This window comes from Clavibacter sp. CT19, assembly GCF_027858075.1.
In the GTDB taxonomy this organism is placed as follows: domain Bacteria; phylum Actinomycetota; class Actinomycetes; order Actinomycetales; family Microbacteriaceae; genus Clavibacter; species Clavibacter tessellarius_A.
Genome location: NZ_JAQHYR010000005.1, coordinates 52,751 through 108,351 on the forward strand (window position 1 = coordinate 52,751; position 55,601 = coordinate 108,351).

Here is a 55,601-nt window from a genome sequence, read left to right on the forward strand (position 1 = left end):
GGTCTTCCGGCCGCGCTTCTTGTCGACCACGATCCGGATCCGGGCGGCCGATGCCCGTTCTGCGTCGCTGATGGGGTCGGCCTCACCGGCCTGGATGCGCTTCTCGAGTGCGCTCGGGCTCGGATTCCTCTGCTCCATCGTCACGGCGGTACCTCCTTCATCCATTGTCAGCGCGTGTGGGGATGGTGTCCACCTCAGGTGGATGGGCGCCGGACGCAGATACCACGCTGCCCCTCCGCTCCTCGTCCAACCGAGACGACGACGTCACGGCGTCGATCATCTCCGCCTCGGTGGTCGTCGCCTCCGCTACGAGCACCTCGATCGCGGCGAGCCCCACTTCACGATCCGCCTCGTCCGACGACATGACGAGGTCGAGAGCCCACTTCGCGCGATCCCACCACTCCTGGCGCTCCGCCGACCGTCGCGACACCCGCGCCGCCACCGTCGCGGCCCCATAGGCGAAGCCGGCTCCGATCAGGGTGAAGATGCCCGCAGCAGGAGGCCCCGTCCAGAAGTCCCGCACGAACGCCTCGTCTATGATGCGGCGCACGAAGAGCCCCACGATCACAGCCGCCAGTGCTCCGCAGACGACGGCCACAGCCGCGACCGCACCGAGCCGCTTGATCAACAGCACCCCTCCCCACCATGTCCCAGCGGCAGACCATATGCCTGACCACCGTCATCGCCGGATCCAGCTGACTGCTGCCCGACTCGCCGCACACGGCAGCGGAGCAGAACCGGGGACGGGCCCCCTCGCCGGTGGACGCATGGCGAGCGTTCTGCCATCACCCTCGGGGCCGGGATGGCCCCACCTCCGTCAGGCCGCGACGACCTCCGCGTACGCCGCCCCGCCCTCGCGCAGCGCCGGGCAGTGCTCGGGCGTCGGGTGGAGGCAGATGTCGATGACGCGGGTGAGCTCCTCGCGGGCGCGCTCGAGTTCGGCGATGGCCGCGGTGATCCGGTCGCGCTCGGAGCGCAGGAGCGCGAGGGACTCGGGCGCCGCGACGCCGCTGTCGACGCTCGGCAGCAGCTGGCGGATCGTGCGGCTCGGGAGGCCCGCGGCGAACAGCTGCTGGATGAGCTGCACGCGCTCCACCGCCGCCTCGGGGTAGACGCGCTGGCCGCTAGTGGTGCGCTCGGCCGGCAGCAGGCCCTGCTCCTCGTAGTACCGAAGCGCCCGGGTGCTCACGCCCGCTCGTCCCGCCACGTCGCCGATCCGCAGCATGCCGCCCTCTTCCCTCGTGATCCGTCGGAGACGTCGATCTCGCGGGCGGACTTGCCCTTCACGTCGACGTCAACTCCTAGCGTAGGCCGCGCCGCACCTCGCGAACGACGCGGGCGGCAGGAGGAAGAGCACGCATGGACATCCAGGATCAGGTCGCCCTCGTCACCGGCGCCAACCGCGGCATCGGCCGCACGTTCGTCGAGGAGCTCCTCGAGCGCGGCGCCCGCAAGGTCTACGCGACCGCGCGCCGGCCCGAGGCGATCGACATCCCCGGCGTCGAGGTGCTGCGCCTCGACCTCGCCGACCCCGCGTCGGTGACCGCCGCCGCCGAGGCCGCGTCGGACGTGTCGCTCGTGATCAACAACGCGGGCATCTCCACGGGCGCCGCGCTCATCACGGGCGACATGGCGGAGATCCGCCGCGAGATGGACACCCACTTCTACGGGACGCTCGGCGTGATCCGCGCCTTCGCACCCGTGCTCGCCGCGAACGGCGGGGGCGGGATCGTCAACATCCTGTCGGCGCTCTCGTGGTTCTCGACCTCCGCCAACGGCGGCTACGCGGCGGCGAAGGCAGCCGAGTGGAACATGACCAACGCGGTGCGGCTGGAGCTCGCCGGGCAGGGCACCCTCGTGCAGGGCGTGCACCTCGGCGCGGCGGACACCGACATCATGGCCGGCTACGACGGCCCGATGATCGCCCCGCGGGACGTGGCCCGGGCCGCACTCGACGGCGTGGCCGCGGGATCCGTCGAGGTGGTCGTCGACGACTGGAGCCGCATGGTGAAGGACTCGCTGGCCGCCGACCCCGCCCCGTTCTACGAGCGGATGCGCGCGATCCTCGGCTGACCGCCCGCCTCAGAGGGACTCGAGCACCTCGACCGCCTGATGCACCCCGCGGTCCTGCCGCATGAGCGCGCCCACCTCGGAAGCCCGCTCCCGCCGGCTGAGGGCCTCGCCCATCGCGGGCACGAGCGCGTCGACCGACAGGCGGCGCAGCGGGATCGGGGCGGCCGCCACCCCCCGACGGTGCAGCAGGGCGCCCCAGAACGGCTGGTCGGCCATGAAGGGGACGACGACGGCGGGCACCCCGGCCCGGGCGACGGCGTGCGAGGTCCCGGCCCCGCCGTGGTGCACGGCGAGCGCCGCGCCCGGCAGCACCCGGTCGAACGGCGCCGACCGCGTCACCAGCACGTCGGGGCCGCGGCACTCCGTCGGCAGCGCGAGCCCGCCCCACCCGGTGAGGACCAGCACGCGCAGGCCGTGGGAGCGGGCGGCCGTGACGATCGCGCGCCCGCGGGCCTCCGCGTGCCCCTTCGCCATGGAGCCGAACGACGCGACGACGACGGGTCCGGCGGCCAGGAACTCCTCGACGGCCGGGTCGAGCGACGCCGTCGGCGCCTCCGCGTACCAGGCCCCCGTCTGATGCACGCGCTCCGGCCAGTCGTCGGGCCGGGGCAGCAGCGCGGGGCTCGCGGCCATGAGCGTGGCGCGCGACGGCGAGCGCCGGGCAGGGCGGCGACCGCCCGGCAGCTCGGCCGCGGCGCGCGCCACGTCGCCGTCGAAGAAGCGGGCGATGGCGCGCGGCACGGCGTACGTGGACCGGTTGTGCGCGCCGAGATCGCGGGTGGCCGTGGGACCGCCGGCCGCGGGGAAGCGGTCGCTGGCGGTGGCGACCGGCGCGAACTCCACGACCACGCGGGGGACGCCGAGCGCATCCGCCACCATCGGCGCGCTGAGGATCAGGGGGTGGTGGACCACCACATCGGGCTCGAAGGCGACCGTCTCACGGACCGCGGCGACGATCGTCCGCTGCATCGCGGGCCGCACCTCCGTGCGCAGGTGGTGCGCGATGGCCCAGGGGGTGCGGCTCGCCGGGGTCAGCACGCGCTGCACGTCCAGGTCGAGGCGCACGCAGTCGACGCCCTCGGGCGCGACCCCGTCGTCGGGCAGGGCCAGCCGCACGTCGTGACCGCGGGATGCGGCGTGTCGGGCGAGGGCCGCGAAGGGCTCCACGTCTCCTCGGGTGCCGGCGGTGAGCAGCATCAGGCGCATCCGCCCAGTCTGGGCCCGGAAGCCGTAAGGCCGTCGCCCACGTCCACGGCGTACGGTCGATGTCGTGACCGATGGCAGTGAGCGCATGCCGCGCACCGCGCCCGCCGAGATCGCCGTGGCCGTGCGCCGCCTCGTGCTCATCTCGCGGCCGGTGCTCTGGATCAACACCATCGGGTCGGGTCTCGTGGCCGTCTGGCTCACGGGCGCGCTCTTCGACCTGCGGGCCCTGCCGCTCATCCTGTGGCTCACGCTCCCGTTCAACCTGCTCATCTACGGCGTCAACGACGTCTACGACCAGGACACGGATGCGGCCAACCCCCGCAAGGGCTCCCTCGAGGGCGCCCGGATCCGGCCGTCCGAGGTGCGGCTCATCGCCGGGGGCGTCGCCGTCCTCAACATCCCGTTCCTCGTCTACTTCCTCCTGGTGCTGCCGCCGCTCGCGAACGCGGCGATCCTGCTCTACGCGGGCGTATTCGTCTTCTACTCGGCGCCGCCGCTGCGCTTCAAGGCCCGGCCCTTCCTCGACTCGCTGAGCAACGCCGCCTACGCGCTGCCGCTGGTGATCGTGCCGGCCGCCCTCGGGGTGGCGCCGGTCTGGCCCGCCGCCCTCGGCCTCATGGCGTGGAGCGTGGCCAAGCACGCGTTCGACGCGGTGCAGGACATCGTGGAGGACCGCGACGCGGGCATCACCACCACCGCGGTGCGGCTCGGCCCGCGCGGGACGGCCCTGTGGAGCGGGGCCTGGTGGATCGCCTCGACGGCGCTGTTCGCCGTGGTGAGCGTGCCCGTGGCGGCGCTCGACCTGCTGATCGCCGGCATCCTCGTGGTGTCCCTGCTGCGCGACCCGACGCCGCAGACCGGCCACCGCCTCTACCGCCTGTCGGTCGCCTTCCCGTACATCGCGGGGACGCTGGCCGGGGTGCTGCTCATGGTCGCGATCGTGTTCGGAGGCTACCCGTGAGCCGCATCGTCGTGGTCGGCGGCGGGATGGGCGGGCTCACCGCCTCCGCGCTGCTCGCGCGCGCGGGCCACCGCGTGACCCTGCTCGAGGCCTCCGCCGAGCTCGGCGGCAAGAGCCGTCGCATCCAGCTGGGCGAGGACCGCGTCGACACGGGACCGTCGCTGGTGACGTTCCCGGCGGTGTGGGATGAGCTGCTGCGACGCCTCGGCGACGACGGGCACGCGTCCGATCGGATCCGCGGCGACGGGACGCTCGACCTGGTGCGGATGCCCGAGGTGGGCCGCTACTACTTCGACGGCGACGAGACCTCGCTGCCGGTGGCGCCCGATCACCCCTGGTACCCCGCCTGGCGACGGTTCTCCGAGATCCACGCGCCCCTCGCCGACGACGTGACCGCCTTGCTGCTCGCCGACCCCACGGACCGGGCAGCCCTCCCGGCCGTGCGTCGGCTGCTGGGCGTCTACGGCTCGCGCCTCACCACGCGGGCGTACCTCGACAGCCTGACCTGGCTGCCCGACGGGCTGCGCGAGATCATCGCGATCCACACCCTCAACGCGGGCGTCTCGCCCTCGCGCACGCCGGCGCTCTACGCGAGCATGCCGGCGATCATGGCGGAGACCGGCGCGTGGGTGCCCCGCGGCGGGGTCTTCGAGATCGTGCTCGCGCTGGGCCGGCTGGCCGAGGCGGCCGGGGTCGAGGTCCGCGTCGGCGAGGCCGTGACCCGCATCGAGCCCGGGTGGGTCACCACCGCGGCCGGGCGCCACCCCGCCGACCTCGTCGTCAGCGCCCTGGACGCCGACCGGCTCGCCGCGCTGATGGGCCCGTCGCGGATCCCCGCCCTCCCCCGCCGGCGTCCGCGCATCCTCTCCTGCTCGGCCGTCGCCGTGTACGGCGTGCTGCGCGAGGAGCTGCCGGCGCGCATCGCGACGCACAGCGTGGTGCTGCCGACGAAGCCGGCCGCGCTGCACCGCAGCCTGGAGGCGGGCGACGAGCCGGCGGACACCATGGTGTTCGTCAACCAGTACCGCGCCGGGGAGGTGTACCCGAACCCGCGCAGCACCGTCGGGATCCTGCTCACCGCGCCCGCCGACGGCGGTCGCTACACGGCCGAGCACCCCTTCGTGCGGCGCGAGGTCGACCGCGTCTCGGCGGCGATGGGGCTCGACGGGCCGCTCACCGACCTGCTCGACGAGACCACGATCCTCGATCCGCGCTACTACGGCGTCGGCGGCGAGCCGCACGGCGCCCTCTACGGAGCGGCGCGCCCGCCGTGGCTGAGCGGTCCGTTCCACCGCCCCTCCTACAACGACCCCTGGAAGCCCTGGCTGTGGCGCGTCGGCGCATCGGTGCACCCCGGCGGCGGCATCCCGGCGGTGGTGGGCGGCGCGATGATCGCGGTGAGCCGGCTGCTGAAGTCGAGCCCGGCCTGACGCTACCTCGGCGTGCGGGTCGGCGACGGCACGCGCCCCGAGCCGTCGACCCGCACGTGGACGGCGTCGCCGCGCAGGTCGAAGAGGAGGGCCGTGCCCACCGGGTACTCGTCGCGCAGCTCCTCGGGCGCGCCGATGCCGACGACGAACTGCGCGGACGCGCCGAACGCGCCCGCCGCGCATCCGCCGCCCTCGGTCGAGCCGAGCGCGGCGCGCGACGGCTGCACCGAGAGGCACTCCGCGCGGACCTGCGGGTACGCCGACCGGTCGTTCTCGAGCCGCACGAGCGTGAGGCCGTGGAAGCGGGCGGATCCCGTCTCCGCGCCGCCGAAGTAGTCGCGCATGTAGACGGGCAGCTCCTGGTCCGGGTCGAAGCGCACCACCGCGACCTCGCGCCCGACGGGAGCGGTGACCGTCGCGACGATCACCGCGGTGACGGCGACGGCCGCGGCGACGGAGGCGGCCCAGAGGATCGCGAGGCGGAGGGCGGCGCGCGGGCGGGATCGGGCGGAGGGCGCGTCGTCGTCGGCTGAGCCGCCCGCGGTGTTGGTGTCGGCGGGGGCATCGTGGGCGGCGTGGGCGGCAGCTCGTCGCGCATCGGCATCCGCGACGCCCGCGCCGACGCCGCGTCCGGGTGCGGATGCCGCCGCGTCCGTCCGTGTCACGACCGGGGCATCCGCCGTGCGCGCCTCGAGCACGCGCAGCCGCGCGAGGTCCGCCGGATCTGCGTCGCTCCCCGGCCCGTACGCCCGGCGTCGCAGCTCGGCCAGCTCCGCGCGCTCGGCCCGCTGGGTCCGGGCATCCGGGTCCGCGCGCTCGTGGGGCTCCATCTCCCGATCCTGTCACCGCGAGCGGCCGGCGTCCGGGCTGTCGACCCCGCTGGCTCGCCGACCGCGTGCCGGGCGCCGAGCTCGTGATCCGCCCGGACGACGGCCACATCCCCGTGCTGCGCGGCGCCGAGGACGCGCTCGGGCGGCTCCGGGAGCGGCTCCGCAGCGCCGCATGGAAAGAGGTACGCACCCGCGGAGACGGCTCTCGCCGACCCGGACGGATCCGGATCGGCGAGAGGGTCGAGCGACGCGGGGTCAGTGCCCGCGCGACACCCGCCGCGGCAGGGCGAACACGAGCGCGAACGCGACGACCGCGAAGATCGCGCTGACGCCCATGGCGGACGCCGACGCGTCGGTGAACGCCTGCGGCACCATCTGCGGGCCGCGGATCCCGGCGCCGGCCACACCCGCGAAGAGCACGCTGCCGATCACCGCGATGCCCACGGCCGAGCCCACGCGCTGCACGGTCCCGATCACGCCGGAGGCCGCGCCCGCCTCCGCGGGGTCGACCGTGGCGACGATGAACTGCGCGTTCGGCGCGATGAAGAGGCCGTTGCCGATGCCCGCGAGCAGCAGCGGGACGAGCAGCATCCAGCTGTTGAGATCGGCCGCGGCCGTGTTGAGCAGCACGAGCCAGAGCCAGATGAGGCCGACGCTGACGAGCGCGGTGCCGATCACGAGCACGGTGCGACCGAGGCGGTTCGTGAGCCGGTTGCTCTGCGAGGAGCCGACGATGCTGCCGATGGCGAACGGGATGGAGACGAGGCCGGACTCGAGCGCGGAGTTGCCGAGGCCGGACTGCCACAGGATCGAGATGGTGAAGAAGATGCTCGTGAACGCCGCGAAGTAGACCATCGCGAGGATCACGCCGCCCGTGAACGCCGCGTGCGAGAACAGGTGCGGCGGCACGAGGACACCCTTCGAGCGCTTCGTCTGCAGGACCTCCCACGCGCCGAACAGCGCGAGGAGCACGACGCCGCCCGCGAGGGAGAGGTAGGTCCAGAGCGGCCAGCCCTGATCCTGGCCGTCGATGAGCGGCACGAGCAGGGCCACGAGGCCGGCGCTCACGAGCAGGATGCCGACGAGGTCGACGCCCGAGCCGGCGGGCTTCGCGGCGGCCGTCCCGCCCTGCTGCGCACCCGCGCGCTGGCCGGACTGCGCGCGCACGTCGCCCGCGACCTCCTCGGCCACGCGGCGGCTCGGGAGCAGGAAGATCGCGGCGATCACGGTGGCGATGCCGACGGGCAGGTTCACGAAGAAGACCAGGCGCCAGCCCGACTCCTCCCCCGCGGCCTGGATGATCAGGCCTCCCACGATCGGGCCGAGCGCGGACGAGACGCCGATGACGGCGCCCATGATGGCGAACGCCTTGCCGCGCGCCTGCGGCGGGAACAGCAGCTGGATGAAGGCGGTCACCGCGGGCACGAACAGTCCGCCGGCGAGCCCCTGCACCACGCGCGCGATCACGAGCTGGAGGTCGTCCTGAGCCACACCGCACGCGAGGCTGGCGAGCGTGAAGAGCGCGATGCCGGTCACGAACACCCACTTGTGCCCGTAGCGGTCGCCGAGGCGGCCCGCGGGGATCAGCGCGAGGCCGAACGCGAGCGCGTAGCCGGAGATGATCCAGCTCAGCGTCGACTCGGAGGCGTCGAGGCTCGTGCGGATGGTCGGCAGCGCCACGTTCACGATGGTCGTGTCGAGCAGCGCGATGAACATGCCCGCGAGCAGCACGATGAGCGCCTGCCAGGCACGGCGGGAGACCACGGGGGCGGACGGGCGACCGGCGTCGGGCGCGCCGGTGCCGCGCGCCGCGGGGCGAGCGGATGCGGTGGTGTCGGACATGGGGTCCTTTCGTTCCGACGCGGGCGTCGGCGGTGGTGCGGGCGGGATCCGGCTCGGCGGACGCAGAAGACGGGGGGCCGCAGGACCGGGCGGTCACGCGGCTCGACGCGGGGCGGGCGCTCGAGGACGGATCCGCGTCGGTGCGGGAGGACGGCCGGGCGATTGGACCCGTCCCTCCAGTGTGTCACTGGTTGACGGATGCGGCCCATCCGGATGCCGCGGGAGCACGGTCCGAGCGGCCGTCCGCGCGACGTGCCCGGCTTGGGGACGGCCTTCCCGACCGGCACGCGCGCGGCCGTACCCTGACGACCTCGACCGGATCCTGGATCCGTCGACCTCCCGCGCGACGCGCGCGACCCGCCCCGCTGCACGACGCCCGTCCGTCCCCACCTGCCCGGAGGCACCATGTCCCGCCCCCGCACCGCCCTCCGCTCAGCCCTGCTCGCCGCGCTCGTCGCCGGTGCCGTCGGGATCGCCCAGCTGCCCGCCGCCGCGCCCGCGAGCGCCGCGGCCTCGGGAACCGACGCCGTCGCCGCGTACCACGGCCCGCGCCAGATGGAGCGCCTCGACCGCGCTCCCGAGGCCGCCGCGGTGCCCGGTGGCGTCCACCTGTCGTGGCGGATGCTCGGCACCGACCCCGACGCCATCGCGTTCGTCGTCGATCGCGACGGCACGCGGATCACGCCGTCGCCCCTCACGCACGCGACCGACATGACCGACCCGGGCGGCGGCGCCGGCTCGCACTACGTCGTCTCGAGCGTGCTCCACGGGGTCGAGACGCCGGTCACCGCATCGTTCGGCGTGCGCACGAGCCCCTACACGTCGGTGCCGCTCGACCGGCCTGCCGACGGCGTCACCCCCGCCGGCGAGACCTACAGCTACAGCGCGAACGACACGAGCGTCGGCGACGCCGACGGCGACGGGCAGTACGAGCTGTTCGTGAAGTGGGATCCGAGTGACTCCAAGGACAACAGCCAGGGCGGCTACACGGGCCCCGTGCTCCTCGACGCCTACCGGCTCGACGGCACGCGGCTGTGGCGCATCGATCTCGGCCCCAACATCCGCGCCGGTGCCCACTACACGCAGTTCCAGGTCTACGACTACGACGGCGACGGCCGGGCCGAGGTCGCCATGAAGACGGCCGACGGCTCGGTCGACGGCCAGGGGACGGTCATCGGCGACGGCCAGGTCGATCACCGCGGTTCCGACGGCCGCGACCTGACCGGCCCCGAGTTCCTCACGGTCTTCGACGGCCTCACCGGTGCCGCCATCGACACCGTCGACTACGACCCGCCGCGCGGCGTCGTCACCTCGTGGGGCGATGCGTACGGCAACCGCTCCGAGCGCTTCCTCGCCGCCACGGCGTACCTCGACGGCCAGCACCCGAGCCTCGTCGTGGGCCGCGGGTACTACGCGCGCACCGCGGTCACGGCGTACGACCTGCGTGCCGGCCATCTCGTCGAGCGCTGGAAGCTGGACAGCAGCGCGCCCGGGAACTCGGCGGCGGCCGGCGAGGGCAACCACAACCTCGCGGTGGCCGACGTCGACGGCGACGGCCGGGACGAGGTCGTCTACGGATCCATGACGGTCGACGACGACGGGACGCTGCTCTACAGCACGGGCCTTGGCCACGGCGACGCGCTCCACGTCGGCGACCTCGTGCCCGGCAACCCGGGCTACGAGGTGTTCGCGGTGCACGAGATCATGTCGCACTCGGGCAACCGGGCCGCCACCATGCGCGATGCCCGCACGGGCCGCATCCTGTGGAGCATCCCGGGCGACCACGACACCGGGCGCGGCTCGGCCGCCGACGTGGATCCGCGTCATGCCGGCGCCGAGGCGTGGGCGTCCGGCGTCGGATCCGACGGCCGCGACCATCCGCAGCTCCGCACGGCCGACGGCCAGCTCATCGCGAACCGCATGCCCGGCACGGACTTCACGGCCTGGTGGGATGGGGATCCGCTCCGCGAGATCGTGGACGACGACTACGACCCCTCCATCGGCGCCGGCACGCCCACCATCTCCAAGTGGGACTGGAAGACGGCCACCGAGAGGCCGCTCCTGCGCGCCGAGGGCGCCCTGTCCGACAACGGCACCAAGGGCAACCCCATGCTCCAGGCCGACCTCATGGGCGACTGGCGCGAGGAGCTCGTGTGGCGGAGCGCCGACTCGAGCGAGCTGCGCATCTACTCCACCACCGACCAGTCGGACATGCGGCTCCGCACGCTGATGCAGGATCCGGTCTACCGGTTGGGCGTCGCGTGGCAGAACACGGGCTACGACCAGCCGCCCGAGGCGAGCTACTTCATCGGCCAGGGCATGGGCACGCCGCCGAAGCCGGACATCTACCTCACCGGATCGTCCGCGGGGCGATAGCGCGGATGCGGACGCGGACGCGCTCCCCGGTCGGTTCCCCCGATCGGCGGACGCGCCCTGCCCCGCCCGCCGATAGCGTGGCCGGATGAGCGCCCCCTCCGCCCGCGCCGGCGTCGCCCCGGACGCCGCCCCCGACCCCGTCGACCGGTTCTGGGTGCGCCCGCGACCCGAGCGGGCGGGGCTGCGGTTCGACCTGATGCTCGCCGCGGTGATGCTCGTGCTCACCACCTTCAGCGTCATGCAGTACTACGCGCTCGGCATGTACCCCTCGCGGCCCGCGATGTGGGTCATCGCCGCCTGGATCGTGCTGATGTGCGTCCCGCTCGCCTTCCGCCGCCTCCAGCCGGAGGCGGTGACGCTGGTGCTCGGCGCGACCTTCGTCATCGGCGCATACCAGTTCGTGCCGGAGGTGCTCTTCTCCAACATCGCCATGTTCATCGCCATGTACTCGCTGGGCGCCTGGGGCAGGAACCGCCTGCGAGCCAACATCGTGCGCGGCGTCATCGTCGTCGCGATGTTCGCGTGGCTGTTCGGCTCGCTGCTGCAGACCTCGGGCTTCTACTCGCTCGCCGGGTCGACGTTCGAGCGCGCGCCCGCCGACGCCTGGATCCCCGCGCCCGTCGCCGCCGGCCTCATCTCCATCATCACGAACCTCCTCTACTTCGGCGGCGCCTGGTACTTCGGCGACCGCGCGTGGGCGTCGGCGCGCGACCGCTGCGCGCTCGAGACGCGCACGGCCGAGCTGGCGACGGAGCGGGAGCGGGTCGCGGAACAGGCGGTCACGCTCGAGCGGGTGCGCATCGCGCGGGAGCTGCACGACGTCGTCGCCCACCACGTCTCGGTGATGGGCGTGCACGCGGGCGCCGCGCGCCGGGTGCTCGCGCGGGACGCCGACAAGGCCGCCGCCTCCCTCGGCATCGTCGAGGACAACGCGCGCAGCGCCATCGAGGAGCTGCACCGCATGCTCGTCGCGCTCCGGCAAGAGGACGACGGCCAGGGATCCGCCGGGCACGACGACGACGCCGCCGACCCGACCCGCACCGCGTCCACCCGCGGCGTCGGCCAACTGCCCGAGCTCGTGGCGGATGCGTCCGGCGCGGGCCTCGAGGTCGCCTTCGACGTCGTCGGCACCCCGCGGCCGCTCACGCCCACGGTCGATCTCATCGTCTACCGGGTCGCGCAGGAGTCGCTCACGAACGTGCGGAAGCACGCGGGCACGGGCGCGCGCGTCGACCTCCGCCTCCGCTACCTCGCCGACCGCGTGGAGGTGGAGGTCAGCGACGCCGGGCCCGCGGGGGCCGCGGCCTCGGCGGCGGCGGGTCCCGTGCGGAACGGGCCCGGCGGGCTCGGTCAGCGCGGCATGCGGGAGCGCGTGGCGGCGGTGGGCGGATCCATCGAGATCGGCCCGAAGGCTCGCGGCGGCTACCTCGTGCGCGCCTCGGTGCCCACGTCGCCAGCCCTGGCCGTGCCGCCCGTGCCGATGCCGGTGCCCATCGACGTGACCGTCCCCGCGCCCGCTTCCGAGCCGGAGGCCGCATCCGCACCCGCGTCCCTCATCGAGCCCGCATCCACACCCGAACCCGCATCCGTCCCCGAGGAGACCCGCGCATGACCGCCGACCCGACCGGCCCCACCACCGCCGTATCCGCCGCCGTCCGTGTCCTGCTCGTCGACGACCAGGCGCTCGTGCGCGCCGGCTTCCGCGTGATCCTCGAGAGCGAGGACGGCATCGAGGTGGTCGGCGAGGCCGCGGACGGCGAGGAGGGCGTGCGCCTGGCCGCCGCGCTCGCGCCCGACGTGATCTGCATGGACGTGCAGATGCCGCGCGTCGACGGCCTCGAGGCCACGCGGCGCATCGTCGCCGACCCGGCGATCCGGGCGGGCGTCCTCATGCTCACCACGTTCGACCGCGAGGACTACCTCTTCACCGCGCTCGACGCGGGCGCGAGCGGGTTCGTGCTGAAGAGCGCGTCTCCCGAGTCGCTCGTGGAGGCCGTGCACGTGATCGCGCGCGGAGACGCGCTGCTCTCGCCCGACGTCACGCGCCGGGTCATCGAGCGCTTCGGCCGCGGACCCGCAGCGCCCGGCGGATCCGGCGCATCGGACGGTCCCGACGCACCCCGCGGATCCGACGAGGGGACCGCCCCCGCCGCGACGCCCGCGATCCCCACCGACCCGCGCGTCCAGACCCTCACCGACCGCGAGCTCGAGGTGCTCCGCCTCCTCGCCGAGGGCCTCGCCAACGCGGAGATCGCCGAGCGTCTCTACCTCGGCGAGGCCACCGTGAAGACCCACGTCTCGCGCCTGCTGCTGAAGCTCGGCGTGCGCGACCGGGTGCAGGCGGTCGTGTTCGCGTACGAGCGCGGGATCGTGGTGCCGGGCGCGAGCTGATCCGCCGAGGACGCCGCCGCAGAACCCGCTACGCGTAGGCGGTGATCGCGGCCGAGTCCACGAAGCCGGCCGGGCGTCCGGGCTGCCGCGCGGCTCCCCCGGCGAGCGCGACCGACGCGAGGGCGACCGCGACGCCCGCGAGCACGGCGGCGGCCACGGGGCCGACCGACGAATGCGCGAGCACCAGGCCCGCGACGAAGGCGACGGCCTGCACGAGCCAGAGCGCGTGGATCCACCAGCGCCACGCCCCGCGACGCGTGGCCACGCGCTCGAGCCCGCGGCGCACCTGGATGAGCGCGGCCACCCGCACGACGAGCGACAGCGTCACCAGCGCGAGCCCGCTCAGGGCCAGCGGCGGGGTGCCGATGTCGGTGGCGATCAGCGCGAAGAGCACGAGGCCGGCCGCGCCGACCCCGTCGGCGACGGCCTGGACGACGGTGGCGATGCGCATGGTCCGACCCTAGGAGCGGCGCCCGCGTCGAGCCAGGCGCGGCGGCGCCCCAGATCGGGGGTCCACGTGCCCCCGTCCCGTCCCCCTCCGGGTTCCCCCTCATGGCGGACTCCCCGGCGCAGCCCCGCACCTAGCGTGAGTAGCACGGATCACCCACGCCCACCGAGGAGGCCCTCCGTGCTCGAAGTCCACAACGTCACGCGATCGTTCGGGGACCGCCGCGTCCTCGACGACGTGTCCTTCGCCGTCAGGCCGGGGAGGCTGACCGGCTTCGTCGGCGGCAACGGCGCCGGCAAGACCACCACCATGCGCATCATGCTCGGCGTGCTCACGCCCGATTCCGGGACGGTGTCGCTCGACGGCACCGACCTCGGCACCTCGAGCCGCCGCACGTTCGGCTACATGCCGGAGGAGCGCGGGCTGTACCCGAAGATGAAGCTGCAGGAGCAGATCGTGTACCTCGGCCGCCTGCACGGCATGTCCGCGTCCGACGCGACCACGAGCACCGAGCGCCTGCTCGAGCGGCTCGGCCTCGGCGAGCGCCGGAACGACGCCATCGAGTCGCTGTCGCTCGGCAACCAGCAGCGCGCGCAGATCGCCGCGAGCCTCGTGCACGACCCCGAGGTGCTCGTGCTCGACGAGCCGTTCTCGGGCCTCGACCCGATCGCGGTCGAGAACGTGCTCGGCGTCCTCACGGAGCGGGCCGCGCAGGGCGTGCCCGTGCTGTTCTCCTCGCACCAGCTCGACATCGTGGAGCGCCTCTGCGACGACGTGGTCGTCATCGCCGAGGGCCGGATCCGCGCATCGGGCGACCGCGAGCAGCTGCGCGACGAGCACAGCCGCCCCCTCACGGAGCTGCAGATCGACGGCGACGGCGGATGGGTGCGCGACGTGCCCGGCGTCGAGGTCGTCGAGTTCGACGGCGGCTACGTGCTCTTCGAGGCCGACGACGCCGCGCGCCAGCGCGTGCTCGCCGAGGCCGTCTCCCGCGGATCCGTCACGAGCTTCACGCGCCGCCGCCCCACCCTCAGCGAGATCTTCCAGGAGGTCGTCCAGTGAGCACCACGTCCACCGCGCCCAGCACGAGCCGCGGCGACGCCCGGGGCCAGGCCCCCACGTTCGGCCAGTCGACGATGCTCGTCACCGGCCGGGAGGTGCGCATGCGCCTGCGCAGCAAGTCGTTCCTCATCAGCACGGCGATCCTCCTGATCGGCGTCCTCGCCTCCATCGTCGTCTCGGGCTTCCTCGCCGGCCGCGAGACCGGGGGCGACACGACGCGCGTGGCCGTGGTCGGCGCGGCGACGCAGGCGGTCGACCGCGCATCCGGCCTCGAGGGCGTGCCCGCCGACAGCGTCGAGGACGCGCGCCAGATGGTGCGCGACGGCGACGTGGACGCGGCCGTCGTGCCCGACGACGCGGCCCCGGCCGACGGCGCCGTGCTCGTGATCGGCGACACCTCCGCCCCCGACGGCGTCGTGCAGGCGCTCACGGAGGCGCCGCGCGTCGAGCTGCTCCAGGAGCCGACGACCAACCCCGCGATCGGCTACCTGATGGCGGTCGTGTTCGGCGTCGTGTTCTTCATCTCGGCGCTCACGTTCGGGCAGATCATCGCCCAGAGCGTCGTGGAGGAGAAGCAGACCCGCGTGGTGGAGCTGCTGATGTCGACGATCCCCGTGCGCGCGCTGCTCGCCGGCAAGGTGCTCGGCAACAGCATCCTGGCGTTCACGCAGATCGCCCTCATCGCGCTGATGTCCGGCGTCGGCCTGCTCGTGACGGACCAGACGGCGCTCCTCGCGGTCGTCGGACCGTCGGTGCTGTGGTTCGTCGTGTTCTTCCTGTTCGGCTTCGTGCTGCTGGCCTCGCTGTTCGCGGCGGCCGCCTCGCTCGTGTCGCGCCAGGAGGACGTGGGCGCGGTGACCATGCCGGTCACCTACCTCGTGATGATCCCGTACTTCGCGGTCATCCTCTTCAACGACAACCCCACGGTGATGACGATCATGTCGTACGTCCCGGTCTCGGCGCCGGTGGGCATGCCGCTGCGCCTGTTCACCGGCACCGCCGAGTGGTGGGAGCCGCTCGTGTCGCTCGTCGTGCTCATCGCGACGACCGCCGTGGTGGTGGCCCTCGGATCCCGCATCTACAGCAACTCGCTGCTCCGCACCGGCAGCCGCGTGAAGCTGAAGGACGCGCTGAAGGGCTGATGCCCGCGCGGCCCGGCCGCATCTCGACGACCGCCCGGTCGCGTCCGCTCCCCCGCGGACGCGGCCGGGCGCGCGTGCGTCCGATCGCGGCCGGCCGGCGCGCGCTTCGGCTGACGACGCGGGCGTGGCGAGCGTGCACGCGGCGACCCCGTCTCCCGCTACGGTGAACCCGATCCGCTCCACCACCCCGAGGACACCATGGCCACCGCTGCCCGCCGCACCACCCTGCCCACCGCGCTCGCGGCCGTCCTCGTCGCCGCCGCGCTCAGCGGATGCTCGCCGCAGCTCGCCGATCTGCTCCCGCACGACGCGCAGCGCGACGAGCAGGGCGCCATCACCGCGAGCGGCTCGACCGACGTGTTCGACCTGCGCCAGGGCGACTGCATCGAGGACCAGTCGCTCGTCGACAGCCTCTCGAGCGAATCCGGGAACGGGGCCTCGCAGGAGGTGCACGACGTGCGCACTGTGCCGTGCTCCGACCCGCACGACTTCGAGGCGTACCGCGACGTGACCCTCACGGGCGGGTCCGACTACCCCGGCGCGGACCCCGTCGACGCGCAGGCCGACGAGGCGTGCGGCAAGGGCTTCGACTCCTTCATCGGCTTCGACTACCAGGACTCGGCCTACGAGTACACGTACTACCAGCCCACCGCCGAGGGCTGGATGACCGGCGACCGCACCGTCACATGCCTCGTCGGCGATCCCGCGGGGAAGACCACCGGCTCGCTGAAGGGCATCGGGCGCTAGCGGGCTTTCCGCGCCTCGCCGAGGCGGCTCGCGCGGGCTGGCTCGCGCGGGCCGGCTCGTGCAGGCCGGCTCCTAGGGCCGCCCGACGGCAGCCGGGCCGTCCACCTCGACGCGGGTAGTGCCGTCGGCGCGCTCGTCGACGACCAAGGGGACCTCGGGGTCGTCCGGGTCATCCGCACCCGCCTCGGCGTAGGTGTCGAAGTCGGCGGCCGTGGAATCGTCCTCGACGGAGCGGTCTCGGGTGGATGCGTCCGCATCGCGCTCCGCGGCCGCCTCGCGAGTGTCCTCGACATCAGCCTTCGCGGAGTCCGCGAGCACCGCGCCGACGGCCCTCGCGCGGCCGGCGAGCTCGGATCCGACCTCCCTCGCCGTGTCGCCCGCGCGGTCCCCGGCGTCCCGGGCGCGATCGGCGGCATCGACCGAGGCCTCGTGCACGCGGTCGGCCGCATCGGACCCGGCCGCCTCCGCCTTCTCGAGCGCGTCGGACCCGGCGTCCTCCGCCCGCTCGAGCGCGGCGCCCGCCGGCGACTGCTCGTCGTCGAACGGGCCGTGCACGTCGGTCACGCGGATGTTCACGCGCACCGGACCGGGTGCGATCTGCCGGGCAGCGTGCGCGACCTGCGCGCGGGTCCGGTCCACCACGTCCTGCACGGGCGCGGGGTACTCGACCACGAGGTCGATGTCGATCACCGTGCCGCCCTGCTCCTCCGACACGGTGACGCCGGGCCCCGTGCTCGTGCCGCGGATCGCCCGCGATGCGGCGTCGAGGGCCCGCGCGGCCGATCCGCCGAGGTGGTGCACGCCGGTGACGCCCGCGGCGGTCTCGTCCGCCGCGACGCCGATGCGCTGCGCGGCGGTCTCCCCCTCGGGGTGCGCGGCCTCGATGCCGGTCAGGTCGACGGGACGGATGGCGGGTGCGGCGTCGTTCACGGCGGTGCTCCTTCGGTGGGTGCGGATGCGGATGCGGGTGCTGCTGGTGCGGGTCAGGCGGCTGGACGTGCGGAGAGGCAGGCGGGCGGGCGGATCAGGCGGGCACGTCGGCCGCGCGGGTCAGCACGCGGTGCGCGAGCCCGGCGATCGCGGCGCCCACGAGCGGCGCGACGATGAACGCCCACACCTCCCCGAGCGCGACCGGCCCGCCGTAGACGGCGGCCGCGATCGAGCGGGCCGGGTTCACGGACGTGTTGCTGACCGGGATGCTGATGAGGTGGATCAGGGTGAGCGTGAGCCCGATGACGATCGGCGCCACGGCCGCGTAGGCCTTCTGGGCGGTGACCGCGAGGATCACGGCGACGAAGACGGCCGTCAGGATCACCTCGATGAGCAGCACCGCGCCGAGGCCGAAGCCGCCGGGCGACGCGTCGCCGAAGCCGTTGGAGGCGAAGCCCGCGTCCTGGGCCGAGGCGAGGTAGCCCGCCGGGCCGTCGGCGGCGATGAGCGCGAGAGCGCTGGAGGCGAGGATCCCGCCGACGAGCTGCGCGACGACGTACCCGGGCACCTCGCGCCAGCCGATGCGGCCGGCGACCGCGAGGCCGACGGTGACGGCCGGGTTGAAGTGCCCGCCGGAGATCCCGCCGACCGCGGCGACGCCCGCCATGACGGTGAGGCCGAACGCGAGCGCGACCCCGAGGAAGCCGACGCCGGTGGCGTTGCCCTCGTCGGGGAAGGCCGACGCGTAGAGCGCCGTGCCGACGCCGCCGAAGACGAGGAGGAAGGTGCCGAACGCCTCGGCGCCCCAGCGGGCGGCGTTGGAGGGGCGGTTCCCGGCGGCGGCCGCCTTCTGGCCGCGGCCCTGGGCGGGCGTGTCGCGGGGGGCCTTCGCCGGGGTGGTGGACGTGCTCATCGGATCTGTCCTCGGTGTCGGAGGGGTGCTGCGGTGGGAGGCGCGGACCGGCTTCGGCCCGCGCGGCGGCGGGGCCGGGTCTCGCCCGGTCCCGCCCGCGGGTGGTGCTACTGGACGCGGCTCTTCGCGGAGTCGTCGTCCTCGTCCGCGTCGTCCGAGGGGATGTGCACGTCGGAGACGGTGACGTTGACCTCGGTCACGTCCATGCCGACGACCTCGGAGATCGCGTCGGTGACGGCCTCGCGGATGCGGTCGGCGAGGTCCTGCAGCGCGACGGGGTACTCGGCGACGACGATGACGTCGGCCGCGACCTGCTTCTCGCCGACCTCGACGGAGATGCCCTGACCGCGGTCCTGCTGGCCGATGACGTTGCGGATCGCGCCGACGGCGCGTGCGGCGCCGTTGCCGAGGTCGTGGACGCCGGGGACCTGGCGGGCCGCGATGCCCGCCACCTTCTCGACGACGCCGTCGGCGATCGTGTTCGTGCCCGAGGTGGAGCCCGCGGGAGTGTGCTTCGCGGCGCTGCGGCTGGTGGTGGCGGGGGTGACGTCGGTCATGGGGTGCTCCTGAGTGATGGGACGGACGCGGTCCCTCGTGGGGATCACGGCGCCGGCTCGGTGACCGGCACGTCAAGGAGACGGCCACGGCTCCCCGCTCGTCTCACACGTCCAGGGATCCTCCAGGCAGGAGCGGCCGCGCTTCGCTGCGCGGCCAGCGGGAGGCGGCGCGCGTGCGCTTTCCGGCCAGGAGCCGGGGCGCGGAGGCACGCGGGGCGGACCCGTCCGCCGACGCCCGCACGGATGTCGCAGGTCGGGCCTAGGTTGAGCCCATGACCGCTGCCCCCGGCACCACCCCGCACCACGACGTCGTCGTCATCGGCGGGGGGAACGCGGGTCTCTCGGTCGCGGGGCGCCTCCGGAGGTACGGCGTCGACGACGTGGCGGTCATCGAGCCGCGCGACACCCACTACTACCAGCCGATGTTCTCGCACGTCGCGGGCGGCACCGCGCGCGCGTCGCAGGCCACGCGGCCGCAGGGGTCCGTCACGCCGAAGGGCGTCACGTGGATCCGGGATCGCGTCGCCGGCATCGACCCGGTCGCGAAGACGGTCGCGCTCGCGTCCGGCACGCGGGTGTCGTACGGGCAGCTCGTCGTCTGCCCCGGCATCCAGAAGGACTGGGATCGCGTGCCCGGCCTCGTCGAGGCGATGGACTCGCCCGTCGGCATCTCCAACTACGAGCACCGCTACGCCGCGAAGGCCTCGAAGGTGCTGCGCGACGTGCGCTCCGGCACGGTGGTCTTCACGCAGCCCGACGGCCCGGGCACCTGCTCGGGCGCGTCGCAGAAGCCCATGTACCTCGCGTGCGACCACTGGCGCGCGCTCGGCGTGCTCGACGACATCCGCGTGGTGCTGGTCGTCCCCACACCCACCATGTTCGGCATGCCGCTCATCGACGCCGAGCTCGAGCGCAAGGTCGCCGAGTACGGCATCGAGGTGCGGTACGGGCGCGAGCTCGTCGCCGTGGATCCGGACGCCCGCACCGTGGAGATCGCCGGCGTCGACCGCGCCCGCGCCCTCCTCGGGCCCGACCACGCCACGCAGCAGGGCCTCGACGGCGCCGAGCGCGAGACGATCGCCTACGACGTGCTGCACGCGGTGCCGCCGCAGTCCGCGCCCGACTGGCTCGCCGGCACCGGCCTCGCGGCGCCCGGCGACGCGGGCGGCTTCGTCGAGGTGGATCCGCTCACCCTCCGCCACCCGCGCTTCCCGGACGTGTGGGCGCTCGGCGACGCGGCGGCCACCACGAACTCGAAGTCCGGCGGCGCGCTCCGCCAGCAGACCACCACGGTCGCGAAGAACCTCGTCGCCGCACTCAAGGGCGAGCCCCTGCCGCAGGTCTACGACGGGTACTCGGTGTGCCCGTTCGTCGTCTCGCGCTCCACGGTGGTCTTCGCGGAGTTCGACGACCGCTACCGCCCGAAGCCCACGATCCCGGGCTGGAAGGGACTCGCGAAGGAGCGCCGCATCACGTTCCTCGCCGACCGGTACGTGCTGCCGTGGGTGTACTGGAACCTGATCCTGCAGGGCCGCGCCTGATCCGCGGGCGCCGGCCCCTCCGCTGGTCGCACCGGGCCTGATCCGGGCCCGGTCCCGCCGCCGACCCGCCGTCGCCGCCCGCGGATCCGCCCTCCGGGGGACGCGCCGCGCGCCCCCGCCCCGGGAGGATCGCCCCATGACGCGCCCCGGTGAGACCGTGCCCGACTCCCGGGGCCGCACCGGCCTCCAGCTCCGCGGGACGGACCTCGACCGGAACCCCGACGTGGTCGTGAAGCGCGTCGAGGTCACCTCCGACGGCTGGCACGTGCTCCGCCGGACCACGCTCGACCTGCGGCTGCGCGACGGATCCTGGCAGGAGCAGCAGCGCGAGACGTACGACCGCGGGGACGGCGCGACCGTGCTGCTCTACGCGGCCGACACGCACCGGATCCTCCTCACCCGCCAGTTCCGCTTCCCCGCCTACGTCAACGGCCACCCCGACGGCATGCTGATCGAGGCGGCGGCCGGCCTCCTCGACGAGGACTCCCCCGAGGACGCGATCCGCCGCGAGGCCCGCGAGGAGCTGGGCGTCGAGGTCGTCGCGCTCACGCACCTGTTCGACCTGTTCATGAGCCCCGGATCCGTCACCGAGCGCGTGCACCACTACCTCGCCGCGTACGCTCCCGCCGACGTCGTGGGCGCGGGCGGCGGCGTGGCCGAGGAGGGCGAGGACATCGAGCGCATCGAGGTGACGCTCGACGAAGCGCTCGCGATGATCGCCGACGGCCGCATCGCCGACGGCAAGACGGTGATCCTCCTCCAGCACGTGGCGCTGCACGGGTTCCCGGGGTAGGTGGACGCGTAGGCGGACGCGCACGGGCGGCACGGCCGGTAGGCGAGGATGGACACCGTGACCGACGCCAGCGCCGCCTCCCCCGCCTCCCCCCTCCGCCTCCACGACACCGCCGCCCGCGGGTTCGCCTCCGACAACTACTCCGGGATCCACCCCGAGGTGCTCGAGGCCATCGCGGCCGCGAACGGCGGGCACCAGGTCGCGTACGGCGGCGACGCCTACACGGCCCGCCTCCAGGAGGTCGTCGGCGAGCACTTCGGCCACGGCGCCGAGGCGTTCCCCGTCTTCAACGGCACGGGCGCGAACGTCACGGGTCTCCTCTCGATGCTGCCCCGCTGGGGTGCGGTCGTCTGCGCGACCACCGCGCACATCAACACCGACGAGGGCGGCGCCCCCGAGCGCGTCGCCGGGATCAAGCTCCTCCAGGTGCCCACCGAGGACGGGAAGCTCACGCCCGAGCTCATCGACCGCGAGGCGTGGGGCTGGGGCGACGAGCACCGCGCGCAGCCGCTCGCCGTGAGCATCACGCAGACCACCGAGCTCGGCACCGTCTACACGCCGGCCGAGGTGCGGGCGATCGCCGACCACGCCCACGAGCGCGGCATGCGCCTGCACATGGACGGCGCCCGCCTCTCCAACGCGGCGGCCACGCTGGACGCGCCGTTCCGGGCCTTCACGTCGGACGCCGGCGTCGACGTCGTCAGCTTCGGCGGCACCAAGAACGGCCTGCTCTACGGCGAGGCGATCGTGGTGCTCGATCCGGAGGCGTCCGAGGGCCTCACCTACCTCCGCAAGCTCAACATGCAGCTCGCCTCGAAGATGCGGTTCGTGAGCGCGCAGCTGCTAGCGCTCCTCGGATCCGAGGTCGACGGCGTGCCGCTCTACCTCCGCTCCGCCCGCCACGCGAACGGCATGGCCGCGCGCCTCCGGTCCGCGCTCGACGGCGTGGACGGCGTCGAGTTCACGCAGGAGACGCAGGCGAACGGCCTCTTCGCGATCCTCCCCGAGGGCGTCGCCGACCGCCTCCGCAGCGAGTTCCGCTTCTACGACTGGGACCCGGCCCGCCGCGAGGTGCGCTGGATGTGCTCCTTCGACACCACCGAGGACGACATCGACCGCTTCGCGGCGGCGATCCGCCGGGAGGTCGGGGCGGGGTAGGCCGCAGCCCCCTGCACGAGCTCGTCAGGGACGAGGCCTCCCGGCCCGGAGGTTCCGCCGTCGGATGATCCGGAACCCGACGAACGTGACGACGAGCACGACGCCCGCTCCGAGAGCCAGACGCGGTAGCAGCTCCAGGCCCGAGAAGGCCTGGACCCCCGCGGCGAGGAACACGGCGATCACCATGAGGGTCATCGACTGCCCGACGGATGCGCGGCCCGATGTCCGCGGTCCTCCTTCGGCTCCCCGGTCGATGTGCACCTCGTCAGCCATGTGTCGACTCTGCCAGAAGAGCATCGAGACTCACCGTCGCGTCTCGATCGATCCCTCAGGGGACGCATCTCCCGGGTCGCCGCGCTTCATCGCGCGGGGCGGGCTCGCCCTGCGCACGCTGTCGGGTGGATGTCGGGCCGTCGTCGGGTCGATGTCGTGGCCGGCGCCGGGGGCCCGTCCCTACTGTGGAGACCATGAACGGGACACGGATCGTCGACCTCCGCACGCAGCGCGGCTGGACCCAGGAACGCCTGGCCGAGGCCAGCGGCATCACCGTCCGCACGGTGCAGCGCCTCGAAGCCGGCAACGACGCCAGCCTCGACACGCTCACGCGTGTCGCGAACGCTCTCGACGTGCCGGTGGGCGACCTGTCCGCCACCCTCGACGAGAGCGACCACGGACGCGCCGTCACCGCCCCCGACACCAGCGCCGCGCGGCAGCAGGAACGCCGCGACACGATCACCGACGGGCTCGAAGCCCTCTACTACGGCGTCGGCGCGCTGCTCACGATCGCCGTGATCGTCGGCATCACGACGGACGCGTTCGCGAACCACGCGATCTACATCATCCCCGCCTACTGGATCGCCGGATGGCTGCTCGCGGTGTTCCTGTTCCTCGTGGTCCTCAGTCCGCGCCTGGATCGCCGATTCCCGCTCTCGCGCGACCGCACGCAGCGGACGCGTGACGGTCGGACCTGATGCTCGCGTGCGCGAGCAGGTCACGCTCCTGATGGAGCCGCGCTGCACGACTCCATGGGCATGGCTTCGTCCGCTCGACGTCGGCCACGGTGGGATGCCGATGTCACCGGCTCGCCCCTCCGGCCTCCGAAGATGCGCCTTGCCGACTGCGGGTCGCAGTACGGGCACGTTCCCGACTGGCAGCACTGGCGCTGCGTCCGCCTACGAGGAAGCCGAGCTTCCCTGCGGCACCAACCCGTGAAGCGAGTCGGCGGGCGCCTCACGGCCCCCGCTGACGTCCGGGCTAGTCTCCGGCCGGCCCGAACTCCACGTGACCCGGCCCGCGGTCATAGCGATAGCCGACTCGGAAGCGCGTGTAGATGACACCCTGCGGGAACCGCGCTTCCACCTCGTCGGCGAACTGCGAAGCCTCGGGCTCGCGTGCGAAGACACCGAGCACCGTGTTGTGGGGCGACTCATCCTGCAAGACGATCCAGACTTCGCCAGGCGCCGGGGGCGTCCCGCTACCGCTGTTCTTCCGCGACCTCCACACCAGGCAAGCATGACCCTCGTTCGGCATCCCCTGCAAGCGGGCGCGCGGCCGCTTGGCGCTGCCGGGTGGGCGCCTACCGCAGGGCAGCGGACGAACGTGCTCGCCATCCCTCCCGGTCCACTGCCAGGTCGGGCAGCGGCCGCGGAATCGCGGGTCTCAGCTCGATGCCGGCAACCGCTCCGACGTGATCGCGCGTCACCCCGTGTTCTGCAGCCCCGCCGCGATGCCGTTGACGGTGAGCAGCAGGAGCCGGTGGTCCGGATCCGTCGGGTCGGCCTGGCCGGGAGCGCCCTGGCCCGCCGCTTCAGAGGCCGACGTGCGCAGCGCGCGCAGGGCCCGCAGCTGCAGCAGCGAGAGCGCGTCGACGTACGGACTCCGGAGGCGCACCGCGCGGCGCAGCACCGGCCGGCCCTCGAGGATCTCGCCGCGGCCGGTCGCCTTCCGCACCCACTCGCGCGTGAGCTCCATCTCCTCGGTGACGAGCGCCGCGAGATCCGGTCGGTCGCCGAGCGCGAGGTAGCGCTCCGCGAGGCGGCCGTCGGTCTTGGCGAGCGACATCTCGACGTTGTCGATCATCGACGTGAACAGCGGCCACTCGTCGTAGGCCCTGCGGAGCACCGCCTCGTCGCCCACGGCGGCGAGCGCGGAGCCGAGCCCGAACCAGCCCGTGAGGTTGATGCGCGCCTGCGTCCACGCGAACACCCACGGGATGGCCCGCAGGTCCTCCAGCGACTCGACCGACAGGCCGCGGCGGGCGGGCCGGGAGCCGAGCGCCAGCAGCCCGATCTCCTCCATGGGCGTGACCTGCGCGAACCACGGCGCGAAGCCGGGCGCCTTCACGAGCTCGAAGAAGCGGGCGCGCGAGGCCTCGTCCATGACGCGGACCATCTCGGCGGATCCCTCGGCGGCGACCGCGTTGCGCTCCTCGTTCGAGGGCGCGGACGCCAGCAGCGTGGCCGCGGCCATCTGCTCGATGTGGCGGGCGGCGATGCGCTTGTCGCCGTAGTGGGCGAAGATCACCTCGCCCTGCTCGGTGAGCTTGAAGCGGCCGTCGACGGATCCCGGCGGCTGGGCCCGCACGGCGCGGTCGGCCGGTCCGCCACCGCGGCCGAGGGCTCCGCCACGGCCGTGGAAGAGCGTGAGCTCGATGTCGTTCTCGCGTGCCCACGCGGCGATGCGCGCCTGCGCGTCGAACAGCGCGAAGGTCGCCGACACCGGGCCGACGTCCTTGGAGGAGTCGGAGTAGCCGAGCATGACCTCGAGCTTCCGGCCCGTCTGCGCGAGGCGGGCCGCGACCTGGGGCAGGCGGATCATGCCGTCGAGGATCTCGGTGCTCGCGTTCAGGTCCGCGAACGTCTCGAACAGCGGGATGACGTCGAGGACGGGCGCCTCCTCCGCGGAGCCGAGGGCGAGCGCGGCCAGCTCGTGCACCGTGCGGATGTCGTCGGCCGACTGCGTGAACGAGACGATGAAGCGGGAGAACGGCGCGACGCCGTGCCGCTCCTGCAGGCGGGCGAGCGTGCGGAAGACGTCGAGCACCTCCACCGTCATGGGCGCGAGCTCGGGCGCCTGGTCGCCGGATGCATCGGCCGAGGCCACGGCGAGCACCTCGCGGAGGGCCTCGCGGTGCACCTGCGAGTGCTGGCGCACCTCCATCTCGGCGAGGTGGAAGCCGAAGGTCTCCGCCTGCCAGACGAGGCCCTGCAGCTCGCCGCCCGCGATGCGGTGCGCGCCGGCGCTGCGGAGCGACGCCTGGAGCACGCGGAGGTCGGCCAGCAGCTCGGCGGCGGACGGGTAGGCGATGGGATCGTCGTGGCGCTCGCGCGTGGCGGCGAGGCGGCCGGCGATGACGAGGAGCACGCGGCGGTGCAGCTCGGCCGGCGCGCGCGTGCCGATGCGGGCGGTGAGGTGCGGCGCGAGCGCGTCCTGCGCGGCGGCCAGCTCGCGGAGCTCGGGGCTCGGCGGGGTGTCGGCGTCGCCGAGCGTGAGGGAGCGGCCGACGCGGAGGGCGACGCGCTCGAGCCCGAGCAGGATGTGCTCGCTGGCGATGCCCGCGGCCTCCTCGGTGACCGCCGCGGTGACGTACGGGTTGCCGTCGCGATCCGCGGCGATCCAGTTGCCGAGCCGGAAGAAGGCGGGCGCCACGGCGTCGCGCACGCCGGCCTCCTCGCCGAGCAGCCAGTCGTCGAGCAGCCGGTAGACGCGCGGCACGACCTCGAACAGCGTCTGGTCGAAGACGCCCATGGCCGTGCGCACCTCGTCGAGCGGGGTGGGCCGGGTGGTGCGCAGCGGCGACGTGCGCCACAGGCCGTCGATCTCCTCGAGCAGCCGCCGGTCGACGTCCTGGCCCGTGAGCGTGCCGGCCATGGCGCCGTCGCGCTCGGTGAGGAGGTCGCCGATGCGGCGGATCCCCGTGGCCACCGCCCGACGCCGGGCCTCGGTGGGGTGCGCCGTGAGCACCGGGTGGAACCGCATCTCGCCGAGGCGGCGCATGGCCTCCTCGCGGCCGAGCTCCGCGGTGAGCTTGCCGACCGCATCCGGGATGGAGTCGGGCACGAAGCCCGACGCCGCCTCGCGCTCGCGGAGGACGCGCACGCGGTGGTGCTCCTCGGCGAGGTTCGCGAGATGGAAGTAGCAGGTGAACGCGCGGGCGACCTGCTCGGCGCGCTCGGGCGTGAAGGTGGCGACGAGCCGCTCGGCGTCGTCGATGGACGCGTCGCGCGCGCTCTCGTACGCGTCGATGACCAGCTCGCGGAGCCGCTCCACGTCGTCCAGCAGATCCTGGCCGCCGGACTCGCGGAGCACCTGGCCGAGGAGGCCGCCGAGGTGGCTGACGTCCGAGCGGAGAGCGGGCTCCACGGCGTCGCGGGTGCCGTCGCGGGTGGAGTCGTGCTCGAGGGGAAGCGGCTTCTTCGGGGGAGTCGTCACGGAGTCGAGGATACGGACAGCGCGCGGCGGATCCTGCGCATGACGTCCGAGGACGGGCGCTCCGACCGCGGATCCGCCTGGGGAGGAGCGGCCGGACGACGGATCGGGCGGCCGCGGATCGAAGGGACTCGGATCGCATGGCGGCGGATCGGGCTGCCGCGGATCAGGCGGCGGCGGGCGCGGCCGTGCGCTCGTCCCGCGGCATGCGCAGCAGCGCGTACGCGGAGGCGGCGAGCAGCAGCACGGCGCCGGTCGCGAAGGCGACGGGGAACGACACGGCGTCGGCGAGGTAGCCCGCGACGAGCGGGCCGACGATGGCACCGAGGTCCGAGACCATCGAGAAGACAGCGACGGGACGGCCGCTGCGGCCGCCCGCGGCGTCGCCCACCGCGGCCCCCGGTGCCGTGCCCATGAACGACGCGGCCGCGCCGAACAGGCAGAGCAGGATCGTGAGCACGATGACGTTCGGCGCGAACGGGATCGCGACCATCAGCACGCCGGCGACGGCGAAGGAGCCGACGATCGCGGGCCGGCGGCCCACCGTGTCGACGAAGCGCGCGGCCGGCGCGAGCGCGAGGGCCTGCACGACGGCGGCGCACGCGAACGCGATGCCGGTGGAGGCGGCGGGCGCGCGGATCACCTCCACGACGAGCAGCGGGATCAGCGAGCTGCGGACGCCCATCGACGCCCACCCGTTGCCGAGGTTGGCGAGCAGCGCGCCGCGGTAGCGGGTGTCGCGGAGCACCTCGGCGAAGGGCCGCGGCGGCTCGGCGGGGCCGGTCGCATCCGCCGGGCCCGTGCGCTTCGACAGCAGCAGGAGGCCGATGACGCTCGCGACCGCGAGGGTCGCCGCGTAGAAGAAGAAGGGAGCGGTGAGCGAGACGGTCGCGAGCACGGCGCCGAGCGCGGGCCCGGCCATGCCGCCGATGAGGAAGCCGCCCTGGTAGAAGCCGATCGCGCGGGCCCGGCGGGTGGGATCCGTCGAGCCGAGCAGCAGCGTCATGGCCGCCACCGAGAACATGGCCGACCCGATGCCGCCCGCGCCGCGGAGGAGCAGGAGCTGGAGGTAGTCCTGCGCGAGGCCCGCGAGGCCGGAGGAGAGGGCGACGATCGCGAGGCCGATGGCGAGCACGGTGCGCTCGCCCGTCCAGTCCATGATCCGCGCCACGAACGGGCTCATCACGAGCCGCATGAGCGCGAACGCGGAGATGACCGCGCCGATCTCGAAGCTGCCGACCCCGAAGCTGCGCGCGTACACGGGCAGCACGGGCACGACCACGCCGAAGCCGACCATCACGAAGAACGCGATGACGCCGAGGACGAGCACGTCGCGCGGCAGCTTCGCGCGGGGAGCGCGGGGAGCGCGGGGAGCGCGGGGAGCGCGCGGGGCGCGGACTGGGCCGCGCGTGTCGGGCATCCCGCCGTCGCCGGGCTCGGGGGTGCTCGCGGATCCGCCACGACGGAATCCGCGCATGCGCTCAGGATACGCGGTGCGCGGCGGCCTCCCCGTCGCCTACGACCGGCCGTGCTCCACGTCGAGCTCGACGCGATCGGCCGCGAACCGCGTCACGTTGAGGAGCAGCGGCGTGCCGTCCGGCAGCGTGTTGAGCGCGCGGACCACGAGCACGACCGCGCCGGACGCGAGCCGCAGCTCCGCGGACTCGGCGGCCGTCGCGAGCCGGCCGGTCACGGTGGTGGTGGCGCGCAGGTAGTCGTCGACGCCGACGGCGCGCAGGGCGTTCGTCATCGACCCGTCGGGCCCGTAGCGGTCGACGATGCCGGGCACGAGCTCGTCCACGAGCCACGAGGTGCCGCGGACGACCGGGCGGCCCTCGACGAGCCGCAGCGTCTCGAGGCGGAGGGCGGGGCGACCGGCGAGGGCGAGGCGCTCGGCGACGTCGGCGGGCGGATCCTCCACGGCCCACTCGAGCAGCTCGCCCGTGGACGCGGAGCCGCGGCCGCCCAGGCTGTCGCTGAGCCGCGTGCGGAGGCCGATGCGGTGGACGATCACGTCGTGCGCGGTCACGAACGTGCCGCTGCCCCGCCGCGAGACGACGAGCCCGTCGGCCGCGAGGGCCGCGACGGCCTGCCGCACGGTGTGGCGGTGCACCTCGAAGCGCTCGGCGAGCTCGCTCTCCGACGCGAGCTTCGCGCCGGCCGGCACCACGCCCTGCATGATCTCGGCGCGCAGCTCCTCCGCGATGAGCCGCCAGGCGGAGTACCCGCTCGTGGATCTGCTCTGGGTGGCCATGTCCTCTCGATGCTAGCGGGGGCGCGTGGCCCCGGATCGGCGCGCCGACGCGGATCCGGACCGCCGGGCTCTCCGCCGCCGCCCGCGTTCCCCACTGTTCACCTGCCCGCGACCGGCTCGTCGCGCGGGCGCGCGCTCCCGCTCCCCCTCCGCCGCTAGGGTCCACTTATCTAGATGAGCAGACAACTTGGAGGGATCGCGGCCATGACGACGACCACGACCAGCACGACCGCACGGGAGGACGCCGCCGCCCGCCAACGCTGGATGCGCGTCCTCTCGGCCGCCGACGTGGGAGCGCTCGACGCCGCGTGGACCGCGTGGGAGCCCAAGCCCGAGGTCCAGCACATCCGCGGCCCGGAGGCCGGGCTCGTCATGGTCCGCGGCCGCGTCGACGCCGGGGGCGCGCGCTTCAACCTCGGCGAGGCCACGGTCACGCGCGCCACCCTGCGGCTGCACGGGCCCGCGATGGCGGCGGATGCCCTCGGCAGCTCCTATGTCCTCGGATCCGACCTCGAGCACGCCCGCCTCGCCGCCCTCTTCGACGGGATGCTCCTCGACGCCGGGCTGCACGACCGCGTGCTCGCGGAGGTCGTCGCGCCGCTCGAGCGCGAGCGGGCGGAGGCGGACGCGAGGCGCGCCGCCGAGGCCCGCAGCACGCTCGTGGACTTCTTCACGGTCGCCCGGGAGCACGCGTGAGCGCCGTGGCGGGCCGCGCACCCGGGACTGCCGCGCCCGGCATCCCGGCGCCCGGCATCCCCGCTCCGGGCTTCGCCGACGCGACCCGCGGCGCGCAGGCCGCCTTCCGCGCGCTCCTCGACGCGCTCGCGCACCCGACCAGGATCCACCCGCTCACCGGACCCGCCGAGGCGCCCGCCGGCCTCGGCCCGGGACTCGGTGCCGTCGCCCTCACCGTGCTCGACGAGGAGTCCGCGCTGTGGCTCGACCCGCGGCGCACGGCCGACGCCGAGGTCACGTCCTGGCTCACGTTCCACACGGGCGTGCGGATCGTCGCCGACCCCGCCGACGCCGCCTTCGTCCTCGCCGACCCGGCGTCGCTGCCCCCGCTCGCGGAGCTGGCCGCCGGCACCGACGAGGAGCCGCACCGCTCCGCGACCGTCCTCCTCGACGTGCGCGGCGCCGCGGGCTCCCTCCGCATCCGCGCCGAGGGCCCCGGGATCGACGGGCACGCCGTCGCCGACGCCCCCTGGGCCGACGACGCGTTCCTCGACGCCTGGCGGGCGAACGGCGCCTGCTTCCCGCGCGGCATCGACCTGCTCCTCGTCGATGCGGGATCCGTCGCCGGGCTCCCCCGCACCACCCGCCTCCGGGCGGCCGAGCCCCGATCGGAGGCCTGACATGTACGTCGCCGTCAAGGGCGGGGAGCGGGCCATCGCCGCCGCGCACGCCCTGCTCGCCCAGGAGGGCCGGGGCGCTCCCGGATCCCGTCCGCTCGAGGCCGGGCAGGTCGCCGGCCAGCTCGGCGTCCTCGTCTCCCGCGTGATGACCGAGGGCTCGCTGCACGATCCCGAGCTCGCCGCCCGCGCCCTCCTCCAGGCCCAGGGCGACGTGCTGGAGGCGGTCACCCTGCTGCGCTCCTACCGCACGACGCTGCCGCGCTTCGGCTACACGCTGCCGGTGGACACCGCCGGTCTCCCGCCGCAGCGCCGCGTGTCCGCCACCTTCAAGGACCTGCCGGGCGGCCAGCAGCTCGGCGCCACCTTCGACTACACGCACCGCCTGTTCTCGGACGCCGAGCCCGCCGACGTCTCGACGCGCGCGGAGGACGCGGGCGCGGGCGCGGGCGCGGGCGCGGGCGCGGGCGCCACGATGCCGCGCGTCGCCGACCTGCTCGGCGCCACCTCGCTCATCGAGCCCGACTCCCACCCCGGCCAGGACGACGAGGAGCCCGCCGACATCACGCGCGAGCCCACCGTGTACCCGATGACGCGCGCCGAGCGCCTGCAGGCCCTGGCCCGCGGCGACGAGGGGTTCCTCCTCGGCCTCGGCTACTCGACCCAGCGCGGCTTCGGCACGACCCACCCGTTCGCGGGCGAGATTCGCGTGGGCGAGGTGGAGGTGGAGCTCGACGCGCCGGAGCTCGGATTCGCGGTGCCGCTCGGGCGCATCGAGGTCACGGAGTGCCAGATGGTCAACCAGTTCACGGGCAGCGCCGACCAGCCGGCACGGTTCACGCGCGGCTACGGCCTCGCCTTCGGGCGGAGCGAGCGGAAGGCCATGTCGATGGCGCTCGTCGACCGCGCGCTCCGGGCCGACGAGCTCGGCGAGCGCGCGACCGCCCCCGCGCAGGACGAGGAGTTCGTGATCAGCCACTGCGACAACGTGCAGGCGACGGGCTTCGTCGAGCACCTGAAGCTGCCGCACTACGTGGACTTCCAGGCGGAGCTCGCGCTCGTGCGGCGGCTGGCGCGGGAGTGGGAGGAGCGGCACGCGGACGGCGCGGGTCCTGCGGATGCGGACGCGGCCGACGCGGACACCGTCACCGCCGCAACCGCCGCCGCCGCCGTCCCGGCCGGACCGGGGGCCCGCGCATGAGCTCCTCCCTCATCGGCTACAACCTCGGCTACCTCGACGAGCAGACCAAGCGCATGATCCGCCGCGCGCTCCTCAAGGCCGTCGCGATCCCCGGGTTCCAGGTGCCGTTCGCGAGCCGCGAGGTCCCGATGCCGCGCGGCTGGGGCACGGGCGGCGTGCAGGTCACGGCCGCGATCATCGGCGAGGACGACGTGCTGAAGGTCATCGACCAGGGCGCCGACGACACCACGAACGCCGTCTCCATCCGCCAGTTCTTCGCGTCCGTCGCCGGGGCCGCCACGACCACGCGCACCGACGAGGCCACCGTGATCCAGACCCGGCACCGGATCCCCGAGACGCCGCTCGCCGACGGCCAGGTCGTCGTCTACCAGGTGCCCATGCCGGAGCCGCTGCGCTTCCTCGAGCCGCGCGAGACGGAGACCCGGCGCCTCCACGCGCTCGAGGAGTACGGGCTGATGTACGTGAAGCTCTACGAGGACATCGCGCGCTACGGCCACGTCGCCAAGACGTACGACTACCCCGTGATGGTCGACGGCCGGTACCTCATGGCGCCGTCGCCGATCCCGTCGTTCGACAACCCGAAGATGCACATGAGCCCCGCGCTCCAGCTGTTCGGCGCCGGCCGCGAGAAGCGCATCTACGCCGTGCCGCCGTTCACGCGCGTGGAGAGCCTCGGCTTCGAGGACCACCCGTTCGAGCCGCAGACGTTCGCCGACCCGTGCGCGATCTGCGGATCCACCGGCGTGTACCTCGACGAGGTCATCACCGACGACCGCGGCGCGTCCGTGTTCGTCTGCTCCGACACCGACCACTGCGAGCGCACGGCGGCCCCCGCCGACGCCGCCCGCGCCCACGACGAGGAGGCGCTCGCGTGAGCGACGACGACCGACCGCTGCTCGAGGTCCGCGGGGCCGCCCACCGCTACGGCGACCGCTACGGCTGCCGCGACGTCGACTTCGACCTCTGGCCGGGCGAGGTGCTCGCGGTCGTGGGCGAGTCCGGATCCGGGAAGTCGACCCTGCTCGGCACCCTGTCCCAGCGGCTCGCGCTCAGCGAGGGCAGCATCCGCTATCGGCTGGCCGACGGTGAGACGGTGGAGCTGGCGGACCTGTCCGAGAGCGCGGTGCGCCGGCTCTGGCGGAGCGAGTGGGGCTTCGTGCACCAGGATCCGGCCGACGGCCTGCGCATGCACGTGAGCGCGGGCGGCAACGTCGGCGAGCCGCTCATGACGAACGGGTGGCGGAACTACGGGCGGATCCGCGAGACGGCGGCCGAGTGGCTGCGGCACGTGGAGATCCCCGTCGACCGCATCGACGACCACCCGACGACGTTCTCCGGCGGCATGCGGCAGCGGCTGCAGATCGCCCGGAACCTCGTCGTCTCGCCGCGGCTCGTCTTCATGGACGAGCCGACGAGCGGCCTCGACGTCTCCGTGCAGGCCCGCCTGCTCGACCTCATCCGCGGCCTCGTGGCGGAGCTCGGCCTCGCGGTCGTCATCGTCACCCATGACCTCGCGGTCGCCCGCCTCATCTCGCACCGCACGCTCGTGATGAAGGACGGCCGCGTCATCGAGTCCGGCCTCACCGACCGGGTGCTCGACGACCCGCAGGCCGCGTACACCCAGCTGCTCGTCTCCTCGATCCTGCAAGGATGATCCGCCCCATGACCGGAAGCACCGCCGGGAGCACGCCCGGATCCGCGCCCGTCCCCGTCCCCGTCCTCACCGTCGACGGGGTCGCCAAGACCTTCACGATGCATCTGCAGGGCGGGCAGCGACTCGCCGTCCTCGACGGCCTCTCCTTCGTCGTCGGCCGCGGCGAGAGCGTCGTGCTCGGCGGCCCGTCCGGCGCCGGCAAGAGCACGGTGCTGAAGCTCGTCTACGGCAACTACCAGGCCGACCGCGGGCGGATCCTCGTGCTCGGGCCCGGCGGTGAGGTGGACATCGTGACGGCAGCACCGCGGGCCGTGCTCGCCGCGCGACGCGACGCCGTCGGCTACGTGAGCCAGTTCCTCCGCTGCGTCCCGCGCGTCGGCACGCTCGACGTGGTGGCCGAGCCGCTCGTGGAGCGCGGGGTGGATGCCGCGGAGGCCCGCGACCGCGCGGCGCGGATGCTCACGCGCCTCTCCATCCCGGAGCGGCTGTGGTCGCTGCCGCCCGCCACCTTCTCCGGCGGCGAGCAGCAGCGCGTGAACGTGGCGCGCGGGTTCCTGCCCGAGCTGCCCCTGCTCCTCCTCGACGAGCCGACCGCGTCCCTCGACGCGCGGAACCGCGACGTGGTGGTCGAGCTGATCGCCGAGAAGCGCGACGCCGGCGTCGGCATGCTCGGGATCTTCCACGACGCGGAGGTACGGGCGGCGGTCGCCGACCGGATCGTGGACGTGGAGGCGTTCGTGCCGGCGCTCGCGGAGGCGGCGCTCGAGGCGGGCGCGCTCGCGGAGGCCGCGCGATGACGCGCGTCGCGGTCTACGCGATCCCGGGCTTCGGCTCGGACGACGCCACCGGGATCCTCCTGCGGGAGCGCGCCGAGGCGTGGCTCGGCCGGTCCGTCGTGGGCGGGTCCCCGGCCCCGGCCACGGCCGCGCCCGCCGGGTGGACGCGGGCCGAGGTGGACGCGATCACGGTCGACGCCCGCCGCTACGGCTTCCACGGCACGCTCAAGGCGCCCTTCCGCCTCGCCGACGGGCGCGACCTCGCGGAGCTCGACGCCGCGGTGGCCGGCCTCGCGGGCGCCCGGGACCGCGTCGCGCTGCCCGGGCTCCGGGTCGCGTCGCTCGGCGGGTTCCTCGCGCTCGTGCCGACCGGTCCCACGCCGACGCTGGACGCGCTCGCCGCCGACGTCGTCACGGGCCTCGACGCGTTCCGCGCTCCCCCGACGGATGCGGAGACGGCCCGCCGGGATCCGGCGTCCCTCAGCCCGCGGCAGCGCGAGCTCCTCGCGACCTGGGGCTACCCGCACGTGCTCGACCGGTTCCGCTTCCACCTGACCCTCACCGACCGGATCCCGCCCGCCGCGCGCCCCCGCGTCGAGGCGGCCCTCGCCGCCTGGTTCGCCGACGGCACGGACCGGCCGGTCGCGATCGACGCGCTCGCCGTCCTGATCGAGGACGCGCCCGGCGCGCCCTTCCGCCTGCACGCGGTGCACCCGCTGCGCACCCCGCTCGCTCCCCGCCCCCCCCGCCCCCCCCCCCCCCCCCCCCCCCCCCCCCCCCCCCGCCCCGGCGCCCGACCCCGAAGGACCCCGATGAGCCGCGAGACCGTCCTGCGCAACGCCCGCATCGTCCTCGACGACGAGGTGCTGCACGGATCCGTCCTGATCCGCGACGGCCTCGTCGCCGACGTCTCCCCCGGCACCGCCGGCGCGGTCGGCGCGGCCGGCGGCACCGGCGACGACCTCGACGGCGACCTGCTCATCCCCGGCCTCGTCGAGCTGCACACCGACCACCTCGAGTCGCACGCGCAGCCCCGGCCGGGCACGCGCTGGGATCCGGTGCCCGCCGTCCTCGCGCACGACGCCCAGCTGAGCGGCGCCGGCGTCACGACGGTCTTCGACGCGATCCGCATCGGCACCCTCGAAGGTCGCGACGACGCCACGCACCTGTCCCTCTCGCTCGCGGAGGCGATCGAGCACGCGGGGACCGCCGGGCTGCTGCGCGCGGAGCACCTCATCCACCTGCGCTGCGAGGTCGCGGCGCCGGACACGGCCGCCGAGTTCCGCGAGTTCGACCGCATCGCGTCCGTCCGCCTGGCCTCGCTCATGGACCACACGCCCGGGCAGCGCCAGTACGCGGACGTCGAGGCGTTCACGAAGTACATGGTGGGCCGGGGACGCGTGTCGGCGGCCGGGATCGGCGCGCTGATGGAGGAGCTGCAGGCCGTCGCCGCCGAGCACTCGACGCCCAACCGCGTGGCCATCGCCGAGCTCGCCACCGCGCGCGGGGTGACGCTCGCGGCCCACGACGACGCCACCGTCGCGCACGTCGAGGAGTCCGCGGCGCTCGGCGTGCGCATCTCCGAGTTCCCGACGACCGTGGTCGCCGCCCGCGCCGCGCGCGAGCACGGGCAGCTGATCGTGATGGGCGCGCCGAACATCGTGCGCGGCGGCAGCCAGTCGGGCAACGTGGCGGCGACCGAGCTGCTCGCGCTCGGGCTGCTCGACGTGCTGTCCTCCGACTACGTGCCCGCGAGCCCGCTGCAGGCCGTCGTGCAGCTCGACGCCGACGGGATCCTGCCCCTCACGCGCGGCGTCCGGCTCGTCAGCGGCGACCCGGCGCGGGCCGTCGGCCTCGACGACCGCGGGGCGATCCGCGTGGGCGCGCGCGCCGACCTCGTGCGCGTGCACCGCCACGTCACCCCCGCGAGCGAGCGGCACCCCGGCGGGCGGACCGTGCCCGTCGTCCGGAGCGTGTTCCTCCGGGGAGCGCGGGTGTCGTGAGCGACGCCTCCGCCCGCATCCCCCTCGGCCCCGGACCGTTCGTCGCCGTCGTCGGCGCGAGCGGCGTCGGCAAGGACGCGCTGCTCGCCGCCGCCCGCGCGCGGAGCGGACCGGACGCGCACTTCCCCCGCCGCGCGATCACCCGCCCGCCCGGGCCCGGCGAGGACTTCGACGCCGTGGGCGTCGAGGAGTTCGCCGCGGCCGCCGCGCGCGGCGAGTACGCCGTGACCTGGCGCGCGCACGGCCTCTCCTACGGGATCCCCGCCACGGCCGACGACGCCGTCCGCGCGGGCGCCGCCGTGGTGGCGAACGTCTCCCGCAGCATGCTCGACGTGCTCCAGGCGCGCTACGCCCGGCTGGTCGTGGTGCGGATCACGGTGGCCGAGGACGTGCGCGCCGCCCGGCTCCGGGAGCGCGGCCGCGAGCCCGACGACGACATCGCCCGGCGCCTCGCCCGCCGGGATCCCGCGCCCGACCGGGTGGCCGACCACGAGGTGCGGAACCACGGCACGGTCGCCGAGGGCGGCGAGGCCCTGCTCCGCGCGATCCGGGCGGCCCGCGCGTCCGCCCTGGCCGCCTCCGCGCTCCCCGACTCCCCCGTGATCCGCCCCCTCGACCCCGCGCCCCGCGGAGGAACGGAGACCCCATGACCGCGAAGCTCACCGAGGAGCCCGTGATCGGCCCCGACGTCGCCATGACCGGCGGCGAGCTCGGCCGCTGGACGGAGATCGGCGCGAGCACGCGCCTGCTCGACACCGTGATCGGCGACTACAGCTACTGCGACCGGCTGTGCGACTTCGCGCACGTCGACGTGGGCCGCTTCGCGAACATCGCGAGCGCGGTGCGGATCGGCGCCACCGACCACCCGCTCGACCGGGCCACGCTGCACCACTTCATGTACCGCAGCACCATGTACTGGGACGACGTGGAGGACGACGCCGAGTTCTTCGCGCACCGTCGCTCCCGCCGCACCTCCATCGGGCACGACACGTGGATCGGGCACGGCGCCATGATCAAGCCGGGCGTGCGCGTCGGGGACGGCGCGGTCGTGGCGTCCGGCGCCGTCGTCACGCGCGACGTGCCGGACTACGCCATCGTCGCGGGCGTACCCGCCACGGTGATCCGCTATCGCCAGCCGCCGGAGATCGCCGCGCGCCTGCAGCGGCTCGCCTGGTGGGACTGGGACCACGCGACCCTCCGCGCCCGGCTCGCCGACTTCCGGGCCCTGCCGACGGAGGCGTTCCTGGAGCGGCACGAGGGCTGACGCGTCGCGGCGGGCGCGGGCTCAGCCGGGCCCGTCGCTCGCCGCCGCCAGCAGCGGCACGAGCACGGCGCCGATGGGCACCGGCAGGCCGTGCGCCCGGCCCCGTCGGAGGACGACCCCGTTGCGCGCCTGCCACTCGAGCGGTCGTCCGGCGTCCCGGTCCGCGAGGATCGAGGTGCCCTGGTCGGCGGGCGCCTGGGCGAAGTCGTCGACGATCCGGTCGGCCACCCCGTCGTCGAGGTGGGCGCCCTCCGCGCGCGCGACCTCCAGGCACTCCCGCGCGTAGGCCCGGGCGAGCGTCGCGACGTCGTCCCGCCGGAACACGCCGGCCCGCCGTCCGGTGGCGGCCATGATCCCCGCGACCGCGTTCTGCACGAGCTTCCGCCAGGCGGCCGTGGTGAAGTCGGCCGCCAGGTCGACCCGGCACCGGCTGCCCGCGAGCGCCTCGACGGCGACGCGGGATGCCGGCACGTCGGGCAACGTGAGGCGCGGGGTGCCGCGGAGCAGCACGGATCCGTCCGCCTGCGCCTCCGCGGGGAACCACACCACCGCGGGCACCACCGGGCAGCCCGGGACGTGCGGCGCGACGTCCGCCACCTGCTCGACCCCGTTCTGCAGCACGACGACCACCGTGCCCGCGTGGCAGAGCGCCCGGAGCCACGGCGCCGCCGCCTCGATCTGCGTGGCCTTCACCGCGAGGAGCACGAGGTCGACGGGCGCGGTGACGCCGGCCGGATCCGTGCGCACGGGCCCCGGCACCACGATCGTCGTCCCGTCCGGCGTGCGCAGCTCGAGCCGCTCGCGCGCCGTCCGACCGCAGAGGAGCACGGGCACCCCCGCCTCGTGCAGCGCGGCGGCGACGGACGTGCCGATCGCGCCCGGGCCGACCACGGCGACGGCGGGCCGGACGGGCGTCACCGGAAGACGCGGCGCAGCCAGGCGGCGAGCGCCTCGACCGCGAGCACGCTCACGAACACCATCGCGACGAGCGTCGTCACCTGCCCGTGCAGCGTCATCACGGAGGAGGCGTTCGTCAGGTGGAACCCGATCCCGCTGCCGCCGACGATGCCGAGGATCGTGGCCGCCCGGATGTTCGTGTCCACGAGGTAGAGCGAGTTGCCGACGAGCGACGGCAGCCCCTGCGGCCAGGTGGCCGACAGGAAGCGCTGCCCCCGGGTCGCGCCCACCGCGGTGAGGGCGCGCTCGGGACCGGCGCCCACCTCCTCGAAGGAGTCGGCGATGAGCTTGCCGAGGAGCCCCACGCCGCCGAACGCCAGCGCCACGACGCCGGCCTGGTTGCCGAGCCCCGTGATCATGATGAGCAGGATCGCGAGCACCAGCTCGGGCACCCCGCGGAACACGACGAGCACGCCGCGCGCCGCGTTCCGCACGGCGGGGCTCGGCGCCACGTTGCGGGCGGCGAGGGATCCGACGACGAGCGCGAGCACGACCGAGAGCAGCGCCGCGGCGAACGCCACCTGGATCGTCACCAGCAGCGCCTCGGCGAACTCGCCGAACGTGTGCGATCCGGTGCTCGGCGGCCAGAAGCTCTGGAGGGTGGGGACGACGTACTCCCACGTGACCTGGCCGAGGTCGATGTCGGCCATGAGGTAGCCGCCGACCACGACCACCACGGCGAGCGCCGACCACGCCGCCGTGCGCACCCGGTCGGCCGTCCACGGCCGCCGCTGCATCGACTCGACGGTCACGGCGCGCGCGGTGCCGGCGCTCCCGGCGCGGTCGGGCAGGGCGCGGTCGCGCGTGAGGCGCCGCACGATCCGGTCGCCCAGCCCGCGCCCGGCGGGCCGCACGCCCAGCGCGCTCCGGCGGATGGACGACGACACGACCTCCAGCAGCACGCACAGCGCGAAGATGACGAGCGCGATGCCGATCCCGCGGCCGTAGCCCTCCGGGAACTGGCCGAACGCGACCTTCATCGCGTAGCCGAGCCCGCCCACGCCGGCGTAGCCGAGGATCGCGGAGCCGCGGAGGTTGATGTCGAAGCGGTGCAGCACCGTGGCGATCCACGACGGCAGCACCTGCGGGAACACGCCCGCCCAGAACTCCTGCGCGCGCGTGCCGCCCGTGGTGCGGATGGCGCGCTGCGGGCCCTCGTCGACCTGCTCGATGGCGTCGGCGAAGAGCTTCGAGATCATGCCGATCGAGTGGATCCCGATGGCGAGGATGCCGGGCAGCGGGCTCCCCAATGCGAACGCCAGCGCGAACGCCAGCGCGAGCACCACGTCGGGGATCGCGCGCGTCACCACGCCGATCGCGCGGCCGACGACGCGCAGCCACGGCGCCGGGGTGGTGTTGCGCGCCGACGCGTAGGCGACCGGCACGGAGACGAGCGCGGCGACGAGCGTGCCGAGCACGACGATCCCGAGCGTCAGCCCGATGAGGTACGCGAGGTCCCCTGCCGGCGGGAAGCTGATCGGGTCCATGCGCGAGAAGACCTTGACGGCGTTGGCGACGCTGCGGAGGACGTTCGACCAGGTGAAGTCGAGCGTCGTCAGCGCGTGGATCGCGAACGCGACCAGGGCGAGCACCACGACCAGCGCGAGCGCCTTCTGCCGGTCGGGCCGCCGTCGCGGGGCGCGCTCCTCGACGTCCGGGCGGACGCCGGGCGGCGCCTGACCCGGGCGCTCGGCGACCGCGGTCACCGGCTGCCGTCCGCGCGCACCCCGACGGGCTCGTCGAGCGGCATCACGTCTCCGAGCTCGGTCGCGATCGCGGCCAGCGCGGAGGTCGTGGACGCCACGCGCCCGTAGATCTCCATCACCTGCGCCTTGCCGATGCCGCGCGTGGGGGTGTCGAGCACGACCTCGCCGTGGCGGAGCCCGACGATGCGGTCGCCCCAGCCGAGCGCGAGGTCCACCTGGTGCAGGCTGCACACCACCGTGAGGCCGTCGTCGGCGGCGATCTCGCGGATGAGGCGCATCACCTGCTCGCTGGACTCGGGATCGAGGCTCGCGACGGGCTCGTCGGCGAGCAGGATCTCGGGCCGCTGCATGAGCGCCCGCGCGATGGCGACGCGCTGCTGCTGCCCGCCGGACAGCCGGTCGGCCCGCTCGTAGGCCTTCTCGAGCAGGCCCACGCGGTCGAGGTGGCCGAGCGCCTCGGTGCGCGCGGCGCGGGGGTAGGTCCAGATGCCGAGGCGCGGCCCGCGGAGGCGGCCGAGCGCGCCGGTGAGCACGTTCTCGAGCACCGTGAGCGAGGGCACGAGCTCGAACTGCTGGAAGATCATCGCGACCCGGCCGCGGAGGGCGCGGAGGTCCTGCCGGCCGAGGGCGGCGACGTCCTGGTCGAAGACGCGGACGCTGCCGGCGGTCGGCAGCTCGAGGCCGTCCAGGTGCCGGAGGAGGGTCGACTTGCCCGAGCCGGACAGGCCGAGGAGCACGACGACCTCCCCGCGCTCGACCGTCAGGTCGACATCGTGGAGCGCCCGCGTGCCGCCGAAGTCCTTGGTGACCGCGGAGACGGAGATGAGCGGGGAGGTCGTCGTGCCGGTCATGGTCGATTCAGTCCGTCCGCGTCACTTCGCGCACTTGGCGGCGGCGATGGAGTCGCAGAGCTCCGCGATGCCCGAGTAGTACGAGACGTCCTCCGGCTGGGCGCCGAAGTAGCCCTTCGCGAAGCCGTCGGTCATCGGCACGCCGGAGGCCTTGATCGCGTCGATCGTGGCGCCCTGGAGCGCCGTGGTGAGCTTCGCCTTCACGTCGGCGGGCAGCGCCGAGGAGATGGAGAGCGGCCCGCCGGGCACGTACTCCTTGCCGACGACGGTCAGCTTCCCGGCGGCCGCCTCGGGCTCGACGATCGAGTCCTCGGCGAACCCGACGTCGCACTGGCCGGACGCGACCGCCTGCGCGGACTTGTCGTGGGCACCCGCGAAGTAGGGCGTGAAGTCCGCGAACTGCGGGTTGCCGTTGGCGTCGGCGCCCGTGCTCGTGACGTCGAGGCCGGCCTTCTGCAGCTGCTTGAGGCCGAAGAGGAAGCCGGAGGTCGAGTTCGGGTCGACGAAGCACACGGTCTTGCCCTTGGCACCCGAGAGATCGGTGATGGAGGAGCCCTTCGGCACGATCGCCTCGGAGTAGTAGCCGGGGTCCGTGACGCTCTTCGAGGTGAGCATCGCGGCGACCGGCTCGATCTCGGCGCCCTTGTTCGAGGCCATGACGTACTGCAGGGCGCCCGAGCTCATCATGTCGATCTTGCCGGCGACGGCGGCCGCGATGAGCGCGGTGTAGTCGGCGGTGGGGTAGTACTCGACCTTGAGGCCGGTCTCCTTGGCGATGTAGTCCTCGAGCGGCTTGTTGTTCGAGTCGGAGCCGGCCTGGTCGGGCGTGGCGCCGAAGACGAGGGTGCCCTCGGACTTGGCCCAGGTGCCCGACGAGTCGGCGGGTCCGGACGAGTCGGAGCCGCCGGCGGAGCAGCCGGTGAGCGCGAGGGCGGCGACGAGGGCGGAGGCCGCGAGGGCTCCGACGCGGGTGCGGGGGGACAGGGACATGGACGTGCCTCTCGAGTCGGGACCCGCGGGCGGAGATGGGGGAGGCCACGGGTCGGAGCCGACTCTAGGAACACGCGAGGGGAGCGGCGTGCCGCTCAGGTGGCGCGACCGTGAACGTGTCCGGAAGAGCAGACATCTCCTCCGGAGCGCGCACCCTCAGCCCATGTCGGAGCCCAGCTCCACCTCCGTGAAGATCGAGCCGAGCAGCACGCCCGCGGGCGGCGCGGTGTCCGCGCCGAGCTCCGGGAAGCGGTGGGCGAAGACCTCGGCGTCGTCCTCGGGGTGGTAGCCGATCGCCTCGCCCGCGGCGAGCGAGACCCAGCGGCGCGTGTTCCGCGAGACGCCCCACACGATCCGGTGGCCGGGCTCGTCGAGGTGCAGCACCGCCTCCACGAGCCGCACGGCGTCGGCCGCGGAGAGCCAGGTGGAGATGCTGCGTGCCTGCGACGGCTCGGGCTCGGCCGTCATGATCCGCACGCTCACCACGATGTGCCCGTGCCGGTCGGCGTAGAGGCCGCCGAGCCCCTCGAGCAGCACCTTGCTCAGGCCGTAGAAGGTGTCGGGTCGGGGCGCGGGCACGTCCTCGCGCGCGGCCTCGGTCGCGGGTAGGAAGCCGACCGCGTGGATGGAGCTGGCCGCGAGGATCCGCGGCACCCCCGCCCGCACCACCGCCTCGTGCACGGCGTGCGCGCCGTCGTTGTTCACGGCCTGGATCGCCTCCCACGGCCGCTCGGCCGCGTGCGCCGCGAGGTGCACCACGAGGTCGGATCCGCGGAACGCCTCCGTGCACGCGTCGACGTCGGTCGTGTCGACGATCGCCGACGTCTCCCCGTCGGCGAGCGGCGTCGGCGGCGCCACCACGTCGAGCAGCCGCAGCTCGTGCCCGGCCGCGAGGAGGAGCGGGCGGATGCTCGTGGCGATGCGCCCGGATCCTCCCGTGATCGTGATCGTGGCCATGTCGGATCCCCTCGTCGTCGACGCGTCGGCCGCCGCGGCCGTCCCCCCATCCTGGCGGGAGGCCGGCCGCGCGGGGAGGGCGGCGTCACTTCTCCGCGCCGGCCACCATCCCCTTGATGAAGAACCGCTGGAGGAAGAGGTACGCCACGAGCACGGGCACCACGGCCATGAGCGAGGCCGCCGCGGCCGCCCCGAGGTCGCTGCTCTGCTGCCCGAAGAACGCCGCGATGGCGGGCGCGATGGTCCGCACCGCCGGGTCGGTGAGCAGGTAGCCGGAGAGCGCGAACTCGTTCCACACGGCGACGCTCGTGAGGATCACCACGGTCGCCGTCACCGGCTTCAGCAGCGGCAGCACCACCCGCAGGAACACCTGCAGCGTGGAGGCCCCGTCGAGCGCGGCGGCCTCCTCGAGCGACTCCGGGATCGACCGGATGAACGCGCTGTAGAGGAAGATCGCGAGCGGCAGCTGCGTGGTCACCATCACGAGGATCACGCCCCAGTAGGTGTTCGTCGCGCCGAGCTGCGTGAGGAACGAGTACAGCGGCACGAGGATGCTGAGCGGCGGCACCATGATCAGCGCCACGATGCACGCGAACACCAGCCGGTTGAGCGCGGTCGCGCGGCGGGCGAGCGGGTAGGCGGCGAGCGCCCCCAGCACGCACGTGATGGCCGTGGACGCCACGGTCACGATCGCGCTGTTGCCGATGGCGCGGAGGATGCCGCCGTCGCGGGCCGCCGTGACGAACGCGTCGCCCGTCAGCCGGTCGAGCGGGAGCGCGAGCTGCGCGGCCGGATCCCCGGGCGAGCGGAGGGCCGTGGTGACGGCGATCCAGAACGGCAGCAGCTGCACCGCGCACATGAGCGCGAGCGCCGTGCCGAGCGCGACCGTCGCGAGGCGCTGGCGCGGGGTGCGGCTGCCGGCCGTGCGGGAGCGGGCGGCGTCGCGCGGCGCCTCCGCCGCGTCGTCCGGCTCGGGGATCCGGGCGGGTGCGTCCGGCCGGGTGGTGTCGAGGGCGGTCATGTCATGCCTCCAGTCGGCGGCGGTTGAGGACGGTGTTGAGCACCAGCGTGAAGACGACGATCACGGCGAACAGGGCGACGCCCATCGCGGACGCGTAGCCCGCGCTCTGGTTGTCGAAGTACGCCTTGCCGATGAGGGTCGACACCGAGTTGGTGGAGTAGCCGGGCCCGCCGCCGGTGAGCACCTGGATCACGTCGAAGAGCTTCAGTCCGCCGATGAGGTTGAGCACGATGCTCGTCGCGAACGCGGGCTGCAGCAGCGGCAGCGTCACGTGCACGAAGCGCTTCCACCCGCCGGCCCCGTCGAGCATCGCGGCCTCGTGGTACATCGCGGGGATGGACTGCAGGCCGGCCAGGTAGATGATCATCGAGACCCCGACGAACTGCAGCGAGTTGACGAGCACGACGATGGCGACCGAGGTTCCCGCGTCGGAGAGCCACGCCTGCCGCTCCCCGCCGAACGCGAGGACCACGTCGTTGAGCGTGCCCTCGTTGTACTGGAAGAGCAGGTAGTACATCGTGCCCATGATCACGGGCGAGACGAGCACGGGCAGGTAGATGATCGCGCGCATCGCCATGCGCCCCCGGATCGCCTGGTCGAGCGCGAGCGCCAGCCCGAGGCCCAGCACCTGCTGCACGATGGTGGATCCGAACCCGTAGGCGAACGTGTTGAGGAGCGAGCTGCGGAACACGTCGTCGGTGAGGAGGCGCGCGTAGTTGTCGAGGCCCGTGAAGGTCATGGTCGGCGAGTAGCCGTCCCAGTTCTGGAACGAGAGCATCACGCCGCGCACGAGCGGGTAGGCGGTGAACGCGCCGAGCAGCACGACCGCGGGCAGGTACATGAGGTTGATGCCCGGACGGGTGGCCGACCCGCCGGCCCGGCGCCTGCGCACCGGGCCCGCGGATCGCCGGCGCCCGAGCGGCGGCACGACGGGGGTGGTCGCCATCGGGCGCTACTTCCCCTGGCCGTGGAGGCTGGTGAAGTCCTGCTCCACCTGCACCACGGCCTTCGGGACGTCGGACTGGCCCGTGATGACGGAGTCCGTCGTGGTCACGAGCGTGTTCCACATGCCGTTGGGCAGGTGGACGCGGTCGAAGTACGGCACGAGCGGCGTCTTGGCCTGGGTGACCCAGGCGTCGTAGCTGCCCTGGAGCGGGCCGAGGTCGCTGGCGGCGTCGGTGAGCCCGGGCGCGGACCCGCCCGCCGCCGCGAGCTCGGCGTCGTTCCCCGGCTCGGCGAGGTAGGCGAGGAACGCCTTCGCCTGGTCGAGGTGCGCGCTGGTCTTGGAGACGCCGAACGCGTTCATCTCGCCGCCGATGAGGTACGGGTCGCCCGTGGAGCTCGGCACGGGCATGAAGCCGAGCGACGCGTCGGGCGAGGTGCGGAGCGCGTTGTTCGCGACCGAGTTCTGCTGGAAGACGAACGCCGCCCGGCCGGCGCCGAGCGCCTTCGACATGTCGTCCTGCGTGGCGGAGGAGTAGTCGGGGTTCACGTAGCCGGCGTCGACCCAGCCGGCGATCCGGTCGAGCACCTTCGCGTAGGGGGCGTCGTCGAAGGTGCCGGACGAGAGGCCCTCGAGCTGGGCGTCGGTGTACTGGCCGGGCGCGATCCAGTCGACGAGGTTGCCGGCCGGGCCGTTGGCCTTGCCGCTCACCTGCACCACGGTCGTGCCCTTCGCGTGGATCCTCGCCGCCGCCGCGTCGAACGCGTCCCAGGTGGTGAGCGAGGCCGGGTCGACGCCCGCGTCGCGGAGCACGTCGGCGTTGTAGAGCACCCCGGCGATGTCGGTGTCGACCGGGAGCGCGTAGATGGCCCCCGACCCGTCGCGCATGGCCGCGTCGAGCTGCGGGTTCACCTTCGCGGCCCACGGCTCGTCCTGAAGCGGCGCGAGGAACTGGGCGTAGCGGTCACGCGACCAGCCGTGCGTCATCCAGATGTCCGGCACGTCGCGGGAGGCGAGCTTCACCTTGAGGTCCTGCTCGTACTGCGTGCTCGAGGGGATCAGGTCGATCTTCACCTCCGGGTTCGCCTGCTCGTACGCCTCGGTCAGGGTCGTGAGGGTCTTCAGCTGGTCGGTGCCCTGGGCGAAGCCGGTCTGCATCTGGATGGCGCCGTCGGAGCCGGCGCCGCCCGCGCATCCGGTGAGCAGGGCGGCGGAGGCGACCACCGTGGTGAGGAGTGCGCCGGTGCGCAGGATTCGTGACTTCATCGTCGGCCCTTCGTGGCTGCTGACCGACGGCGCGAGGGGAGCGGCTCGTCGGTGAGCCGCGGCGTCGCCGGTCGGTGGGCGTGAATCTACACGTGTAGCTATCGCAGGGCAAGGTTTCGCAACGGGTCCGCATTCCGGGCATCCCCGGCGCTCACGCAGAGGGTTGTCACGAGTAGATCGCGCATGCCAGACTTCACGGCACAGCGCCGACGACGATGCCCCGGCCTCGTCGCGACGACGCTGCCGCACCCGCTGAGCGATGACGCTCACCATCGAAAGGCCAGCCATGCTCTCCCTCGGGATCGTCGGCGCCGGACAGTTCGCCGGCCAGTTCGCCGCCCTCTTCAAGATCCACCCCGACGTCGATCGGGTCCTCGTCACGGACCTGCTCCCCGAGCGCGCGGAGGAGCTCGTCACCCGCGAAGGGCTCGACGGCGCCGTCGACTCCTTCGACGCCCTCCTCGAGACCGACGTCGACGCGGTCGCGCTGTTCACGCAGCGCTGGACGCACGGGCCGCTCGTCGTCCGCGCCCTCCGCGCCGGCAAGCACGTCTACTCGGCCGTGCCGATGGCGGTCTCCGAGGAGGAGATCGCCGACATCATCGAGGCCGTCCGCGAGACGGGCCTCACCTACATGATGGGCGAGACGAGCTACTACAACCCCGCCACGGTCTTCGCCCGGAAGAAGGTCGCCGAGGGCGCGTTCGGCCGGATCTTCTACGCCGAGGGCGACTACGTCCACGACATGGACCTCGGCTTCTACGCCGCGTACCAGTACAGCGGCGGCGAGGACTGGAAGCGCACGGCGAGCTACCCGCCCATGCACTACCCGACGCACTCGATCGGCGGCGTGCTCGGCGCGATCCCCGGCCACGCCGTGAGCGTCAGCTGCATCGGCGTGCGCGACGACCGCGGCGACGGGGTGTTCGACCGCGAGGTCAGCCAGTTCGACAACGACTTCTCGAACGCGACCGCGCTGTTCGAGCTCGACAACGGCGGCATCATGCGCATCAACGAGATGCGCCGCGTCGGGTACCCGTCGCAGATCCGCGAGTCGCGCTTCCGCTACTTCGGCACGGAGGCGAGCCTCGAGCAGATCGCCACGGTGAGCGTCTGGCAGGACAAGCACGACGTCACCGACATCTCCGAGGAGCTCACGACGCAGCCGAGCATGTCGCTCGACGACCCGTCGCTCGCGCACGTGGCGCCCGAGCTCCGCGAGGCGTTCGTCTCCGGATACGCGCCCGTGCACGACGAGGACCGGCTGCCCGCGGTGTTCCACGGCGTCCCGAGCGGGCACGAGGGCAGCCACCACTTCCTCGTGGACGACTTCGTGCGCGCGGTCGTCGACCGCACCCTGCCGCCCGTGAACGCCTGGGTCGCCGCGCGCTACACGATGCCCGGCATCGTCGCCCATCGCTCCGCGCTGCAGGGCGGGGAGCGCCTCGACGTCCGCGACTTCGGCGACGCCCCGGCCGACCTGCCGACCACGGCCCCGGCCGGCTCCGCGGATAGGATCGCAGCAGGATCCCGCTGACCGGCGCGACGTCGGGTCGCCGGGACCCGGTCGGGCAGGGAGGAGCGAGGCGCATGGCGACCTCCGCCCCCCTCCCGCCCGACGGGTCCCGTCCCCGCGGCGCGTCCCTCCCCCGCGGCCAGGTCACCCGATCCGACGTCGCCCGGTACGCCGGGGTCTCCACCGCGGTCGTCAGCTACGTCGTCAACAGCGGGCCGCGGCCCGTCGCGGAGGCCACAGCCGAGCGCGTGCGCGACGCGATCCGCGTGCTCGGCTACCGCCCGAACGCGAGCGCCCGCGCGCTCCGCACGGGCAGCACGCAGATGCTCGGGCTCGTGGTGCCCGAGATCGGCAACCCGCTCTTCGCCGAGATGGCGATCGCCGTGGAGCAGTGCGCGGCCCGACGCGGCCACGCGGTGCTGCTCGTGAACAGCGAGAGCGATCCGCAGGTCGAGCGCACCCTGATCCGCTCGCTGACCGCGCGGCAGGTCGACGGGATCATCATCAGCACCGTGCAGCACGGCAGCGCCGTGGTCGACCTGCCGACGCTCGGCGTGCCGGTCGTCCTCCTCAACACCTTCTCCGCGCAGGACGGCGTCGAGACCGTGGGCGTCGACGCGCGGGCGGGCGCGCGCCTCGGGGTGGAGCACCTCATCGGGCACGGGCACACGCGGATCGGCCTCATCATCGGCGGGGCCGAGGTGGAGGCGCGCGAGCACGGCTGGCAGGACGCGACCCGGGCCGCCGGGCTGCCGGACGGGCCCCTCGCCCGCGAGTCGTTCACCCGCGAGGGCGGCTACCGCGGCGCGCTCCGGCTCTTCGGCGGATCCGACCGGCCCACCGCGCTCTTCGCGAGCTCCGACATGCAGGCGATCGGCGCCCTCCGCGCGCTCGGCGAGCTCGGCCTGCGGGTCCCCGAGGACGTCGCCGTGGTCTCCTTCGACGGCACCGACGAGGCGGAGTACGCGGCGCCGCGGCTCACGGTCGTGCGGCAGCCGGTGGAGGAGATGGCGGAGGAGGCCGTGACGCGCCTCATCGCCCCGGATCCCGAGCGGGCCCCGCACCACGCGTCGTTCACGCCGACGCTCGTGATCGGACGGTCGTGCGGGTGCGCGGCTCCGGCCGAGGCGACGGCCGAGCCCGCCTAGAGCGGCGCCGCGTCGAACAGCACGCGCGAGCAGCCGACCGCCTGGTCGTGCGTGACGACCGCGCGCACCCCGTAGACGTCGGCGATGAGCTCGGGCGTGAGCACCTCCCGCGGATGCCCGCCCGCCACCACGCGCCCCTCGCGCAGCACCAGCACGCTGTCGCAGAACATCGCCGCGAGGTTGAGGTCGTGCAGCGCGATCACGGTGGTCACGGGCAGGTCGCGCACGAGCGCGAGCAGCTCCAGCTGGTGGCGGATGTCGAGGTGGTTGGTCGGCTCGTCGAGCAGCAGCTCGCGCGGCTCCTGTGCGAGGGCGCGCGCGATGTGCGCCCGCTGCCGCTCGCCGCCGGAGAGCGTCCGCCAGGCGCGATCCGCCTTCGCCTCGAGCCCGACGTGCGCGATGGCGCGGTCGATCGCCGCCTGGTCCTCGGCCGTGTCGCCGCCGAGCAGCGTGCGGTAGGGCGTGCGGCCGAGGCGCACGACGTCGCGCACCACGATGTCGACCTCGGTCTCGCCGTGCTGGGTGACGGTCGCGACCCGGCGGGCGACGTCGCGGCGCCGGAGCCCCGCGAGGTCGTCGCCGTCGAGCGTGACGCGGCCGGAGTCGGGCGACGCGGCGCCCTGCAGCAGCTTCAGGAGCGACGACTTGCCGGAGCCGTTCGGCCCGAGGAGCCCGACGGTGGATCCGGGTGCCGGCTCGAGCGTCACCCCGTCGACCACGAGCCGCCCGCCGCGCGCCCAGCGGACGTCGTGCGCCCGGAGCGTCATGCGCGACCCCGGTTCCGCATCAGCAGCAGCATGAAGACGGGCACGCCCACGAGCGCCGTGCCGACGCCCACCGGCAGCGGCGTCGGCGCGAACGCGAGGCGCGAGAACGCGTCGACCCACACCATGAAGACGGCGCCGAGCACGATCGTGGCCGGGACGACGCGCGCGTGCCGCTGGCCGAAGAGCAGGCGCGCGGCGTGCGGCAGCACCAGGCCGACGAAGCCGATGGCGCCGGCGATGCTCACGAGCGTCGCCGTGAGGAGGGCCGTGACCACCAGGAGGATCGTGCGGGTGCGGCCCACGTGGATCCCGAGCGACGACGCCACCTCCTCCCCGAACGCGAAGGCGTCGAGCGAGCGGGCGTAGGCCAGGCAGACGACCGCGCCGATCACGACCACGGAGACGCTGAGCCCGACCTCGTCCCAGCGCATGCCCTCGAGCGATCCGAGGAGCCAGAAGGTGATGCCGCGCGTCTCGTCGGAGTCCGCGAACGCGAAGACCACGAGGGAGGTGAGCGCGGAGAACAGCTGCGTGCTCGCGACGCCCGCGAGGATCACCCCGGCCGTGCCCGCGGACGAGAACCGCGCGAGCAGCAGCACGAACCCGAAGGCCACGAGCGCGCCGATGAAGGCGCCGCCCGACATGCCGATCGCGCCGCCGCCGAGGCCGAGCACCCCGATGAGCACCGCGCCCGTGGAGGCGCCGGAGGAGACGCCGAGCACGAACGGATCCGCGAGCGGGTTCCGCAGCAGCGACTGCAGCACGACGCCGCACAGGCCGAGGCCCGCGCCGCACGCCGCCGCGACGAGCGCGCGCGGGAGGCGCTCCTGCCAGACGATCGCGTCCTCGGAGACGCGCACCGGGATGCTCGCGAGCCCCGCGTGGTTGAGCAGGATGTCGCGCACGTTGACGAGCGACACGTCGGCCGGCCCGAGCGTGACGGCGACGCCCACCGAGAGCGCGAGCGCGACGATCCCGAGCACGACCAGCAGCCCGACGCGGAGCGCGTGCGGCAGGGCGCGCACCCGCGCGGCCGCGGCCTGGAACGGAGCCCGCGGGGCCGCGGCGCTCAGAGCTTCGCCCCGCGCGCGTCCCACCAGGCCCGGATCTTCTCGAGCCCGTCCACGAAGCGGATCGACGGGTTCATCTCGGCGCCGTGCAGCGCCACCATGCGGTCCTCCTTCACGGCCGTGAGGTCGCGCGTGAGCGGGTCGCTCGTCAGGAAGTCGATCTTGTCCTGCAGCTTGTCGCCGGGGAACCGGTTCCGCTGGAGGTCGCCGAGAACGAGGATGTCCGGATCCCGGTCGACCACGTCCTCCCAGCCCGCGGCGATGAAGTCGTCGTGCACCTCGGGGTACGCGTCCGTGGCGCCGACCTGGCGCGAGAGCAGCGACGTGGCGCCGAACCCGCCGCCCATGTACGGCGTCTTGGTGTCGGCGAACCAGTACATGACCTTCGCCCCGCCGAGGTCCATGCCGTCGGTGGCCGCGGCCGCGCGCTGCTGGAGCGACGCGACGAGCGCCTCGCCGCGGTCCTTCACATCGAAGACCGCGGCCATCTCGCGGATCTCCTGGTACAGCGCGTCGACCGTGAGCGGCGTGGTGCGCTTGCCGCCGCCGTTGATGCTGATGTCGGAGTCGCAGTCCGTCGGCGAGAGGTAGGAGGGGATGCCCGTCTCGGCGAGCCGGTCGCGCGTGACCACGCCGCCGGTGCCGTAGTGGCGGCCGAAGGAGGCCGTGACGAAGTCGGGGTCCGCGTTCAGGAGCACCTCGTAGGTGGGCGCGTTGTCGGCGAGGCGCGGCACCTTCGCGTTCGCGTCGGCGAGCGAGTCGAGCACCGGATCCGTCCACGAGGCCGTGCCGACCATGCGGTCCTGGAGGCCGAGCGAGAGCAGGATCTCGGTGGAGTCCTGGTCGAGCGACACGACGCGCTGCGGCGCCCGGTCGATCGTGACGTCGTGGCCGCAGTTCGACAGCGTGAGCGGGTAGGTCGTCGTCCCCTGGCCCGTCTCGGCGACGGACGCGGCGGGCACCTCCTCGGAGGCGCCGCATCCGGTGAGGGCGACGAGCACGAGGCCCGTCACGGCGGTGGCGGTGAGGCGGGCGAGGGCGCGAGCGCGGGGCATGGGTCTCCTGGGGTCGAGGCCGTCGGGCGGCCCGCGGGGAGCCGGGCCGCGGGTAAGCATAGCCTTACCTCACTGGGCGGTTCGACCCGTCTCCACGACCGGGCGGACCTACCGCCTCGAGCGCCGCGACACGACGCGGTAGACCACGGCGATGCCCAGCGTGAGGACGGCGAAGAGCACGAGCGACCACTCCGATCTGACGAGGGAGAAGCAGGTCACCTCGCAGACGCCGAGGACGAGGACGGCGATCCAGGTGGGGACGGGCTTGCGGTCCATGTCCGGGCTCCAGTCGTGACTGCGGCGACGATCGAGGGTGAGCGCCATCGGCAGCGCGGCGCTCTCGCGCTCCGACCCTAGGCGGGAGTCGTGGACGCATGTCAACCGATCCACACCCGTCGAACGCCGACGAGAGATCGGGCCCCCGCGTCAGCGCCCGCGCGCCACCGTCGACCCGCGCACGATCAGCTCGAAGCCCATCGTCTCGGAGCGGAAGGCGCCCGCGTCCGCACCGCGCTCGATCCGCTCGGCCAGCATCGCGACCGCACGGCGGGCGATGGCGCGACGGCCGGGCGACACCGTGGTGAGCGGCGGCTGCGCGAAGCGGGAGTCCTCCGTGTCGTCGAGCCCCGCGACCGCCACGTCCTCGGGCACGCGGAGGCCGCGCTCCTGGAGCATCCACTGGGCGCCGAGCGCGAGGGAGTCGTTGAAGCCGAACACGGCGTCGAGCTCGACCCCGTCGTCGAGGAGGCGGGCCATCGCGGCGGCGCCGGACTCGCGGCGCCAGGGGCCGGGATCCGCCCGCAGGCGCGGATCGAGCGGGATGCCGGCCGCGGTGAGGGCGTCCTCGGCGCCGCGCTGCCGGAGCGCGGCACCCGACGGCTCGCCCGCGTCCCGCACGCCGATGAGCGCGATCCGGCGCCGCCCGGTCTCGACGAGGTGCGCGACCGCGGCGCGCGCGGCGTCCCGGTCGGCGATGAGCACCTGGTCGGCGAGGCCCTCGAGGAAGCGCTGGCCGATCATCACGAGCGGCACGTCCAGGTCGATGAGGCCCGCGTCCTCCTGGTGCAGGGCGAGCGGCTCGTAGATCACGCCGTCGAGCACCTGGCGGTGGAGGCCCGAGAGCGCGCCGATCTCGCGGTCGCGCCGCCCCGCCGTCGTCTCGACGAGCACGCTGAGGCCGAGCTCGTCGGCCGCGTCGATCACGTCCTGCGCGAGCGGGGCGAGGTACGCGCTGTCGAGCTCGGGGATCACGAGCGCGATCATGCGCGAGCGGCCGGAGCGCAGGTTCCGGGCCGACACGTTCATCCGGTACCCGAGCTCGGCGACGGCCGCCTCGATGCGCGCCCGCGTCCCGTCGCGCATGTAGGGGTAGCCGTTGAAGTAGTTGCTGACGGTCTTGATGGAGACGCCCGCGGCACGCGCGACGTCGCTCATGGTCGCCGCCATCCGCTCCCCCTCGTGTCCGTGCGCCGTCCGGGTCGCCGCGCGCGGCCCCAGCCTCGCACGCGGGCCGGGCGGCGGCCCTACTTCACGGCGCCGCTGATGAGCCCGGCCACGTAGTACCGCTGCAGCAGCAGGTAGAGCACGACGCACGGGATCACCGTGACGGCGACGCCCGTCTGCATCAGCCCCCAGTCGACCGTGTTGTTCTGCCCGGCCGACAGGATGTTGAGGCTCACCGGCAGCGTGTACAGGCTCTGGTCGGTGATGAGGATGAGCGTCGCGAAGAAGTCGTTCCACGCCGAGAAGAAGGTGAGGAGCGCGGTCGAGACGACGCCGGGGATCGCGATGGGCAGCATCACTCGCCGCATCGCCTGCAGCGGCGTGTTCCCGTCGATGAGCACGGCCTCCTCGAGGCTCGCCGGCACCGCCGCGAACGAGTTCCGCATCAGGAAGATCCCGAACGGCAGGTTGAAGGTCGCGAGCACGAGCGAGAGGCCGACGAGGCTGTTGTCGAGGTCGAGCTCGATGAGCGTCAGGAACAGCGGCGTGATGATCGCCTGGAACGGGATCATGAACGTGATGAGCACCAGGAAGAACACGAGGTCGCTCCCCCGGAACGGCAGCCGCGCGAACGCGTAGCCGGCGAGCGTCGACACCACGACCGTGAGCGCCGTCACCAGCAGCGACACGAAGACGCTGTTGCGGAGGCTCGTCACGAGGTCGAGGCCGCCGGTCGGCGTGAGCAGCCGCTGCAGGTTCCCGAGCCCGATCGACCCGTCCTGCGCGGTGAGCGCGGTGCCGAGCATGATCCCGAGCGGGTAGAGGAAGAGGAGCGCGACGCAGCCGCACGCGACGTACCAGGCGAGCCGCGGCATCGAGGCGCGGACGGCGCCGAGGCCGCGGGCGTCGCGGGTGCGTCCGGCGCGATCCGGGGACGGGCCGGCGGAGGGCGCGTCGGCGGCGGAAGCGGGGCGGGCGGGCGCGGAGGTGCTCATGAGTGGTCCGAGTTCCGGAGGAGCAGCATCTGGGCTGCGCTGACGAGGCCGAGGACGACCATGAGGATGATGGAGAGCGCGGCCCCGTAGCCGAGGTCGAGCCGGATGAACGAGGAGCGGTAGATCTCGTAGACCGCCGTGATGGTGCCGTTGTCCGGCCCGCCCGCGGTCATGATGTAGAACTGGTCGAACGCCAGCAGCGACCCGGCCACGCTGAACACCAGCACGAGCGCCAGGGTCGGCCGGAGCAGCGGCAGGGTGATGTAGACGAACCGCTGCCAGCGCGTGGATCCGTCCACCTCGGCCGCCTCGTTCACCTCCTGCGGGATCGACTGGAAGCCCGAGAGCAGCAGCAGCATCTGCAGCCCCGCCGACTTCCACGCGACCATGCTCACCACCACGAGGAACGCGGTCACCGGCCCGCCGAACATGTTCGTCGAGACGTCGACGAGGCCGAGGCCCGCGAGCGCCGTCATGGTCGGCCCGATCACCGGCTGCCACATGAAGAGGAAGAGGTAGCTCGCGGAGGCGAGGCCCACCACGACCGGCAGGAAGAAGATCGACTGGAAGACGCGGGCGGTGCGGGTGCGGCGCTGGATGAGGAGCACGAGCGCGAACCCGATCACGAGGAGCACCGGGGTCACGACCGCCGTGTAGACGAGAGTGAAGCCCACGGCCTTGAGGAACGCGGCGTCCTGGAACGCCTCGACGTAGTTCGCGAGGCCCGTGAAGGCGCGGTTGCCGAGGAGCGGCCACGTGTAGGTCGACATGGCGACGGTGCGCATCAGCGGCCAGATGAAGAAGGTGACGAGCATCACGACGGCCGGCAGCACCAGGAGGATCCCGGTGCGGCGCCGCCTCCTCGCCATGCCGCCGCGGTCGCGCACCGCGCTGCGGGCCGGGGACGCGACGGCGCCCTGCAGCCGGTCGATCACGGGTGCGGTCACTTCTCGTCCTCCTCGACGTAGACGACGGAGTCGAGGATGCGCTGCGCGTCGGCCTGGGCCTCGCGCTGCGCGTCGTCGATGCCGCCGCCGAACACGGACTGCGAGATCAGGTTCACCCAGACCCCGTTGTTGTCGTTGAACAGCTCGTTCTCGACCGGGCTGAAGGGCACGTGGCCGACGCGGAGGGCGTCCGCGAACACGGCGTAGCGCGGATCCTGCGGCACGTAGACCTCGTCGAGCAGGTCGGTGCGGATGGGCACGACCGACTGCTCGGCGAGGATCGTCTGCGCCTCGTCGCCCGTCGCCCACCGCACGAACTCCCACGCGGCGTCGACGTCGTCGGACCCCTTGAGGATGGTGAGCGTGTCGCCGCCGCCGAAGGACGCGGAACCGCCGTCCTTCCCCGGCAGCGGGGTGACGCCGAAGTCGACCTGTCCGCCCGCGACGAGCGCGCCCATGGTGGCGGTGCCGTCGGCGATCATGCCGACGTTGCCCTGCTGGAACGCGGTGGCGGTGTTCGGGCCGGCGTCGGTGCGGGCCAGGGACGGCATGCTGCCGTCGGTCCACATGCCGCGCATCAGCTCGAGCGCCTCCGTCACCTCGGGGCTGTCGAGCGTGGCGGTGCGGCCGTCGGCGG

General features: G+C 73.9%; 54 protein-coding genes (2 of these 54 running past the window's edge). 24 read left to right on the top strand and 30 right to left on the bottom strand.

Annotation, left to right across the window (positions count from 1 at the left end):
* The 3 genes from PED38_RS07420 to PED38_RS07430 all read right to left on the bottom strand — a co-directional run.
* A protein-coding gene (locus tag PED38_RS07420; protein WP_254654438.1) for a hypothetical protein crosses the window boundary here: on the bottom strand, positions 1-144 show its 5' portion. 36 nt of this gene lie to the left of the window's left edge; only the first 144 of its 180 coding nucleotides appear in the window; the start codon lies at positions 142-144; its stop codon lies off the left edge, out of view.
* 13 nt (positions 145-157) lie between these two features.
* Positions 158-634, bottom strand: coding sequence for a hypothetical protein (locus PED38_RS07425; RefSeq protein ID WP_270980607.1), 477 nt, complete (start codon positions 632-634; stop codon positions 158-160).
* Positions 635-817: 183 nt separating this feature from the next.
* Positions 818-1,225, bottom strand: a complete 408-nt coding sequence (locus tag PED38_RS07430; RefSeq protein ID WP_270980608.1) for a MerR family transcriptional regulator — start codon at positions 1,223-1,225, stop codon at positions 818-820.
* 134 nt (positions 1,226-1,359) lie between these two features.
* On the opposite strand from PED38_RS07430, the gene PED38_RS07435 reads away from it, so the two are divergent.
* Positions 1,360-2,073: an SDR family oxidoreductase gene (locus tag PED38_RS07435; protein ID WP_270980609.1), complete on the top strand. Its 714-nt coding sequence runs from the start codon at positions 1,360-1,362 to the stop codon at positions 2,071-2,073.
* Positions 2,074-2,082: 9 nt separating this feature from the next.
* Here the strand turns inward: PED38_RS07435 and PED38_RS07440 are convergent, their stop codons facing one another.
* On the bottom strand, positions 2,083-3,279 hold the full coding sequence (locus PED38_RS07440) for a glycosyltransferase (protein WP_270980610.1): 1,197 nt from the start codon (positions 3,277-3,279) through the stop codon (positions 2,083-2,085).
* Between the two features lie 64 nt (positions 3,280-3,343).
* Between PED38_RS07440 and PED38_RS07445 the strand changes: the two genes are divergently transcribed.
* Positions 3,344-4,240 (top strand): UbiA family prenyltransferase, encoded by an 897-nt coding sequence (locus PED38_RS07445; protein WP_270980612.1) that lies wholly within the window; start codon positions 3,344-3,346, stop codon positions 4,238-4,240.
* On the top strand, positions 4,237-5,670 hold the full coding sequence (locus PED38_RS07450; protein WP_270980614.1) for a phytoene desaturase family protein: 1,434 nt from the start codon (positions 4,237-4,239) through the stop codon (positions 5,668-5,670). Before PED38_RS07445 ends, PED38_RS07450 begins: the two co-directional genes overlap by 4 nt.
* 2 nt (positions 5,671-5,672) lie before the next feature.
* On the opposite strand, the gene PED38_RS07455 is transcribed toward PED38_RS07450, so the two are convergent.
* Both PED38_RS07455 and PED38_RS07460 read right to left on the bottom strand, forming a co-directional pair.
* On the bottom strand, positions 5,673-6,500 hold the full coding sequence (locus PED38_RS07455) for a hypothetical protein (RefSeq protein ID WP_270980615.1): 828 nt from the start codon (positions 6,498-6,500) through the stop codon (positions 5,673-5,675).
* Positions 6,501-6,755: 255 nt separating this feature from the next.
* Complete coding sequence (locus tag PED38_RS07460) at positions 6,756-8,342, bottom strand: MFS transporter (protein ID WP_270980617.1); 1,587 nt, start codon at positions 8,340-8,342, stop codon at positions 6,756-6,758.
* 405 nt (positions 8,343-8,747) lie between these two features.
* On the opposite strand from PED38_RS07460, the gene PED38_RS07465 reads away from it, so the two are divergent.
* The 3 genes from PED38_RS07465 (at position 8,748) to PED38_RS07475 (ending at position 13,109) form a co-directional block, all read left to right on the top strand.
* Entirely contained in the window at positions 8,748-10,718 is a 1,971-nt protein-coding gene (locus PED38_RS07465; protein ID WP_270980618.1) for a rhamnogalacturonan lyase, read from the top strand.
* A gap of 85 nt (positions 10,719-10,803) precedes the next feature.
* Positions 10,804-12,330 carry a sensor histidine kinase gene (locus PED38_RS07470; RefSeq protein ID WP_270980620.1) on the top strand — a complete coding sequence of 509 codons (1,527 nt, stop codon included), beginning with the start codon at positions 10,804-10,806 and terminating at the stop codon, positions 12,328-12,330.
* Entirely contained in the window at positions 12,327-13,109 is a 783-nt protein-coding gene (locus PED38_RS07475; RefSeq protein WP_270980622.1) for a response regulator, read from the top strand. Before PED38_RS07470 ends, PED38_RS07475 begins: the two co-directional genes overlap by 4 nt.
* 28 nt (positions 13,110-13,137) lie before the next feature.
* Here PED38_RS07475 and PED38_RS07480 read toward each other — a convergent pair whose 3' ends face one another.
* Positions 13,138-13,560 carry a hypothetical protein gene (locus PED38_RS07480; protein WP_063070416.1) on the bottom strand — a complete coding sequence of 141 codons (423 nt, stop codon included), beginning with the start codon at positions 13,558-13,560 and terminating at the stop codon, positions 13,138-13,140.
* Positions 13,561-13,737: 177 nt separating this feature from the next.
* Between PED38_RS07480 and PED38_RS07485 the strand changes: the two genes are divergently transcribed.
* The 3 genes from PED38_RS07485 to PED38_RS07495 all read left to right on the top strand — a co-directional run bounded on the left by PED38_RS07485 (position 13,738) and on the right by PED38_RS07495 (position 16,508).
* Positions 13,738-14,619 (top strand): ABC transporter ATP-binding protein, encoded by an 882-nt coding sequence (locus PED38_RS07485; protein ID WP_270980624.1) that lies wholly within the window; start codon positions 13,738-13,740, stop codon positions 14,617-14,619.
* A 74-nt stretch (positions 14,620-14,693) separates the two neighbouring features.
* A complete protein-coding gene (locus PED38_RS07490; RefSeq protein ID WP_063070455.1) occupies positions 14,694-15,761 on the top strand; it encodes an ABC transporter permease in 1,068 nt (355 codons plus the stop codon).
* Between the two features lie 198 nt (positions 15,762-15,959).
* Positions 15,960-16,508, top strand: a complete 549-nt coding sequence (locus tag PED38_RS07495) for a septum formation family protein (protein ID WP_270980625.1) — start codon at positions 15,960-15,962, stop codon at positions 16,506-16,508.
* Between the two features lie 72 nt (positions 16,509-16,580).
* Here the strand turns inward: PED38_RS07495 and PED38_RS07500 are convergent, their stop codons facing one another.
* The 3 genes from PED38_RS07500 to PED38_RS07510 all read right to left on the bottom strand — a co-directional run bounded on the left by PED38_RS07500 (position 16,581) and on the right by PED38_RS07510 (position 18,908).
* Entirely contained in the window at positions 16,581-17,438 is an 858-nt protein-coding gene (locus tag PED38_RS07500) for an Asp23/Gls24 family envelope stress response protein (protein ID WP_270980626.1), read from the bottom strand.
* A gap of 94 nt (positions 17,439-17,532) precedes the next feature.
* Positions 17,533-18,351, bottom strand: a complete 819-nt coding sequence (aqpZ, locus tag PED38_RS07505; RefSeq protein ID WP_270980627.1) for an aquaporin Z — start codon at positions 18,349-18,351, stop codon at positions 17,533-17,535.
* A 107-nt stretch (positions 18,352-18,458) separates the two neighbouring features.
* Positions 18,459-18,908 carry an Asp23/Gls24 family envelope stress response protein gene (locus PED38_RS07510; RefSeq protein ID WP_270980628.1) on the bottom strand — a complete coding sequence of 150 codons (450 nt, stop codon included), beginning with the start codon at positions 18,906-18,908 and terminating at the stop codon, positions 18,459-18,461.
* 272 nt (positions 18,909-19,180) lie between these two features.
* On the opposite strand from PED38_RS07510, the gene PED38_RS07515 reads away from it, so the two are divergent.
* The 3 genes from PED38_RS07515 (at position 19,181) to PED38_RS07525 (ending at position 22,400) form a co-directional block, all read left to right on the top strand.
* Positions 19,181-20,449, top strand: coding sequence for an NAD(P)/FAD-dependent oxidoreductase (locus PED38_RS07515; RefSeq protein ID WP_270980629.1), 1,269 nt, complete (start codon positions 19,181-19,183; stop codon positions 20,447-20,449).
* A 136-nt stretch (positions 20,450-20,585) separates the two neighbouring features.
* Positions 20,586-21,242 carry an NUDIX domain-containing protein gene (locus tag PED38_RS07520; RefSeq protein ID WP_270980631.1) on the top strand — a complete coding sequence of 219 codons (657 nt, stop codon included), beginning with the start codon at positions 20,586-20,588 and terminating at the stop codon, positions 21,240-21,242.
* A 48-nt stretch (positions 21,243-21,290) separates the two neighbouring features.
* A complete protein-coding gene (locus tag PED38_RS07525; protein WP_270980633.1) occupies positions 21,291-22,400 on the top strand; it encodes a threonine aldolase family protein in 1,110 nt (369 codons plus the stop codon).
* 24 nt (positions 22,401-22,424) lie between these two features.
* Here PED38_RS07525 and PED38_RS07530 read toward each other — a convergent pair whose 3' ends face one another.
* Positions 22,425-22,673, bottom strand: coding sequence for a hypothetical protein (locus tag PED38_RS07530; RefSeq protein ID WP_270980634.1), 249 nt, complete (start codon positions 22,671-22,673; stop codon positions 22,425-22,427).
* Between the two features lie 194 nt (positions 22,674-22,867).
* On the opposite strand from PED38_RS07530, the gene PED38_RS07535 reads away from it, so the two are divergent.
* Positions 22,868-23,371 (top strand): helix-turn-helix domain-containing protein, encoded by a 504-nt coding sequence (locus PED38_RS07535; RefSeq protein ID WP_270980635.1) that lies wholly within the window; start codon positions 22,868-22,870, stop codon positions 23,369-23,371.
* Between the two features lie 727 nt (positions 23,372-24,098).
* Here the strand turns inward: PED38_RS07535 and PED38_RS07540 are convergent.
* The 3 genes from PED38_RS07540 to phnF form a co-directional block, all read right to left on the bottom strand.
* Positions 24,099-26,831 carry a phosphoenolpyruvate carboxylase gene (locus tag PED38_RS07540; RefSeq protein ID WP_270980637.1) on the bottom strand — a complete coding sequence of 911 codons (2,733 nt, stop codon included), beginning with the start codon at positions 26,829-26,831 and terminating at the stop codon, positions 24,099-24,101.
* A 163-nt stretch (positions 26,832-26,994) separates the two neighbouring features.
* Entirely contained in the window at positions 26,995-28,305 is a 1,311-nt protein-coding gene (locus PED38_RS07545; RefSeq protein WP_254654431.1) for an MFS transporter, read from the bottom strand.
* Positions 28,306-28,344: 39 nt separating this feature from the next.
* On the bottom strand, positions 28,345-29,082 hold the full coding sequence (gene phnF, locus PED38_RS07550) for a phosphonate metabolism transcriptional regulator PhnF (protein WP_270980639.1): 738 nt from the start codon (positions 29,080-29,082) through the stop codon (positions 28,345-28,347).
* A gap of 204 nt (positions 29,083-29,286) precedes the next feature.
* Between phnF and phnG the strand changes: the two genes are divergently transcribed.
* Genes phnG through PED38_RS07595 form a run of 9 tightly spaced genes read left to right on the top strand, consistent with a single transcriptional unit; the run spans position 29,287 to position 37,332 of the window.
* Entirely contained in the window at positions 29,287-29,778 is a 492-nt protein-coding gene (gene phnG, locus PED38_RS07555) for a phosphonate C-P lyase system protein PhnG (protein WP_063070427.1), read from the top strand.
* Positions 29,775-30,437 carry a phosphonate C-P lyase system protein PhnH gene (gene phnH / locus PED38_RS07560; RefSeq protein ID WP_063070428.1) on the top strand — a complete coding sequence of 221 codons (663 nt, stop codon included), beginning with the start codon at positions 29,775-29,777 and terminating at the stop codon, positions 30,435-30,437. The genes phnG and phnH overlap by 4 nt, the downstream gene beginning before the upstream one ends.
* Before the next feature lies 1 nt (position 30,438).
* Entirely contained in the window at positions 30,439-31,635 is a 1,197-nt protein-coding gene (locus PED38_RS07565; RefSeq protein ID WP_270980641.1) for a carbon-phosphorus lyase complex subunit PhnI, read from the top strand.
* Positions 31,632-32,510, top strand: coding sequence for an alpha-D-ribose 1-methylphosphonate 5-phosphate C-P-lyase PhnJ (locus PED38_RS07570; RefSeq protein WP_270980642.1), 879 nt, complete (start codon positions 31,632-31,634; stop codon positions 32,508-32,510). Before PED38_RS07565 ends, PED38_RS07570 begins: the two co-directional genes overlap by 4 nt.
* Entirely contained in the window at positions 32,507-33,289 is a 783-nt protein-coding gene (gene phnK / locus PED38_RS07575) for a phosphonate C-P lyase system protein PhnK (protein ID WP_063070431.1), read from the top strand. Before PED38_RS07570 ends, phnK begins: the two co-directional genes overlap by 4 nt.
* Positions 33,290-33,297: 8 nt before the next feature.
* Entirely contained in the window at positions 33,298-34,086 is a 789-nt protein-coding gene (gene phnL / locus PED38_RS07580) for a phosphonate C-P lyase system protein PhnL (RefSeq protein WP_270980643.1), read from the top strand.
* Positions 34,083-36,068, top strand: coding sequence for an alpha-D-ribose 1-methylphosphonate 5-triphosphate diphosphatase (locus tag PED38_RS07585; protein ID WP_270980645.1), 1,986 nt, complete (start codon positions 34,083-34,085; stop codon positions 36,066-36,068). Before phnL ends, PED38_RS07585 begins: the two co-directional genes overlap by 4 nt.
* A complete protein-coding gene (gene phnN, locus PED38_RS07590) occupies positions 36,065-36,718 on the top strand; it encodes a phosphonate metabolism protein/1,5-bisphosphokinase (PRPP-forming) PhnN (protein WP_270980646.1) in 654 nt (217 codons plus the stop codon). Before PED38_RS07585 ends, phnN begins: the two co-directional genes overlap by 4 nt.
* Positions 36,715-37,332 carry a DapH/DapD/GlmU-related protein gene (locus tag PED38_RS07595; RefSeq protein WP_270980649.1) on the top strand — a complete coding sequence of 206 codons (618 nt, stop codon included), beginning with the start codon at positions 36,715-36,717 and terminating at the stop codon, positions 37,330-37,332. Before phnN ends, PED38_RS07595 begins: the two co-directional genes overlap by 4 nt.
* Before the next feature lie 21 nt (positions 37,333-37,353).
* Here PED38_RS07595 and PED38_RS07600 read toward each other — a convergent pair whose 3' ends face one another.
* The 8 genes from PED38_RS07600 to PED38_RS07635 form a co-directional block, all read right to left on the bottom strand.
* Entirely contained in the window at positions 37,354-38,250 is an 897-nt protein-coding gene (locus PED38_RS07600; RefSeq protein WP_270980651.1) for an oxidoreductase, read from the bottom strand.
* Positions 38,247-39,995 carry a PhnE/PtxC family ABC transporter permease gene (locus PED38_RS07605; RefSeq protein WP_270980653.1) on the bottom strand — a complete coding sequence of 583 codons (1,749 nt, stop codon included), beginning with the start codon at positions 39,993-39,995 and terminating at the stop codon, positions 38,247-38,249. Before PED38_RS07605 ends, PED38_RS07600 begins: the two co-directional genes overlap by 4 nt.
* On the bottom strand, positions 39,992-40,846 hold the full coding sequence (phnC, locus tag PED38_RS07610; protein ID WP_270980655.1) for a phosphonate ABC transporter ATP-binding protein: 855 nt from the start codon (positions 40,844-40,846) through the stop codon (positions 39,992-39,994). Before phnC ends, PED38_RS07605 begins: the two co-directional genes overlap by 4 nt.
* Positions 40,847-40,867: 21 nt before the next feature.
* Positions 40,868-41,836 (bottom strand): phosphate/phosphite/phosphonate ABC transporter substrate-binding protein, encoded by a 969-nt coding sequence (locus tag PED38_RS07615; protein ID WP_270980657.1) that lies wholly within the window; start codon positions 41,834-41,836, stop codon positions 40,868-40,870.
* Positions 41,837-41,992: 156 nt separating this feature from the next.
* Complete coding sequence (locus tag PED38_RS07620; RefSeq protein WP_270980658.1) at positions 41,993-42,793, bottom strand: NAD-dependent epimerase/dehydratase family protein; 801 nt, start codon at positions 42,791-42,793, stop codon at positions 41,993-41,995.
* A gap of 85 nt (positions 42,794-42,878) precedes the next feature.
* Positions 42,879-43,814 carry a carbohydrate ABC transporter permease gene (locus tag PED38_RS07625; RefSeq protein ID WP_217491898.1) on the bottom strand — a complete coding sequence of 312 codons (936 nt, stop codon included), beginning with the start codon at positions 43,812-43,814 and terminating at the stop codon, positions 42,879-42,881.
* A gap of 1 nt (position 43,815) precedes the next feature.
* Complete coding sequence (locus PED38_RS07630; RefSeq protein ID WP_270980659.1) at positions 43,816-44,760, bottom strand: carbohydrate ABC transporter permease; 945 nt, start codon at positions 44,758-44,760, stop codon at positions 43,816-43,818.
* 6 nt (positions 44,761-44,766) lie between these two features.
* Positions 44,767-46,023 (bottom strand): ABC transporter substrate-binding protein, encoded by a 1,257-nt coding sequence (locus PED38_RS07635; RefSeq protein ID WP_270980660.1) that lies wholly within the window; start codon positions 46,021-46,023, stop codon positions 44,767-44,769.
* 259 nt (positions 46,024-46,282) lie between these two features.
* Here PED38_RS07635 and PED38_RS07640 point away from each other — a divergent pair, with 259 nt between their 5' ends.
* Positions 46,283-47,560: a Gfo/Idh/MocA family protein gene (locus tag PED38_RS07640; RefSeq protein WP_270980662.1), complete on the top strand. Its 1,278-nt coding sequence runs from the start codon at positions 46,283-46,285 to the stop codon at positions 47,558-47,560.
* Positions 47,561-47,613: 53 nt separating this feature from the next.
* On the top strand, positions 47,614-48,687 hold the full coding sequence (locus tag PED38_RS07645) for a LacI family DNA-binding transcriptional regulator (protein WP_063070443.1): 1,074 nt from the start codon (positions 47,614-47,616) through the stop codon (positions 48,685-48,687).
* Here the strand turns inward: PED38_RS07645 and PED38_RS07650 are convergent.
* The 8 genes from PED38_RS07650 to PED38_RS07685 all read right to left on the bottom strand — a co-directional run.
* Positions 48,684-49,454: an ABC transporter ATP-binding protein gene (locus PED38_RS07650; protein ID WP_063070444.1), complete on the bottom strand. Its 771-nt coding sequence runs from the start codon at positions 49,452-49,454 to the stop codon at positions 48,684-48,686. The genes PED38_RS07645 and PED38_RS07650 overlap by 4 nt on opposite strands.
* A complete protein-coding gene (locus PED38_RS07655) occupies positions 49,451-50,551 on the bottom strand; it encodes a FecCD family ABC transporter permease (RefSeq protein WP_414146341.1) in 1,101 nt (366 codons plus the stop codon). Before PED38_RS07655 ends, PED38_RS07650 begins: the two co-directional genes overlap by 4 nt.
* Entirely contained in the window at positions 50,524-51,579 is a 1,056-nt protein-coding gene (locus PED38_RS07660) for an ABC transporter substrate-binding protein (RefSeq protein WP_270980665.1), read from the bottom strand. Before PED38_RS07660 ends, PED38_RS07655 begins: the two co-directional genes overlap by 28 nt.
* Before the next feature lie 108 nt (positions 51,580-51,687).
* Positions 51,688-51,855: a hypothetical protein gene (locus PED38_RS07665; RefSeq protein ID WP_270980666.1), complete on the bottom strand. Its 168-nt coding sequence runs from the start codon at positions 51,853-51,855 to the stop codon at positions 51,688-51,690.
* Positions 51,856-52,005: 150 nt separating this feature from the next.
* The gene (locus PED38_RS07670) at positions 52,006-53,013 is read right to left on the bottom strand and encodes a LacI family DNA-binding transcriptional regulator (RefSeq protein WP_063070461.1); all 1,008 of its coding nucleotides are present in this window, start codon (positions 53,011-53,013) and stop codon (positions 52,006-52,008) included.
* Between the two features lie 89 nt (positions 53,014-53,102).
* The gene (locus PED38_RS07675) at positions 53,103-54,017 is read right to left on the bottom strand and encodes a carbohydrate ABC transporter permease (RefSeq protein ID WP_270980667.1); all 915 of its coding nucleotides are present in this window, start codon (positions 54,015-54,017) and stop codon (positions 53,103-53,105) included.
* Positions 54,014-54,964: a carbohydrate ABC transporter permease gene (locus PED38_RS07680; protein WP_270980669.1), complete on the bottom strand. Its 951-nt coding sequence runs from the start codon at positions 54,962-54,964 to the stop codon at positions 54,014-54,016. The genes PED38_RS07675 and PED38_RS07680 overlap by 4 nt, the downstream gene beginning before the upstream one ends.
* Positions 54,961-55,601 carry the 3' portion of an ABC transporter substrate-binding protein gene (locus PED38_RS07685; RefSeq protein WP_270980670.1) on the bottom strand. 646 nt of this gene lie beyond the right edge of the window, so the window shows 641 of its 1,287 coding nt (coding positions 647-1,287); its start codon lies beyond the right edge, outside the window; it ends in the stop codon at positions 54,961-54,963. The genes PED38_RS07680 and PED38_RS07685 overlap by 4 nt, the downstream gene beginning before the upstream one ends.

Coding starts and splice junctions, on each gene's coding strand:
- PED38_RS07585 (WP_270980645.1), top strand. CDS start 34,083: ATGACGCGCGTCGCGGTCTACGCGATCCCGGGCTTCGGCTCGGACGAC.
- PED38_RS07515 (WP_270980629.1), top strand. CDS start 19,181: ATGACCGCTGCCCCCGGCACCACCCCGCACCACGACGTCGTCGTCATC.
- PED38_RS07670 (WP_063070461.1), bottom strand. CDS start 53,013: ATGAGCGACGTCGCGCGTGCCGCGGGCGTCTCCATCAAGACCGTCAGC.
- PED38_RS07435 (WP_270980609.1), top strand. CDS start 1,360: ATGGACATCCAGGATCAGGTCGCCCTCGTCACCGGCGCCAACCGCGGC.
- PED38_RS07520 (WP_270980631.1), top strand. CDS start 20,586: ATGACGCGCCCCGGTGAGACCGTGCCCGACTCCCGGGGCCGCACCGGC.
- PED38_RS07535 (WP_270980635.1), top strand. CDS start 22,868: ATGAACGGGACACGGATCGTCGACCTCCGCACGCAGCGCGGCTGGACC.
- PED38_RS07565 (WP_270980641.1), top strand. CDS start 30,439: ATGTACGTCGCCGTCAAGGGCGGGGAGCGGGCCATCGCCGCCGCGCAC.
- PED38_RS07640 (WP_270980662.1), top strand. CDS start 46,283: ATGACGCTCACCATCGAAAGGCCAGCCATGCTCTCCCTCGGGATCGTC.
- PED38_RS07650 (WP_063070444.1), bottom strand. CDS start 49,454: ATGACGCTCCGGGCGCACGACGTCCGCTGGGCGCGCGGCGGGCGGCTC.
- PED38_RS07545 (WP_254654431.1), bottom strand. CDS start 28,305: ATGCGCGGATTCCGTCGTGGCGGATCCGCGAGCACCCCCGAGCCCGGC.
- phnG (WP_063070427.1), top strand. CDS start 29,287: ATGACGACGACCACGACCAGCACGACCGCACGGGAGGACGCCGCCGCC.
- phnF (WP_270980639.1), bottom strand. CDS start 29,082: ATGGCCACCCAGAGCAGATCCACGAGCGGGTACTCCGCCTGGCGGCTC.
- PED38_RS07490 (WP_063070455.1), top strand. CDS start 14,694: ATGCTCGTCACCGGCCGGGAGGTGCGCATGCGCCTGCGCAGCAAGTCG.
- PED38_RS07530 (WP_270980634.1), bottom strand. CDS start 22,673: ATGGCTGACGAGGTGCACATCGACCGGGGAGCCGAAGGAGGACCGCGG.
- PED38_RS07615 (WP_270980657.1), bottom strand. CDS start 41,836: ATGTCCCTGTCCCCCCGCACCCGCGTCGGAGCCCTCGCGGCCTCCGCC.
- PED38_RS07470 (WP_270980620.1), top strand. CDS start 10,804: ATGAGCGCCCCCTCCGCCCGCGCCGGCGTCGCCCCGGACGCCGCCCCC.
- PED38_RS07430 (WP_270980608.1), bottom strand. CDS start 1,225: ATGCTGCGGATCGGCGACGTGGCGGGACGAGCGGGCGTGAGCACCCGG.
- PED38_RS07665 (WP_270980666.1), bottom strand. CDS start 51,855: ATGGACCGCAAGCCCGTCCCCACCTGGATCGCCGTCCTCGTCCTCGGC.
- PED38_RS07455 (WP_270980615.1), bottom strand. CDS start 6,500: ATGGAGCCCCACGAGCGCGCGGACCCGGATGCCCGGACCCAGCGGGCC.
- PED38_RS07570 (WP_270980642.1), top strand. CDS start 31,632: ATGAGCTCCTCCCTCATCGGCTACAACCTCGGCTACCTCGACGAGCAG.
- phnC (WP_270980655.1), bottom strand. CDS start 40,846: ATGACCGGCACGACGACCTCCCCGCTCATCTCCGTCTCCGCGGTCACC.
- PED38_RS07660 (WP_270980665.1), bottom strand. CDS start 51,579: ATGCCCCGCGCTCGCGCCCTCGCCCGCCTCACCGCCACCGCCGTGACG.
- PED38_RS07595 (WP_270980649.1), top strand. CDS start 36,715: ATGACCGCGAAGCTCACCGAGGAGCCCGTGATCGGCCCCGACGTCGCC.
- PED38_RS07480 (WP_063070416.1), bottom strand. CDS start 13,560: ATGCGCATCGCCACCGTCGTCCAGGCCGTCGCCGACGGGGTCGGCGCG.
- PED38_RS07465 (WP_270980618.1), top strand. CDS start 8,748: ATGTCCCGCCCCCGCACCGCCCTCCGCTCAGCCCTGCTCGCCGCGCTC.
- PED38_RS07460 (WP_270980617.1), bottom strand. CDS start 8,342: ATGTCCGACACCACCGCATCCGCTCGCCCCGCGGCGCGCGGCACCGGC.
- PED38_RS07620 (WP_270980658.1), bottom strand. CDS start 42,793: ATGGCCACGATCACGATCACGGGAGGATCCGGGCGCATCGCCACGAGC.
- PED38_RS07645 (WP_063070443.1), top strand. CDS start 47,614: ATGGCGACCTCCGCCCCCCTCCCGCCCGACGGGTCCCGTCCCCGCGGC.
- PED38_RS07525 (WP_270980633.1), top strand. CDS start 21,291: ATGGACACCGTGACCGACGCCAGCGCCGCCTCCCCCGCCTCCCCCCTC.
- PED38_RS07510 (WP_270980628.1), bottom strand. CDS start 18,908: ATGACCGACGTCACCCCCGCCACCACCAGCCGCAGCGCCGCGAAGCAC.
- PED38_RS07635 (WP_270980660.1), bottom strand. CDS start 46,023: ATGAAGTCACGAATCCTGCGCACCGGCGCACTCCTCACCACGGTGGTC.
- PED38_RS07675 (WP_270980667.1), bottom strand. CDS start 54,017: ATGAGCACCTCCGCGCCCGCCCGCCCCGCTTCCGCCGCCGACGCGCCC.
- phnL (WP_270980643.1), top strand. CDS start 33,298: ATGACCGGAAGCACCGCCGGGAGCACGCCCGGATCCGCGCCCGTCCCC.
- PED38_RS07625 (WP_217491898.1), bottom strand. CDS start 43,814: ATGACCGCCCTCGACACCACCCGGCCGGACGCACCCGCCCGGATCCCC.
- PED38_RS07440 (WP_270980610.1), bottom strand. CDS start 3,279: ATGCGCCTGATGCTGCTCACCGCCGGCACCCGAGGAGACGTGGAGCCC.
- aqpZ (WP_270980627.1), bottom strand. CDS start 18,351: ATGAGCACGTCCACCACCCCGGCGAAGGCCCCCCGCGACACGCCCGCC.
- PED38_RS07475 (WP_270980622.1), top strand. CDS start 12,327: ATGACCGCCGACCCGACCGGCCCCACCACCGCCGTATCCGCCGCCGTC.
- PED38_RS07495 (WP_270980625.1), top strand. CDS start 15,960: ATGGCCACCGCTGCCCGCCGCACCACCCTGCCCACCGCGCTCGCGGCC.
- PED38_RS07630 (WP_270980659.1), bottom strand. CDS start 44,760: ATGGCGACCACCCCCGTCGTGCCGCCGCTCGGGCGCCGGCGATCCGCG.